The organism is Streptococcus saliviloxodontae (assembly GCF_016908655.1).
Taxonomy (GTDB): Bacteria; Bacillota; Bacilli; order Lactobacillales; family Streptococcaceae; genus Streptococcus; species Streptococcus saliviloxodontae.
Window position 1 is genome coordinate 1 of record NZ_JAFBEI010000012.1, and the last position, 53,017, is coordinate 53,017.

Annotated in this window: 53 protein-coding genes, 1 tRNA gene and 1 pseudogene; 13 read left to right on the plus strand and 42 right to left on the minus strand. The window is 40.4% G+C overall.

Going from position 1 to position 53,017, the window contains the following annotated elements:
- Nucleotides 1-176 precede the first annotated feature (176 nt).
- The 6 genes from ilvC to rpmB form a co-directional block, all read right to left on the minus strand.
- Nucleotides 177-1,199 carry a ketol-acid reductoisomerase gene (ilvC, locus tag JOC31_RS03580; protein WP_205016815.1) on the minus strand — a complete coding sequence of 341 codons (1,023 nt, stop codon included), beginning with the start codon at nucleotides 1,197-1,199 and terminating at the stop codon, nucleotides 177-179.
- Between the two features lie 70 nt (nucleotides 1,200-1,269).
- Entirely contained in the window at nucleotides 1,270-1,752 is a 483-nt protein-coding gene (ilvN, locus tag JOC31_RS03585; protein WP_205016816.1) for an acetolactate synthase small subunit, read from the minus strand.
- A complete protein-coding gene (locus JOC31_RS03590; RefSeq protein ID WP_205016817.1) occupies nucleotides 1,745-3,448 on the minus strand; it encodes an acetolactate synthase large subunit in 1,704 nt (567 codons plus the stop codon). The genes ilvN and JOC31_RS03590 overlap by 8 nt, the downstream gene beginning before the upstream one ends.
- Before the next feature lie 377 nt (nucleotides 3,449-3,825).
- Nucleotides 3,826-5,490: a DAK2 domain-containing protein gene (locus tag JOC31_RS03595; RefSeq protein WP_205016818.1), complete on the minus strand. Its 1,665-nt coding sequence runs from the start codon at nucleotides 5,488-5,490 to the stop codon at nucleotides 3,826-3,828.
- The gene (locus tag JOC31_RS03600) at nucleotides 5,490-5,855 is read right to left on the minus strand and encodes an Asp23/Gls24 family envelope stress response protein (protein ID WP_205016819.1); all 366 of its coding nucleotides are present in this window, start codon (nucleotides 5,853-5,855) and stop codon (nucleotides 5,490-5,492) included. The genes JOC31_RS03595 and JOC31_RS03600 overlap by 1 nt, the downstream gene beginning before the upstream one ends.
- A 132-nt stretch (nucleotides 5,856-5,987) precedes the next feature.
- Complete coding sequence (rpmB, locus tag JOC31_RS03605) at nucleotides 5,988-6,176, minus strand: 50S ribosomal protein L28 (protein WP_006146171.1); 189 nt, start codon at nucleotides 6,174-6,176, stop codon at nucleotides 5,988-5,990.
- A gap of 491 nt (nucleotides 6,177-6,667) precedes the next feature.
- Here rpmB and JOC31_RS03610 point away from each other — a divergent pair, with 491 nt between their 5' ends.
- The 10 genes from JOC31_RS03610 to JOC31_RS03655 all read left to right on the plus strand — a co-directional run bounded on the left by JOC31_RS03610 (nucleotide 6,668) and on the right by JOC31_RS03655 (nucleotide 14,379).
- Complete coding sequence (locus tag JOC31_RS03610) at nucleotides 6,668-7,183, plus strand: hypothetical protein (protein ID WP_205016820.1); 516 nt, start codon at nucleotides 6,668-6,670, stop codon at nucleotides 7,181-7,183.
- Nucleotides 7,184-7,303: 120 nt separating this feature from the next.
- Nucleotides 7,304-7,765 carry a hypothetical protein gene (locus JOC31_RS03615; RefSeq protein ID WP_205016821.1) on the plus strand — a complete coding sequence of 154 codons (462 nt, stop codon included), beginning with the start codon at nucleotides 7,304-7,306 and terminating at the stop codon, nucleotides 7,763-7,765.
- 12 nt (nucleotides 7,766-7,777) lie between these two features.
- Nucleotides 7,778-8,623 (plus strand): exonuclease/endonuclease/phosphatase family protein, encoded by an 846-nt coding sequence (locus JOC31_RS03620; RefSeq protein ID WP_205010462.1) that lies wholly within the window; start codon nucleotides 7,778-7,780, stop codon nucleotides 8,621-8,623.
- Between the two features lie 9 nt (nucleotides 8,624-8,632).
- Complete coding sequence (locus JOC31_RS03625) at nucleotides 8,633-9,919, plus strand: type IV secretory system conjugative DNA transfer family protein (RefSeq protein ID WP_205016822.1); 1,287 nt, start codon at nucleotides 8,633-8,635, stop codon at nucleotides 9,917-9,919.
- Nucleotides 9,920-10,020: 101 nt separating this feature from the next.
- Nucleotides 10,021-10,335, plus strand: coding sequence for a hypothetical protein (locus JOC31_RS03630; RefSeq protein ID WP_205010109.1), 315 nt, complete (start codon nucleotides 10,021-10,023; stop codon nucleotides 10,333-10,335).
- Nucleotides 10,336-10,459: 124 nt separating this feature from the next.
- Nucleotides 10,460-10,984 (plus strand): metallophosphoesterase, encoded by a 525-nt coding sequence (locus JOC31_RS03635; RefSeq protein WP_205010110.1) that lies wholly within the window; start codon nucleotides 10,460-10,462, stop codon nucleotides 10,982-10,984.
- A 119-nt stretch (nucleotides 10,985-11,103) separates the two neighbouring features.
- Nucleotides 11,104-11,832, plus strand: a complete 729-nt coding sequence (locus JOC31_RS03640; RefSeq protein WP_205010111.1) for a metallophosphoesterase — start codon at nucleotides 11,104-11,106, stop codon at nucleotides 11,830-11,832.
- A gap of 147 nt (nucleotides 11,833-11,979) precedes the next feature.
- Nucleotides 11,980-12,774: a rolling circle replication-associated protein gene (locus JOC31_RS03645; RefSeq protein WP_205010112.1), complete on the plus strand. Its 795-nt coding sequence runs from the start codon at nucleotides 11,980-11,982 to the stop codon at nucleotides 12,772-12,774.
- A 4-nt stretch (nucleotides 12,775-12,778) separates the two neighbouring features.
- Nucleotides 12,779-13,021, plus strand: a complete 243-nt coding sequence (locus JOC31_RS03650) for a DNA-binding protein (RefSeq protein ID WP_239548923.1) — start codon at nucleotides 12,779-12,781, stop codon at nucleotides 13,019-13,021.
- A gap of 8 nt (nucleotides 13,022-13,029) precedes the next feature.
- Nucleotides 13,030-14,379 carry a tyrosine-type recombinase/integrase gene (locus tag JOC31_RS03655; protein ID WP_205016823.1) on the plus strand — a complete coding sequence of 450 codons (1,350 nt, stop codon included), beginning with the start codon at nucleotides 13,030-13,032 and terminating at the stop codon, nucleotides 14,377-14,379.
- Between the two features lie 80 nt (nucleotides 14,380-14,459).
- Here JOC31_RS03655 and JOC31_RS03660 read toward each other — a convergent pair whose 3' ends face one another.
- From JOC31_RS03660 to tig, 5 genes are all read right to left on the minus strand, one after another.
- Entirely contained in the window at nucleotides 14,460-15,341 is an 882-nt protein-coding gene (locus JOC31_RS03660; protein WP_205016824.1) for a class II fructose-bisphosphate aldolase, read from the minus strand.
- A gap of 178 nt (nucleotides 15,342-15,519) precedes the next feature.
- Nucleotides 15,520-15,605: transfer RNA gene (locus tag JOC31_RS03665), tRNA-Leu, on the minus strand.
- Between the two features lie 224 nt (nucleotides 15,606-15,829).
- Nucleotides 15,830-17,434 carry a CTP synthase gene (locus JOC31_RS03670; protein ID WP_205016825.1) on the minus strand — a complete coding sequence of 535 codons (1,605 nt, stop codon included), beginning with the start codon at nucleotides 17,432-17,434 and terminating at the stop codon, nucleotides 15,830-15,832.
- Between the two features lie 158 nt (nucleotides 17,435-17,592).
- Complete coding sequence (rpoE, locus tag JOC31_RS03675; protein ID WP_205016826.1) at nucleotides 17,593-18,171, minus strand: DNA-directed RNA polymerase subunit delta; 579 nt, start codon at nucleotides 18,169-18,171, stop codon at nucleotides 17,593-17,595.
- Nucleotides 18,172-18,389: 218 nt separating this feature from the next.
- Nucleotides 18,390-19,673: a trigger factor gene (gene tig / locus JOC31_RS03680; protein WP_205016827.1), complete on the minus strand. Its 1,284-nt coding sequence runs from the start codon at nucleotides 19,671-19,673 to the stop codon at nucleotides 18,390-18,392.
- Between the two features lie 151 nt (nucleotides 19,674-19,824).
- On the opposite strand from tig, the pseudogene JOC31_RS03685 reads away from it, so the two are divergent.
- Nucleotides 19,825-20,667: pseudogene (locus JOC31_RS03685) on the plus strand (mechanosensitive ion channel family protein).
- Nucleotides 20,668-20,707: 40 nt separating this feature from the next.
- Here the strand turns inward: JOC31_RS03685 and JOC31_RS03690 are convergent.
- On the minus strand, nucleotides 20,708-21,271 hold the full coding sequence (locus JOC31_RS03690) for a TIGR01440 family protein (protein ID WP_205016828.1): 564 nt from the start codon (nucleotides 21,269-21,271) through the stop codon (nucleotides 20,708-20,710).
- A 61-nt stretch (nucleotides 21,272-21,332) separates the two neighbouring features.
- Complete coding sequence (locus JOC31_RS03695; protein WP_205016829.1) at nucleotides 21,333-21,626, minus strand: bacteriocin immunity family protein; 294 nt, start codon at nucleotides 21,624-21,626, stop codon at nucleotides 21,333-21,335.
- Nucleotides 21,627-21,758: 132 nt separating this feature from the next.
- Between JOC31_RS03695 and JOC31_RS03700 the strand changes: the two genes are divergently transcribed.
- Nucleotides 21,759-22,136, plus strand: a complete 378-nt coding sequence (locus JOC31_RS03700) for an MORN repeat-containing protein (protein WP_205016830.1) — start codon at nucleotides 21,759-21,761, stop codon at nucleotides 22,134-22,136.
- Nucleotides 22,133-24,523 (plus strand): acyltransferase family protein, encoded by a 2,391-nt coding sequence (locus JOC31_RS03705; RefSeq protein ID WP_205016831.1) that lies wholly within the window; start codon nucleotides 22,133-22,135, stop codon nucleotides 24,521-24,523. Before JOC31_RS03700 ends, JOC31_RS03705 begins: the two co-directional genes overlap by 4 nt.
- Before the next feature lie 40 nt (nucleotides 24,524-24,563).
- Here JOC31_RS03705 and JOC31_RS03710 read toward each other — a convergent pair whose 3' ends face one another.
- From JOC31_RS03710 to JOC31_RS09860, 29 genes are all read right to left on the minus strand, one after another.
- Nucleotides 24,564-25,034 (minus strand): ECF transporter S component, encoded by a 471-nt coding sequence (locus JOC31_RS03710; RefSeq protein ID WP_205016832.1) that lies wholly within the window; start codon nucleotides 25,032-25,034, stop codon nucleotides 24,564-24,566.
- Entirely contained in the window at nucleotides 25,021-25,785 is a 765-nt protein-coding gene (locus JOC31_RS03715; RefSeq protein WP_205016833.1) for a bifunctional hydroxymethylpyrimidine kinase/phosphomethylpyrimidine kinase, read from the minus strand. The genes JOC31_RS03710 and JOC31_RS03715 overlap by 14 nt, the downstream gene beginning before the upstream one ends.
- Nucleotides 25,778-26,524: a tRNA pseudouridine(38-40) synthase TruA gene (truA, locus tag JOC31_RS03720; RefSeq protein ID WP_205016834.1), complete on the minus strand. Its 747-nt coding sequence runs from the start codon at nucleotides 26,522-26,524 to the stop codon at nucleotides 25,778-25,780. Before truA ends, JOC31_RS03715 begins: the two co-directional genes overlap by 8 nt.
- Nucleotides 26,525-26,651: 127 nt before the next feature.
- Complete coding sequence (gene dnaJ / locus JOC31_RS03725; RefSeq protein ID WP_205016857.1) at nucleotides 26,652-27,794, minus strand: molecular chaperone DnaJ; 1,143 nt, start codon at nucleotides 27,792-27,794, stop codon at nucleotides 26,652-26,654.
- A gap of 378 nt (nucleotides 27,795-28,172) precedes the next feature.
- Nucleotides 28,173-29,990, minus strand: a complete 1,818-nt coding sequence (dnaK, locus tag JOC31_RS03730; protein WP_205016835.1) for a molecular chaperone DnaK — start codon at nucleotides 29,988-29,990, stop codon at nucleotides 28,173-28,175.
- Between the two features lie 461 nt (nucleotides 29,991-30,451).
- Entirely contained in the window at nucleotides 30,452-30,976 is a 525-nt protein-coding gene (gene grpE / locus JOC31_RS03735; RefSeq protein ID WP_205016836.1) for a nucleotide exchange factor GrpE, read from the minus strand.
- Nucleotides 30,977-30,996: 20 nt separating this feature from the next.
- Complete coding sequence (hrcA, locus tag JOC31_RS03740) at nucleotides 30,997-32,031, minus strand: heat-inducible transcriptional repressor HrcA (RefSeq protein WP_205016837.1); 1,035 nt, start codon at nucleotides 32,029-32,031, stop codon at nucleotides 30,997-30,999.
- Nucleotides 32,032-32,168: 137 nt separating this feature from the next.
- Complete coding sequence (locus JOC31_RS03745; protein WP_205016838.1) at nucleotides 32,169-32,717, minus strand: DUF2812 domain-containing protein; 549 nt, start codon at nucleotides 32,715-32,717, stop codon at nucleotides 32,169-32,171.
- A gap of 11 nt (nucleotides 32,718-32,728) precedes the next feature.
- Complete coding sequence (locus JOC31_RS10080) at nucleotides 32,729-33,055, minus strand: DUF2812 domain-containing protein (protein WP_205016839.1); 327 nt, start codon at nucleotides 33,053-33,055, stop codon at nucleotides 32,729-32,731.
- Nucleotides 33,052-33,228: a DUF2812 domain-containing protein gene (locus JOC31_RS09930; RefSeq protein ID WP_205016840.1), complete on the minus strand. Its 177-nt coding sequence runs from the start codon at nucleotides 33,226-33,228 to the stop codon at nucleotides 33,052-33,054. The genes JOC31_RS10080 and JOC31_RS09930 overlap by 4 nt, the downstream gene beginning before the upstream one ends.
- Complete coding sequence (locus tag JOC31_RS03760; protein WP_205016841.1) at nucleotides 33,206-33,541, minus strand: PadR family transcriptional regulator; 336 nt, start codon at nucleotides 33,539-33,541, stop codon at nucleotides 33,206-33,208. Before JOC31_RS03760 ends, JOC31_RS09930 begins: the two co-directional genes overlap by 23 nt.
- A gap of 191 nt (nucleotides 33,542-33,732) precedes the next feature.
- Complete coding sequence (locus JOC31_RS03765) at nucleotides 33,733-34,320, minus strand: glucosaminidase domain-containing protein (protein WP_205016842.1); 588 nt, start codon at nucleotides 34,318-34,320, stop codon at nucleotides 33,733-33,735.
- Nucleotides 34,317-35,069, minus strand: a complete 753-nt coding sequence (locus JOC31_RS03770) for a M15 family metallopeptidase (protein WP_205016843.1) — start codon at nucleotides 35,067-35,069, stop codon at nucleotides 34,317-34,319. The genes JOC31_RS03765 and JOC31_RS03770 overlap by 4 nt, the downstream gene beginning before the upstream one ends.
- Nucleotides 35,053-35,757, minus strand: a complete 705-nt coding sequence (locus tag JOC31_RS03775; RefSeq protein ID WP_205016844.1) for a histidine phosphatase family protein — start codon at nucleotides 35,755-35,757, stop codon at nucleotides 35,053-35,055. The genes JOC31_RS03770 and JOC31_RS03775 overlap by 17 nt, the downstream gene beginning before the upstream one ends.
- Before the next feature lie 83 nt (nucleotides 35,758-35,840).
- Entirely contained in the window at nucleotides 35,841-37,178 is a 1,338-nt protein-coding gene (locus JOC31_RS03780; RefSeq protein WP_205016845.1) for a PFL family protein, read from the minus strand.
- Between the two features lie 14 nt (nucleotides 37,179-37,192).
- Nucleotides 37,193-37,459: an ACT domain-containing protein gene (locus JOC31_RS03785; RefSeq protein WP_205016846.1), complete on the minus strand. Its 267-nt coding sequence runs from the start codon at nucleotides 37,457-37,459 to the stop codon at nucleotides 37,193-37,195.
- Between the two features lie 228 nt (nucleotides 37,460-37,687).
- Nucleotides 37,688-37,921 carry a GlsB/YeaQ/YmgE family stress response membrane protein gene (locus JOC31_RS03790; protein WP_205016847.1) on the minus strand — a complete coding sequence of 78 codons (234 nt, stop codon included), beginning with the start codon at nucleotides 37,919-37,921 and terminating at the stop codon, nucleotides 37,688-37,690.
- Nucleotides 37,922-38,074: 153 nt separating this feature from the next.
- The gene (gene rpsI / locus JOC31_RS03795) at nucleotides 38,075-38,467 is read right to left on the minus strand and encodes a 30S ribosomal protein S9 (protein ID WP_012516324.1); all 393 of its coding nucleotides are present in this window, start codon (nucleotides 38,465-38,467) and stop codon (nucleotides 38,075-38,077) included.
- Nucleotides 38,468-38,494: 27 nt separating this feature from the next.
- Nucleotides 38,495-38,941, minus strand: coding sequence for a 50S ribosomal protein L13 (gene rplM / locus JOC31_RS03800; RefSeq protein ID WP_201061654.1), 447 nt, complete (start codon nucleotides 38,939-38,941; stop codon nucleotides 38,495-38,497).
- 280 nt (nucleotides 38,942-39,221) lie between these two features.
- On the minus strand, nucleotides 39,222-40,082 hold the full coding sequence (locus tag JOC31_RS03805; RefSeq protein WP_205016848.1) for a DegV family protein: 861 nt from the start codon (nucleotides 40,080-40,082) through the stop codon (nucleotides 39,222-39,224).
- A gap of 36 nt (nucleotides 40,083-40,118) precedes the next feature.
- Entirely contained in the window at nucleotides 40,119-40,637 is a 519-nt protein-coding gene (locus JOC31_RS03810; RefSeq protein ID WP_205016849.1) for an NYN domain-containing protein, read from the minus strand.
- A gap of 3 nt (nucleotides 40,638-40,640) precedes the next feature.
- Complete coding sequence (gene rlmB / locus JOC31_RS03815) at nucleotides 40,641-41,390, minus strand: 23S rRNA (guanosine(2251)-2'-O)-methyltransferase RlmB (protein WP_205016850.1); 750 nt, start codon at nucleotides 41,388-41,390, stop codon at nucleotides 40,641-40,643.
- Between the two features lie 54 nt (nucleotides 41,391-41,444).
- Nucleotides 41,445-41,843: a ribonuclease III domain-containing protein gene (locus JOC31_RS03820; RefSeq protein WP_205016851.1), complete on the minus strand. Its 399-nt coding sequence runs from the start codon at nucleotides 41,841-41,843 to the stop codon at nucleotides 41,445-41,447.
- Nucleotides 41,836-43,179 (minus strand): cysteine--tRNA ligase, encoded by a 1,344-nt coding sequence (gene cysS, locus JOC31_RS03825; protein ID WP_205016852.1) that lies wholly within the window; start codon nucleotides 43,177-43,179, stop codon nucleotides 41,836-41,838. The genes JOC31_RS03820 and cysS overlap by 8 nt, the downstream gene beginning before the upstream one ends.
- 86 nt (nucleotides 43,180-43,265) lie before the next feature.
- Complete coding sequence (locus JOC31_RS03830) at nucleotides 43,266-44,033, minus strand: nucleoside phosphorylase (RefSeq protein WP_205016853.1); 768 nt, start codon at nucleotides 44,031-44,033, stop codon at nucleotides 43,266-43,268.
- 10 nt (nucleotides 44,034-44,043) lie between these two features.
- Entirely contained in the window at nucleotides 44,044-44,661 is a 618-nt protein-coding gene (gene cysE, locus JOC31_RS03835) for a serine O-acetyltransferase (protein ID WP_205016854.1), read from the minus strand.
- A gap of 176 nt (nucleotides 44,662-44,837) precedes the next feature.
- On the minus strand, nucleotides 44,838-45,593 hold the full coding sequence (locus JOC31_RS03840; protein ID WP_205016855.1) for an SseB family protein: 756 nt from the start codon (nucleotides 45,591-45,593) through the stop codon (nucleotides 44,838-44,840).
- A 3-nt stretch (nucleotides 45,594-45,596) separates the two neighbouring features.
- Nucleotides 45,597-47,726 (minus strand): polyribonucleotide nucleotidyltransferase, encoded by a 2,130-nt coding sequence (pnp, locus tag JOC31_RS03845; protein ID WP_205016856.1) that lies wholly within the window; start codon nucleotides 47,724-47,726, stop codon nucleotides 45,597-45,599.
- Between the two features lie 252 nt (nucleotides 47,727-47,978).
- Nucleotides 47,979-53,017, minus strand: a 5,039-nt coding sequence (locus tag JOC31_RS09860; RefSeq protein WP_239551640.1) for a MucBP domain-containing protein, incomplete at its 5' end; no start/stop codon positions are given.

The following is a 53,017-nucleotide window of genomic DNA, read 5'->3' on the forward strand; positions in this document are numbered from 1 at the left end:
TTCTCATCGCTTTAAACATGCAAAAAGAGAGAACCAATCTGATTCTCTCTCGCTGCTGATTATAAGTCAACCCACTACAGTTGACGAAGAGCCTAAGATGCTAGATAACATCTTACGTTTTTAATCATTTTACTTTTACAGAAGTAAAATAGGGATAATCCTATTATTACGACTAATTAGTTATAGATTTTGAATGCATCATCATCGTTTTGACCAACAAATGGCATTGCTTTACGAAGTTCTGCACCAACTTTTTCGATTTCAAGTTCAGCTGCTTCTTTACGGTATGCTTCAAGACGTGGACGACCTGCTTTGTAGTCGTTAACGAATTCTTCAGCGAATTTACCTGATTGGATGTCAGCAAGAACTGCTTTCATATTTTCTTTAACTTGTTCTGTGATCACGCGTGGACCTGAAACATAGTCACCGAATTCAGCAGTATTTGAAATTGATTGACGCATTTTCTTGAAGCCACCTTCATAGATAAGGTCAACGATCAATTTCATTTCGTGAAGAACTTCGAAGTAAGCCAATTCAGGAGCATAACCTGCTTCAGTAAGCACTTCGAAACCTGCTTCGATAAGCGCAGTCAAACCACCACAAAGAACTGCTTGTTCACCGAACAAATCTTCTTCAGTTTCTTCTTTAAATGTAGTTTCAAGAAGACCTACACGTGCTGAACCAACACCTTTAGACCATGACATAGCAATGTCTTTAGCGTTACCTGTTGCATCTTGGTAAACAGCGTAAAGTGCTGGAACACCAAAACCTTCTGTGTAAGTACGACGTACAAGGTGACCAGGACCTTTAGGAGCACACATGAAGACATCAACAGTTTCAGGAGCTTTGATGTACTCGAACAAGATGTTGAAACCATGTGCAAAACCAAGTGCAGCACCATCTTTAAGGTTTGGAGCAATTTCTGATGAGTAAAGATCAGCTTGGATTTCGTCTGGTGCCAAGATCATAACAACGTCAGCTTGTTTAACAGCGTCAGCTACTTCAAAAGTTTCAAAACCATCTTCTTTTGCTTTATCAAATGACTTACCAGCACGAACACCGATAATAACATCTTGACCTGAATCACGCAAGTTTTGAGCGTGAGCGTGACCTTGTGATCCGTAACCAATTACGGCGATTTTTTTACCGTCAAGAGCGGCTACTTTAACGTCTTTTTCGTATTCCATTGTTACTGCCATAGTAATATATCTCTTTTCTAATATTTATTTCTGCCTTTTTAGGCTATGTTTAACAAAGTTTGAAAGGATCTTAAGAGAAATCTCTTGAGAAACCTGTTGAGCCCGTACGGGCAATATTTTGAATACCGTAAGGCTTGATCACACGAAGTAGTGCCTCAATCTTATCAGCATCACCAGTTACCTGAATGGTAATGGATTTTGGAGCAACATCAACAACGCTAGCACGGAAAGGCTGAATAACAGCCAAAATTTCTGCACGCTTGCTTGTTGGTGCTGAAAGTTTAACCAAGATGACTTCACGCTCAAGATGAGGAATATCTGTGATATCACGAACTCTAACAACATCAATCAAACGATTCAGTTGTTTGATAATTTGTTCGACCTCTTCATACGAATCTACTTCGATAATAATCGTGATACGTGAAATATTTGGATCATCAGAAGCCCCTACCGAGATAGACTCGATATTAACCTGACGACGAGACAAGACTCCAGTGAAACGATTTAGAACTCCAGTAGAGTTTTGGAGTTTAGCTGTCAACATTCTACGCATTAAACTTCACCCCTAACATTTCACTATTTGATCGACCTGTTGGTACCATTGGATAAACATGTTCACGATTGGAGATGTTCAATTCAATCAACATTGGTCTATTCTCTGTAATCACCCTCAAATCCTCTTCCAAAGTATTTGGATCAGAGAACTGATAGTGAGCAATTCCGTAAGCTTCTGCCATCAATTGGAAATTAGGCTCTGCATCAAAAGTTGACTCACTACGATGTTCATCGTAGAAAGACTCTTGCCATTGACGAACCATTCCAAGGGAATGATTGTTGATCAAGACAACCTTAATTGGAACGCGGTAGCCATTTAGGATTGCTAACTCTTGGTTAGTCATCTGGAAACCACCATCACCGACAAAAAGAACAACCTCTTTATCTGGATTAGCTAACTTAGCTCCAACTGCTGCTGGAATACCAAATCCCATAGTTCCCAAACCACCAGATGTAATCAACTGACGTTCATTCTTATAAGGATAGAACTGAGCTGCCCACATTTGGTGCTGACCGACGTCAGTAACGACAATAGCTTCACCTTTAGTAATCTTACCGATAGTCTCAATAGCGTGCTGAGGTTTGATAATGTCTGTACTAAAGTCGTAAGAAAGTGGTGCTTTTTCATTATTAGCTAGTACTTCCTCAGTCCACTTGTCGTGGCGTGTCTTAACGACTTCAGCATCTAACAAAATTTGCAGAGCTTCTTTAGCATCACCAACCACAGGGATTTCAGTCTTAACAACCTTACCAATTTCAGCTGGGTCAATATCCACGTGAGCGACTTTAGCATGTTTCGCAAAGGTCTTTGGATTACCAGTCAAACGATCTGCGAAACGTGATCCAAAATTGATGATAAAGTCTGCATCTGTCAAAGCCATATTGGCAGCGTATGACCCATGCATACCACCCATACCTAGTGATAACTTATGACCAATAGGCATAACACCCAAGCTCAACAAAGTAGAGACAACAGGAATGTTATAGCGCTCCGCAAAGGTAATCAACTCTTTGGAAGCTCCGGCATAGTTGACTCCCCCACCAGCTAAAACCAATGGTTTTTTCGATTTTTTCAACTGATCCAAAATCTTAGTCACTTGAAGAGCGTTAGGAACAACCGTAGGTTGGTAACCTGGCACATTCAAACTAGGATCATAGATAGAAGAAACTTTCTTCTCAGTGATATCTTTTGGAATATCAATCACCACTGGACCAGGACGTCCTGTTGTGGCAATATGAATCGCTTCAGTAATAATGCGAGGAATATCTGCAGTCTCTCTCACTTGGTAGTTATATTTTGTTATCGGCATTGTAATACCGATAATATCAGCTTCTTGGAAGGCATCCTTACCAATACCCGCTGTTGCAACCTGACCTGTAAAGACTAGCATAGGAACACTATCACTCATTGCATCGGCGATTCCCGTGATAGCATTTGTCGCACCGGGACCACTTGTCACCAACGCAACACCAATCTCACCAGTTGATTTTGCAAAACCTTCTGCTTCATGGAGAGCACCTTGCTCATGACGAGCTAAGATATGCTTAATCTCATCATGTCTATAAATAGCATCGTAAAGTGGCAAGACAGCACCACCCGGATAACCAAAAATGGTAGAGACGCCTAAACTATGCAGTGTATCTAAAACCAAATCTGCACCTGACGTCGATTTCTTTAATTCAATTTTTTTCACAAGGACCTCCTTTTCATGTATTTTTCAAATTTTCGAAAAATTCAAATAGCTTATTACTATAATAACACTTTAAAAATATAAAGCAAGTATATTTTTAAAGTGTTTGCGCTTACATTTTGGATTATCTATCATTTCATGTCAGATTCCGATAAGAGTCTTCTCTATAAAATAAAAATACCTTTAGTCAAAGTTTAGGTCTAACAATAATCCAGTTCTCTACATTGATAATATAGCTGATTGTACTCACTTCCTCCTGTTACGATATCTCAAATATCTTACAACATCCATTAATCTGGTCTTAAACACCAAATAGTCTTGCAAGTCAGGCCTATACACAAAAAAACACCCTAGCAAGGCAAGCTAAGGCGATTCATCTACTACTCGACACTCATCAAGTATGGATAGACGGGTTGATCTCCTTGATGAACATCAACTTCTACATCTTCATAAGTTTCTTCTAAATATTCTGCTAGGCTTTCTGCCAATTCTTGGCTACCTTCCTCACCGACATAAATAGAGACAATCTCACTGTCTTCGTCGATCATTTTAGCAAAGGTTGCTTTCAAAGCCTCTTCCATATCTGGTGTTGACACAAGAATCTTACCATCAACCATACCAAGAATATCATTTTCGTGAATTTCAAGTCCATCAATGGTTGTATCACGAACAGCAAGCGTTACACTTCCGCTGACAACATCACCTAAGATTGCCGTCATCGCTTCTATGTTCTCCTCTAAAGACTTACTTGGATCAAAAGCAAGAAGACTTGTAAACCCTTGCGGTACCGTACGAGTTTCGACAACAGCTGCATTAACTTCAACAACTTCTGCAGCTGATTGGGCTGCCATAAAGATGTTTTTGTTATTTGGCAAAATGATAACATTCTTAGCATTGACAGTTTCAATAGCTTTGACAATATCTTCTGTCGATGGATTCATTGTCTGACCACCTGAAATCACATAGTCAACACCTTGTGATTGGAAGATTTCTGACAAGCCTTCTCCAGCAACAACAGCAATCAGAGCGAAATCTTTTGCTTCCTTAGCTGCTTCTTCAGCAGCTACTTTCTCAACCTGTGCCTCATGCTGTCCACGCATATTATCAACTTTGACTTTAACAAGTGAGCCATATTTCAGACCTTCTTGCATGACAAGACCTGGATCTTCTGTATGGACGTGAACCTTAACAATTTCATCGTCATTAACAACAAGAAGTGAATCTCCAAGCCCACTCAAGTATCCTTGAAATTCTTCATAGTTAAATTCTTTGACATAGGTAGGACCTTGTTTAAGGGCCACCATGATTTCTGTACAATAGCCAAATGTAATATCTTCTGTTGCCACATGACCAACCACTGACTTGTGATGCTCTGCATTAATCATCTCAGACATATTAGCTGGTGTGGCTTTGAAGTCTTCAGAAGCGATATACTCACCTGTAAGAGCTGAAAGGAAGCCTTCATAGATAAAGACAAGACCTTGACCACCTGAATCAACAACGCCAACTTCCTTCAAAACTGGAAGCATATCTGGAGTTTTAGCAAGAGCTGCTTTTGCTCCATCGAGAGCTGCACGCATAACCTCAGTAGCATCATTTGTTTCTTCAGCTTTTTTAAGAGCAGCTGTTGCAGCACCACGTGAAACGGTTAAAATCGTTCCCTCAACAGGCTTCATCACAGCTTTATAAGCTACCTCAACTCCAGATTGAAAAGCATTAGCAAGCGCCTTTCCATCAAGTTCTTCTAACTCTTTAATGGATTGACCAAAACCACGGAACAATTGTGATGTAATAACACCTGAGTTACCACGAGCTCCCATCAAAAGACCTTTTGAAAGAATTTGACCAACTTCACCAACGGTATTCGCAGGCTTGTCAGCAACCTCTTTTGCTCCATTGTCCATAGTCATTCCCATATTTGTCCCTGTATCACCATCTGGCACAGGAAAGACATTAAGCGAGTTTACATACTCAGCTTGTTTTCCAAGACGTGTCGCAGCTGCCTGCACCATCTCTTGGAATAAACTTGTTGTAATATTTGACACTAATCTTCTCCCACAACTTTGATATTTTGCACGTAAACATTAACCATATCAGCAGTAATACCGAGTTGGCTCTCAAGGTTAAACTTAACGCGCTCTTGAATATTTTTAGAAACTTCACTGATTTTGACACCGTAAGACATAACTGTGTAGACATCTACAGAAATACCGGCTTCAGTTGATTTTACGACAACACCTTTTGCGTAGTTTTCTTTGCGCAAGAGGGCTTGGAAGTTATCCTTGATTGTACTTTTACTTGCCATACCTACAACGCCAAAAATTTCCGTTGCTGAACCTCCGACAACTGTTGCAATAACGTCATCTGATAGTTCAATTTGACCATCTTTTGTATTAATTTTTACAGTCATAATTACTACCTCAAAAAGTTTTTATCAGTTTATTTTATCATATTCCTAGGCTCTTGTAAAAAATATAGAGGTATTTCTTTGAAACTTCAAATTTTAGACAAAAAAAACAGCCCTGAGGCTGTCGAGATAAAATTAAACGCGTTCAACTTTACCTGATTTAAGCGCACGAGCTGAAGCCCAAACTTTTTTAGGTTTACCATCGATAAGGACAGTAACTTTTTGAAGGTTTGGTTTAACTGCACGTTTTGTTTTGTTCATCGCGTGTGAACGGTTGTTTCCTGAAACAGTTTTACGACCTGTAAAGTAACATACTTTAGCCATTATTATTTTCCTCCTACGTAGTATTTTAACGGATGTGCTAGCACCACATACCTTAAAATTATATCACAGGAAGGTATGAAGTGCAAGGAATTTTTCTGATTTATTTTAAACGATTCTCTTCTAACCCTATCTACCCTTATACATATTAACATTATATCCCTATGTTAATATCATAAACAGTATCCGATCTTAAAGAAACTAAAAAGAACACCTCACGGTGTTCTTTTTAACTAATTAGCAAACTCTAATTAAGCTTTGTTTGCTGAATAGGATATATAATAGGAAGATACTTCTATAATCTTGTTTAGCATTGGTATTAGTCTAAATTCAAAGCGTTTAAAATTAAATCGCTTGTACCTAAAATTCTGTATAATTCTACCGAAGTTGAGTATTTTATGAGTATTAAGCCTGATACTCAATTGCTATCTGTTCTGATATTTGAATAATTTTAGGGTACATGATACAATGTTACAAAAAGGAGAAGTTTAATAATGGAATTTCAAGTCAGAGTTTCTAGTGAATGTTTATTATATCTTACATTACTTGAAGAACTATACTCTAAGGATACCTCGGGAAATATCACTAGAGGACTAATAATAACTAGAGCATTTGAAGAATCTCAAGCAGTTACTAACTGGCTTGATATTTATGAAGATAAGCACTCTATACCACTTAATGATTTAGAGTACAAGCAAGGATATGGTACCAAGATAAAAGCTGAAATTAGTGATTCTGTTAATAGAGCAATACGTGACCTGAAATTAGAACTTCCAAAATACCTACCTACCCGCTCAGTGACTATCGGTGTAACAGTAAGATTAATATGCAAAGCTGCACTATTATTGAATATGAACGAGAAATACAAAATTAGTGCATCTAGGTCACTTGACGAAGAATTTCAAATTTTAGAAAAAGAGTTAAAAGAATTAGTTGCTCCAATAAATCACGAAAAACTAGAAAATATATTATTAAAATCTAAATATAATATCCAGTCGAATGTTAAATAGCATTCGATTTTTTATTTTATTTTTATTTTGTACACTAAAATCATTTACAAAAGGAACTTTTCTTGTTATACTATCATTGTAAATAATTTTTCGGGTTTTGTACCCCAGAAAGAAACTTCTATGAAATCTAATATTGCTATCGCAAAACAAGAAGCATTACGTCGCCTTCAACAAATGGAAGAGCGCTTTCAAGGAAAATTAAATCCTAACATTAGGAAATATTTTTCAGAAGATAGGCTCTACTACTCTTATTTAACTGCTGGAGGAATAATTGGCAGTATCGACACTATCTCATACAACCCTGAATATGAGAATGTAGTCAGGGAGTTTGAAGAAAGAAGAAACAAACTGGTTTATCACGTTATTGAAACTGGTAATTCACTTGCTTTACTTTACGTTAGCCTACCAACCTCTGATTTAAATGGGGAAAAGCTATTGGGGGAATGGGAAGAAGAAATGCTTTCAGATGATAACTCGGTACTCGCTTACGTCCATAACTTTGTTGAACCTAGTTTTTCAGAAACAGGGTACATTACTATTGATACCTTCGCAGATAGCGGAGCACTAATTAGAATCGCTTAAAGGAGAAAAATAATGAGTTTTACAGTCTCTCAAAAACAAGGTCTAACTATTGCAACTTTTAATATCCAAGGGAAAAAGGTGAATGATAAGCATAAATCTACCGACTTTCAAAATTATGCAGGTTATAATTTTGAAAAACTATCTTCTGAACTAAGAAAGATGAATATTAGACCCAATGTCATCTCTCTGACAGAAGTTCATATAGTTGACCTTCGAAAATTCAATCAGGATTTATATAAAGAAATCAATAAGGTTAATTATAAAATCTTTACACCTAAATCATGCACTCTTAATAAATCTTGTTATAAAACAAGTCTCGGAACCTGTATATTAGTTGAAGAAAACATTGCAAAGGATTTTTCTTTGTGTGATGCAAAAATTGTAAATAAAGTAATGTTTCATGGAAAGTCTTGTGATATCAGAGAATGTCGAATTAAAAGTAATGAATTAGAAGTGGTATCTCTATATGTTAAATCGGGGCTGTCAAAAAATGATAAACAGTCCAAGGAAACACTTACTCGTCTTACTAAAGAAATGGACTCTAAATTAAGTTCTTCAAATAAAGTTGTATACCTCGGAGATTTTAATTTTAATCTGAATCATTTTGACTTTGCAGTTGATTTCTTAGATACTGTACAAGATTTTAAAAACCTAGTCAAAGACTATGAACCTTGGTACTCTAAATACGAATTTTCTGATATTCAAAATTTATTTACTCATATTAGAAAGGATGGAAAGAAAGTTAAATTAGATTATATTATTTCTAACTTAAAGGTACAAGATTACTTTTCTTCACAAACTATACCTAATTTCTCTGACCACAAATTACTTGTAGTCCTCTTTAAAGATGAAAGATAGGAGAGCAATATGTTGTTTTTTAATCATAATCGAGAACCCACAATCAGCCTAACCCAAAGAAATATAAACTGGGTCTTTTATGCCAAGTGCCTAAAATACTTAGTTTATCTGTTTTTAGTAATTTCATTTTTAAATTTATTAAGTGCTATTTCATTTAGTAAACTTATCCCCATGCTGCTACTCTCTTTGTTAGCTTGGTTTACTTACAAGCTAGAACACTGGGTAAAAAATAGATTTCAGCTAAGAGATTTGTTACTTTATTTTTTACGTTCTAATAGCCTCTTTAAGGAAGAAAAAATAGGAGATAAATGGGTAATTACCTCCTCTGCCATAATGAGTTGGAAACAGTCCGATAACAAACTAATTATAGTAGCTATCAAACAAGGGGATAGTTACAGCAAAAAATTAGAATCCCTAGATGTTGAATTATCTGCCCTACTTGATCTCCCTCTTGAAACCAAAATAATCCGACCTAGCATAGTGGAATATCATTTCTTTACTGTTCGTCCTACTAGACTTCAAACATCTAAGTTAAATGAACAACCTACTAATCCTATTAGCATAGATTTAGGCTATGGGGTAGTTTACAATCCAGTAGAATGCCCACATATTTTAATTGCTGGTGGAACTGGTTCAGGAAAGTCTATCCTAATTTCTTACTTACTACTAGAATTTTTGAAACGGAAATCAGAACTATACATAGCAGATCCAAAAAATTCTGACCTTGGGAGTTTATCTCACTATCTAGGTCAGGATAGAGTTGCTACCTCTCTTAATAATATTGCTAGAATCGTCCGATTAACCGTTGAAGAAATGAATAGGCGATATGAATACATGAGAGAAAACTTTAGGTATGGCTCAAACTTTACTGACCATGGATTCAATATGACTTGGCTAATTTTCGATGAGATGGGAGCTTTCCAAGCCTCTGGCACAGATAAAAAGTCAAAAGAGACTATAAATGAAGTTATGGACGGAATTAAACAAATTATTTTACTCGGAAGACAGTCAGGCATTTTTATCCTTGTATCTGCTCAACAGGTTAATGCCGATACACTAAATACCGACCTTAGAGATAACCTAGGATTACGCATAACCCTAGGAGCAAACTCTTCCGAGGGCTATCGCATGGTCTTTGGAACTGCTACACCACCTGCAAAACAGCCTATTGAAGTAAAAGGTGCTGGCTATCTCTACATGCAGGGTTCTGGAAAAGAATCTGCTGAATACTGGGAAAGTCCTTATTTAAACCCAAAAGAATTTGATTTTATAGCAGAACTACAAAAATATATCTAACCCCTAATTTTAACAGATAGATTATGCTTAAATTCGATAGATTTTCAGCATATCTATTTGTTCCTCACCGCTTGCGGTGACAAAGAAAGGAATAATTTATTATGAAACTGAATGATTTTTTGAAACCTGAATTACTTGGTAATAAGTTTCTTGCAGTAAAAGGGCTCTCAGAAGTGCTTGACCGTGAAACACAAAAACTTTCTGCTTATCGTGTGAATATCTCTATTCAAGATGAATCTAGCGATTTCTTTATGGAAATGATTCAAGTGAAGGTAAACACTACCTCTCCTACTATTTCTGCCGATGAAATGTCGAAGAATAAAACTCGTGAAGTTGTACTTAAAGACCTAAATGTTGGTCAATTTAATGGTAATCTATGGTTTACCTGTTCTGACATTTTACCAGTAGCTAAATAACTTTAAAGTGGTTATACATTGTAGCTGGTATGAAAAATTTCTAGATGACCGAAAGCGCATTGGAGATTTTGCCAATTACTTAGTTTACACATATGCTATTAACGCTAGATAATAGAGGTTATTAATGATTTACTTTATCGCTGATACTCATTTCCATCATGAAAATGTTATAAAGTTCTGTAATCGCCCTTTCTCAACTATTGAGGATATGAACCAAAAACTTATTGATAATTGGAATCAGATTGTAACTGATAACGATGACGTCTATATCCTTGGGGATTTTCTATATCGAGGAAATGCTAAACAGGCTAATGAAATTTTACAATCTCTAAAAGGAAGGAAGTTCCTAATCAAAGGAAACCATGAACATTATCTTGATTCTCCTGATTTTGACCAAAACTTATTTGAATGGATTAAAGATTATCATACACTTCATTACCAAAAGAGAAAATTCATTTTATTCCACTATCCAATATTAGAATGGGATTCCTATTTTCATAACTCTATCCACCTATATGGACATGTTCATAATAACAGAACAGACTATTTCAAACAAATTTTGGGAAAACGAGCAATCAACGTTGGAGCTGATATGATTGATTTTACCCCTATCAGTATTGAACAAATACTAGATTTAGTAAAAGAGTGATGATATAACTAAAACAACCCTAGTTGATGAATCGTTCTTGACTCTGAAATTAAAGAATTTTCTGTTATTCCCTTAACTGATACTTTAAATAAACTAAAAAGCGTAATGGAGAAAAAATAATGGCGATTTACTATGCTATAAGTGATATCCATGGATATCTTGATGAATTTTTAACTGCCTTTGAAAAAGTAGATTTAACTAACTCCGAGAATCGATTGTTTCTTTTAGGGGACTATGTAGATAACGGGAATTACTCCTATCAAGTGCTTGAAACGATTCGAGAACTGGAATCTAAATATCCTAATCAAGTCAAAACGCTTTTAGGAAACCATGATGAATGGTTCTATCACTGGCTCATTACGGAAGATATAAGCCCCGAATGTTCTCCTGAAACCATTAAAAGTTTCTTTTCCCTAGATGAATTGACCCTCCTATTACAGAGGAATCCTAACCAGTTTGAAAAGACTATCCGAGATGAAATTAAATCTAATCCAAAATTTACTCCCTTAATAGATTGGTTTAAATGTAAATTCCAAGACCAAAGATATATTGAAACGGATTGGCAAATCTTTGTGCATGCTGGGGTTGATGAAGAAGCTGGGATTTTTTGGAAAGAGGGTACTGACCCTAAAATGTTTACCAATAAATTCCCTGTTACAACTGGGAAATTCTTTAAGGATATTATTTCAGGACATGTTGGCTCTTCTCAAATTGCACACAATGAAGAATATTTAGGAAAAATTTTCTTTGATAAGTACAACCACTACTTTATAGACGGAACAGTTGACCGAAGTAAAGTCATTCCTGTTCTTGAATTTGATACAACTACACAAACCTATAACTACTAGAATTTTAATCACAAGAAAAACTGCCGACTGGTCGGCAAGCTGGAAGCATGTTTAGCGGAGCGATTCTTGTAATTGAAATTCAGAGGAGCTTGCTCCTCTAGTTTATTTATTATATAGGCAAACTTAACGAGAAAATGAGGTAATTTTGTGAGTTATAATCGCAAGATTATCCGAACTTCCTCGTATATTGAGATTTGGGAATATCAATCCCCTATTTTCTCAAGTGATAATACTGAAGTTGATACCAACCAAATCATTTTAAAAGAAAAACAAAAACGTAGAAAATTTGATGAACTTACACCTGACGAACAAGATGAAAGATTAAAACGTATATCCAAAAACAGAAAAAATTCAAAATGGAAGCTCCAAAGACTAATAGATTGTAATTATGATAACAAAACAAGTTTCCTTACCCTAACAACAAAAGCAAATATTAAAGACCGAACAGAATTCAATATAATGTTTGATAAGTTTATCAAAAAATTGAACTACTATATTTATCATTCTAAAAAAAGGCAACTAAAATATATAGCAGTATTAGAACGACAGAAAAGAGGAGCGTGGCATGTACACATTCTTCTTTTTAATTTCCCTTTTGTACCTCATTCTTCTTTATTAAAATTATGGGGTCATGGGGCAGTTCGGATAAACAAATTAGATAGCTTAGACGATTCGTCCAATGCTGGTCGCTATGTAGCTAAATATATGGAAAAAGGGATTGGACAAGAATTACTTGAAAGTTTAGGCAAAAAAGCTTTTTACTCTTCTAGAAATCTAAATAAACCTGAGGAGTTAAAATTATTAACTAATGAAAATGTAGCTGACCTTATTAAAGATGAAATGATTCTTTACGAGACCTCTTACAAGAGTAAGATTTTTAAAGATGGTCGCTTACTTGATAATGAAGTTCAATATAGAAAGATTAAAATTGATAAGGAGTAAGGAAATGATTCAAATTAAATACGTACCTGTTGAAGACTGTCAAGCTGAATGGGGAAACAAAGAAGCAGTATGCAAACGATTCGAAGGATTAAAAACAAAAACACTAGATTCACTACTAGTTGAAATGCGAAGAAATCCTGAATACTCTCCATTTGTAATAAATCCTTCTCATAAAATTGTTTGGATACACTTTGAAGGTTTCTTAGATTTCCTTAGATACAGGCAAGACCATAGATACGAAAGTTGAGGTAAATAATGTTAAAGATAGATATGGGTAATGTCACATTTAAACAATCTCGTAAAGCTCCTAAAAAGGGGTATATAGAGGTTAAATATAGAATTTATACTAAACACCCACTGACTCAAAAACGCTGGGAAATTGTTAGTAAATGGTATTTAACAAGTGAATCTTACTCAGATAGTGGAAAAGTTAAAATTTCTCCTCAATTACAAGGAATTATCAGAAGAGAACTTCAAGAAAAACTAGAACAGTTTCATCAAAGATTTACTTTATCAACTCTCAATAACAAGGGAGACATCACTTTAAATAGAGTTTGGAATGAATGGGAAGATGACAGAATCAAAAAGAAGAAAGTTGCACCTAAGACACTAGCTGGAGAGCAAGGGAGATTCAAAAATCATATTATTAAATATATTCCTGCCGATAGCTTGCTTCACAATATAACTTCCGATGTGATTCAAAAAATGATAGACCAATTTTATCCATTGGGAAATCATAAAAGAATAGCTCAATCTTTAAAGTCTGACCTCAATTCAGTTTATACATTTGCTATCAAAAGAAATTATATTAAACCAGAGCAAAATCCTATGCCTTATGTTCAAATTGAAAATAAAGGACTTGAAGAAAGAATAAAGGAATTAGAAAGCAAGAATATTGAAGATTCCTACCTTGAAAAAGATGAACTTGCCGAAGTATTATCAATTGTAAATAAACATAATCGTCAATACGGCAGAATATTTGAATTTCAAAGTTTAACAGGCATGAGAATTGGAGAAGTCTTGGGTTTAAAAGTCGCCGATATTAACTTCAAGGATAAACTCGTTTCTGTTAAAAGAACTAGAGCTACTCACGGAGGAGCAAACAAGAATAACTATGAGGGAAATGTAAAGAATGAACAGAGTTATAGAACTGTTGAGCTCTCTACTAAGGCTTTAGAGCTTCTTCAAGAAGAAATAGAAGAAAATAACCACCATATTGCTGGTAATCCTGATTATCAAAATAACGGTTGGATATTTACATCAAAAAATCACTATAAATCAATGTATAACGGTGTACCATTAAATTATAGTGTTTTGAATAATTTTCTAAATTCTAATGAAACAGGCAAGAAAACAAAAACAGGTCATATCAAAAAAGTAGGCATCAATATTGACCAACAGATTAGTTTCAAAAAACATATTAGCACTCATATTTTTAGACATACCCATATTAGTTTCTTAGCCGAGAAAAAAGTTCCTTTAGAAGCAATACAAGAGCGTGTCGGACATACTAAAGGGAGCAAAGTAACACAAATATACCTACATGTGACTAAAAACATGAAGAAGAATATTACAAACCTTATTGATAGTCTTATTGATGATTGAGTATTTTCTGAGTATTTTTTTCACTAAAAAAGGTTTATCCAAATGGATAAACCTTGATTTAATACTGTTTCAGCTTGAAATTAAGCTTTGTTTGCTGAACCGAATACGTCGATACGTTCTTCAACAGCTTCAGTAATTGCAGCGAATCCTGGAGCCAAGAATTTACGTGGGTCGAAAAGTTTTTTCTTGTCGTATTCTGCTTCATTTGCTTCATATTCTGCAGCAAATTTACGAGTAGCACCTGCAAATGCCAATTGACATTCAGTGTTAACGTTAACTTTAGCTACACCAAGTTTGATTGCAGCTTGGATTTGATCATCAGGGATACCTGAACCACCGTGCAATACGATTGGGAAACCTGGTACTGCATCAGTAAGTTTTTGAAGGTGATCAAGGTCAAGACCTTCCCAGTTAGCTGGGTAAGGACCGTGGATGTTACCGATACCAGCTGCCAAGAAGTCGATTCCAGTTTCAACCATTGCTTTAGCGTCTTCAACTGGTGCCAATTCACCTTTACCAACGATACCGTCTTCTTCACCACCGATAGTACCAACTTCAGCTTCAACTGAGATACCTTTAGCGTGTGCCAATTCAACGATTTCTTTAGTCAATTTAAGGTTTTCTTCGATTGGAAGGTGTGAACCATCAAACATCAATGAAGTGTAACCAACTTCGATACATTCTTTTGCATCTTCGTAGTGACCGTGGTCAAGGTGAATAGCAACTGGTACAGTGATACCCATTGATTCTACAAGAGTTTCGATAAGAACTTTACAAAGTTTGTATCCACCCATGTATTTAGCAGCACCCATTGAAGTTTGGATAAGGATTGGAGCTTTTTTGCTTTCTGCTGCACGCAAGATAGCTTGAGTCCACTCAAGGTTGTTTGTGTTAAATCCACCAACAGCATAGCCGTTATCACGAGCTGCTTGGACAAATTTTTCTGCTGAAACGATTGCCATTTGTATAGGCCTCCTCTATTTTTTTGGGTTTGAACCCGTTTACAGTTTCATTCTAACACAATTGCCTTAAAAATACCAGTATTTGAAGAAAGTTAAAGCGTTTTCTATAAATGAAAAAGGGAGATAAACTCCCTAGTACTTTGAGATAAAAAAAGTTGAGCCTTAGCTCAACTACTTATGCGGAAAGGGGGACTTGAACCCCCACGACCTAAAGCGGTCACAGGATCCTTAGTCCTGCGCGTCTGCCAATTCCGCCATTTCCGCTGTTCCTTAACAACATAATCTATTTTATCAGATTATGTAAATCATGTCAACAACTTTTTAAAAAAATTATTTTCATCATCTGCCTTATCAGCTGACAACTACTTAAGTATATCAAATATGGTAACTATCGTCAATGCTTTTTTTTAAAAAAGTATTTTCTTTTCACAACAAAAAACAGCGAGGCTAATCAAGCTGACAAATTTGCTTTCCTCACTGTTTCTTTATTATTTAGCGTTCTCGACCGCTGCTGTTACAAAGGCTGTATAGAGTTCTTCTGCATGGTTTGGACGAGATTGTAATTCTGGATGGTATTGAGCTGCCACAAAGAATTTCTTATCTGGTAATTCAACAATTTCCATCAAACGATTATCCGGTGAAACACCTGAGAAAACAAAGCCTGCTTCTTCGAATTGGGCACGGAAGGCTGTATTAAACTCATAACGGTGACGGTGACGGCGTTGGACCACTTCTTGATTATTATAAGCTGCAGCCGCTTTTGATCCAGCCTTCAATTTACATGGGTAAAGTCCCAAACGAAGGGTTCCACCCATATCCTCGATATCAATCTGGTCACGCATAATATCAATGATTGGATATTTCGTTTCTGGATCAAGCTCTGCTGAGTTAGCACCCTCCAGATTAAGGACATGACGAGCAAACTCAACACAGGTCAACTGCATACCTAGGCAGACACCTAACATAGGCACATCATTTTCACGAGCATAGCGGATAGCTTGGATTTTACCTTCTGTACCACGTTGACCAAAACCACCAGGTACAATAATACCATCAGCATCACCCAAAAGCTCTGCTGCATTTTCAGCAGTCACATCATTAGCATTAACCCAATTAAGGTCGATAGCTGAATCATTAACATAACCTGAGTGTTTGAGAGCTTCAACGACTGACAAATAAGCATCTGGAAGTTCCACATATTTACCAACAAGAGCGATTTTAACGGTTTTCTTAAGGTTTAGAACCTTGTCAACCATAGCTGACCATTCTGTCATATCCGCTTTTGGCGCATCCAATTTCAAATGATCACAAACAATTTGATCCATTCCTTGAGCTTGCATATTCAGTGGCACTTGATAAATGTGCTCAACGTCCATAGACTCAATAACAGCTTCAGGAGCTACATCACAAAATTGTGCCAATTTGTTTTTTACACCTTGCTCAACAGGTTGCTCTGTACGGATTACCAACATATTAGGTTGGATACCAAGGCCTCGTAGTTCCTTAACAGAGTGTTGTGTTGGTTTTGTCTTCATCTCACCTGCTGCTTTAAGATAAGGGAGAAGCGTCGTGTGAATGTACATGACGTTATCAGAACCAACATCTGCCTTCATCTGACGAAGAGCTTCTAAAAATGGCAAGCTTTCAATATCTCCAACAGTACCACCAACCTCAGTGATGATGACATCAGAATCTGTTGTACGTGCAGCACGTTTGATCTTATCTTTCAGAGCATCTGTGATATGTGGGATAACTTGAACAGTAGCTCCAAGATACTCCCCTTTACGCTCTTTACGAAGTACCTCACTGTAAATTTTACCAGTTGTTACATTAGAGTACTTGTTAAGGTTAATATCGATAAAACGTTCGTAATGACCGAGGTCAAGGTCAGTCTCAGCACCATCATCTGTGACATAAACTTCACCATGTTGGTAAGGACTCATTGTTCCTGGGTCAATATTAATATAAGGATCAAACTTTTGAATCGTCACTTTGAGTCCACGATTTTTCAAAAGACGTCCTAGGCTGGCTGCTACAATTCCTTTACCGATAGAGGATACAACACCACCAGTAACAAAAATATACTTTGTCATTCTAAACTCCTTCAATTTAAAATAGCATAATATTAGGAAAAACAAAAAAATCTCCCTATCACTAGGGAGACTTGTTTATCAGACCTCTAAAAGAGGTGCCCGATAAATACTATATCTTATCTTGAGCATTTTGTCAAATATTAGTATTTAACAAGGGATTACTCTTCTTCATCAGCATAGTCATCGTCTTCATCATCATCTGTTTCATTCAAATCAACATCTTCATCAAGATCTTCATCTGGAATGATTTCATTCAACTCTGAATCGTATGATTCAACTTCTGATTTTTCATCATCTGGATTTTCTTCATCATACTCATTAGATGCTGATGCTTGATAGCTTTCATCCTCTGGATCATCATCTGAGTAATCAATAGCATCTTCGTCGCCATCCATAAAGGCATTAACACGTTTATTTTTACGTTTCGGTGCCCCTTCTTCATCCTCTTCAAGGGTAATGATTTCTTCATCAATTTCATCAATAGCATACCATGAACGAAGACCCCATTTATTATCACCGAGTGGAATGAAACTTCCATCAGTGTTCAAATCTGAATAAAAGAATGGCAATGCCTCACGGATATCTGCGTCTGATTTTTCAAGGTAAGTTTGAATGTCGTTAACAAGATCGCTGAAGTACATTTCGTGGTCACGTCCGCGTGATTCCAAAATAGCACGCGCAACCTCAATCATTGATAATTCACTTTTTTCTTGCCCAGCAAATACTTCTAATTCCAAAGTGGTTCTCCTCTAACTATTGATACAAGGGTACTCACAGCGTAAACACCCTGTTCTTTATAACATTTGATAGAAAACTAGGGACAATTCCCCAGCTTATTTCATTACCTACTATTCTACGCTAAATTTACTCATTCGTCAAAAGATTTTTGCTGTCACTTTCGAGATAAAAAATCAGCTAGCCTAAAGACTAGCTGACTCCAATCAGATATGATTGATTATTTTACTGTTGCTGAGCTTGTAACCACTTCAACAGCTTTTTTCATTGTGATATCGTGTTTAAGCATATCTGCTGAAAGAAGAGCACGTACTTGGTCAGCTTCCATGTTGTATTCTGAAGCAAGGTCAGTGATTTCTTTTTCGATTTCTTCTTCAGTAGCATCGAAACCTTCTGCTTTAGCAATTGCTTCAATAACAAGGTTTGTACGAACACGTTTGTCAGCATCCGCTTCGTATTGTTTGTGAAGGTCTTCTTCAGTTGTACCTGTCAATTGGAAGTACATTTCTGGAGAGATACCTTGACGTTGCATGTTGCCCATGAATTCGTTCATGGCACGGTGTACTTCGTCATGTACCATTTCTTCTGGCAATTCAACGATTTCTGCATTTTCTACAGCCAACTCAAGAGCTGCACCTTCGACAGCATCGTCAAATGCGATTTCTTTAGCTGCTTCAAGCTCTTTACGGTATTTAGCTTTCAAGTCTGCAAGTGTTTCAACTTCTTCATCGATGTCTTTTGCAAGTTCATCGTCAAGAGCTGGAACTTCTTTTGTTTTAACTTCGTGAACTGTTGTTACAAATTTAGCAGCTTTACCTGCAAGGTCTTCTGCTTGATAGTTTTCTGGGAATGTTACGTTAACATCAACAGTTTCACCTGCTTTTGAACCAACCAATTGGTCTTCAAAACCTGGGATGAATTGACCTGAACCAAGTTCAAGTGAGAAGTTATCACCTTTACCACCGTCAAACTCAACACCGTCAACAGAACCTACAAAGTCGATAACAACTGTATCACCTTCAGCAGCTGCATCTTCTTTGATAACAAGTTCTGCAAGGTTGTTGCGTTCACGTTCGATTTTAGCGTCTACTTCTTCATCAGTTACTTCTTTTGAAGCTTCTACTGATACTGCAAGGTTTTTGTAGTCACCAAGTTTAACTTCTGGTTTTGTAACAACTTCAGCAGTGATTGTCCACTCTTGACCTTTTTCCATTGAAGCAACATCGATTTTTGGTTGTGCAACAACGTCAAGGCTGAGTTCAGCTACAGCTGCTTCATAAGCTGCTGGAAGAATAGCATTCAAAGCATCTTCGTAAAGTGCTTCTTCACCAAATTTTTGGTTGAAAATTGGACGTGGCACTTGACCTTTACGGAAACCTGGTACGTTCAATTCTTTTTTAACTTTGTTAAATGCTGCGTCAAGAGCTGGTTGGATTTTATCTTGACCGATTGTGAATGTAATAACGCCACGGTTTGTAGCTTTATTTTCAAATGATGTAGACATCTCGTCATTTCTCCTTAAAAATTTTATATACAGCTTAGTTTACCATATTTTAAAAGGATTTCAAAGTGTTTTTATTTGATTTCAAGAAGACTCGCTCACTTTAGAGAGGTCTTTTTCTGCTAAGCTTCAGCTTTTTTGATAAAATAGATTTATGACTATTTTACAGAATTACATCAAACAACTTCACTTAGAACAATTAGCTGTTGATCTTCTTTCTAAATTAGTATCGCTACTCCTATTACTGCTTTTCTTTTTTATCGCTAAAAGACTCTTCACTTATCTTTTTAATCAGGCAGTAACCAAGTCTATTGCTTTAACAAAATAGACTCAAGCACGTCAAAAAACTATCATCAAGCTCCTACATAATATCCTAGACTATACCCTTTATTTTATGCTAATCTACTGGGTGCTTAGTATTATTGGCATTCCTGTTTCTAGTCTTCTTGCCGGAGCTGGTCTGGCTGGGGTAGCCCTTGGACTTGGTGCCAAAGACTTTCTATCTGACTTAGTAAATGGATTCTTTATTCTTTTAGAAAATCAATACGACGTTGGTGAATCCGTGGAGATCGGTTCAGTAACAGGCATCGTTTCTAGCGTTGGTATTCGAACAACTCAGATTAGAGGATTTGACGGAACCTTGCACACTATCCCCAACCGAAATATCTCTATCGTTAGCAACAAATCTCGTGGAGATATGCGTGCGCAGATTGATATTCCTATATTGGCGCATACCAACCTTGAGCAAATGACTCAAGTTATCAAACAAGTTAATGACGAACAAGTCCCTCATTTTCCACAAATTGTAGGGGCTCCAACCATCCTGGGGCCAAAAACAACTCCTAATGGACAGCTGGTATTTCGAATTGATATTTTTGTCCAAAATGGAATGCAGAGCGCCATCTACTCTGAATTTTATAGACTCTATCAAGAAGCTTTGATCGCTGACGGTATTCACCTACCGACAGTCAATGCCATCAATTCTACCAAAAAATAAAAACCGATTCCTTATTAGGGGTCGGTTTTTAGCTACCTTATTAAAATTTTCGAATAGGATCTTCTTTGTACTGAGCTCTAGAACCACCAATCAATTTTGGACGGCTAGCAAGAGCGGTCACATGAGCTCCACCCAGTTCACGCTGAATAGGGATAAGAGGTACTTGCACGCGCTTAACATGCATACCGATAGAGGTATCTCCAATATCAAGCCCCGCGTGGGCAACAATCTCCTCTACCTCGACAGGCTCTGCCATGTACTTAAAGGCAGCCAACTGACCTGAACCACCTGCATGAAGGCTAGGAAGAACATTGACGATTTCAAGATTTTTCGACTCAGCAGCTATTGCTTCCACTGCCAAAGCCCGATTAAGATGCTCACATCCTTGAACGGCTAGGTGGACACCACGCGCCTTAGTTGCTTCCAGGATAGTTTTAACGATTACCTCGCCTATTTCTAGACTAGAAGCCTTACCTATCACGCCTCCTGCTACCTCGCTAGATGACAATCCTAGCACAAAAAACTGTCCTTTTTTGATTGCAGAGCGTTCAAGAATATCAACCACTAGAGCTCTCGTTTGATTTTCTAATACTTGTAAATCCATACAGATACCTCACTTGACCCTATTATAGCAAAAGTCTATTGATTTTTCATCAGTCATAAGCCTATCCAATCCAATTGATCAAGCCTACACACAAAGTATTTTTACGCGCACTCACAACTGAGATGTCCTGATAAAACGACTTTATATCGTCGCTGAGCCCTGACCCACCTTGCAGACTCTTGATAGCCAGTTGTTGTAAAGCAGTCGATAAAATCGCTAGTTCTCTATCAAAGTATGCTCCCTTACCGACTCTATCCTTAAAGACTACTAAGAGCTGACGTTCTTGCTCACTTATTTTGGGGTCTAAAATAAGATTGTAAACCCTATCCAATAGTTGCGTATCTCTATTTTTCATCCCATAACTCTCCTAAACGTTTAATCAACTCCATTATAGTCTTTTTTTCAATAAATGACTCTTTTTATGTCAAATTTGTCAAGCAGTCTTATTCTTGATAAAATATGAATCATATTAAATCTTAGGAGATTAATGATGTTACACAAACGACGACCCATTTTTGAAATGATCTGCGTCTTAGTTATTATCCTCAGTGCAGTTAGCACGATATGGCTGTTGCTTCCTCAAAAGACAAGCCTAGTCCTTGATGGGCAAACCATTCGTTATACAGGCTACGTTCGTAACGAAAAAATGAACGGAAAAGGTGACATAACTTTTAGCAATGGTGATCACTACAAGGGGAATTTTAAAAATGGAAACTTTGACGGTCAAGGAACCTTCTATTCTCAAGAAGGATGGTCTTATTCAGGTCACTTCAGCAAGGGACAGGCTGACGGTCAAGGCAAACTAAGTCTAGCAGATGGACAAGTCATTCAAGGAAAGTTTAAACAAGGAATTTATCAAAAATGAGAATACAATGGTTTTCACTAATTAGGGTAGTCGGACTCCTTTTCGTCCTGACCTACCACTTTTTTAAAGATTTTCTCCCAGGAGGATTCATCGGAGTTGATATTTTCTTCACTTTCTCAGGTTACCTGATTACTGCTCTACTCATCGATGAATTTTCTCAAAATAGGCAGATAAAACTACTGGTTTATCTTAGAAAACGACTCTATCGTATCTTTCCACCGCTTGTTCTATCTATCCTCATCAGTCTGCCTTTGGCTTTGCTCATCAGGCAGGATTTTATCGCTGGTATTTGGAAGCAAGTCCTAGCCAGTATCGGCTTTGTGACCAATTTCTACGAGATGGGTATCGGTTCTAACTACGAAGCTCAATTTTCACCTCACCTCTTCCTCCACACTTGGAGTCTATCCATCGAGGTTCACTACTATCTTCTATGGGGGCTTTTACTTTGGCTCCTAGGAAAAGGGATAAAATCAGCAAGGTCTTACCGAAAAATTATCCGAACGATCAGTGGTCTGCTCTTTATCTTATCTGCTGGCCTTATGATTTGGGGAGCTCTTTGGCAGACTGACTTATCAAATCTCTACTTTTCAACAGCTAGTCATGCTTTTCCTCTTTTCGCAGGGAGCTTTCTGGCTACTTTGGCAGGTATTAAAGAGACCACCTCTCTTTACAGGGACATTCAGAAATCACTACCTCCTTACGCCTCTCTTTTAGGTGCTATCGGTAGTGGTCTTGTCCTTATCAGTCTGGCTTTTCTCCTTCATTTTGAAGCTCAGCTGACCTATCTTTTAGGATTTCTCTTAGCTAGTCTGTGGACTTCTTCTCTCATCTTCTTCTGCCGTCTCCTTCATGATTCTTTGAAAAATCGTAAAGAGCCTGCCCTAGTCACCTATCTCGCTAACATTAGCTACAGTGTCTATCTCTTCCACTGGCCACTCTATATCATTTTTAAAAACCTCTTTCCCAAGGCATATCTCCTAGCAGTTGCTTTGACGACTCTCTTGTCTCTTCTACTAGCTAGTTTATCTTTCTACGTCATAGAGCCTGCCTTAATGGGGCAATCAAAGAAAGCCAAGATCAGCAAAAAAGCAAGTTATATCCTAGCACCGCTGCTGTTAGTCTGCCTAGCTTTATCAATCAAAACTGTCACTCAGCAACCTCATTTAAGTGACTTCGAGTCAAACTTGATGATTAAAAGTCTGAAACAAAGTGCCAACAATATGGCTACCAGCCAAAAACTAGCTCTGCGTATTTCCCAAAACAATGGAAATGCCAGCACTGACAGCCAAACTCCTGTCGCTGATGACTACAGCAATGTGCTACTGATAGGAGACTCTGTTATCCTAGATGCCCACGATATCTACCCTGAACGTTTTGACAACATGGACGTTCAAGTAGAGGTTGGTCGATCCTTTACCCAAGGTTACGACCTCTTTAGCCAATATATGCAATCAGGAGATTATGACTATGTTGTCGTCTCTCTAGGTGCCAATACAGGGGATGATTATCAGGAGACTATTGACAAGATGATTGCCTCTCTCAATGATGATAAACACCTTATCTTCATCACACCTTACAGTCAAGAAGATCCCGATCTTATCAAAGACATTCGTGATTACGAAAAAGCTCAAGCTGACCAACATATCAACGTCTCTATTGTTGATTGGTACCAAATCGCTACTGACAATCCTGATCTTTGGGTAGGGTCAGACGGTGTGCATTTTTCTCATACAGGGGAAACAGACACTAAAGGTTCTACCCTAATGATTGATGCCCTACTTCAAGAATTGGATCGTTTCAAAGAAAGTCCTACAAATACGTCAGACGAAACAAACTATTCATCTGAAAATGTACTTTTAATCGGCGATTCTGTGTCTGTGCATGCCTCTGAAAAATTGAAACAAACCTTACCTCAAGCTATTTTAGACCCGTTAAGTAACCGCAACCTCGCAGATGCTGCCAGTCTGGTTCAGACTTACTTGAACTCAGGTACCTTGCCAGAAACAGTCATTATCGCAGTCGGTGTTAACGAAACAAGTTCTTATAAAGAAAATCTCGACCAAATCGTTGATTTACTCCCTAAGGGAAGTCATTTGGTTTTGGTAACTCCCTACAACGGTAACTACAGCGACTATCCTGATTCTACCGTTTCAAAGACAGCAAGTTATGAGAAGGAACTTGCCAAAAAGAACAGCTTTATCCAAATTGCCGACTGGGTAGAAACGGCTAAAGCTCACCCAGAAATCTGGCAAGGCACTGACAATGTTCACTTCGAACGTGAAGATGGTTTGATAGATTACGATATGCTCGATAAGGCATCAGGTTATTATTCCGATACCATTACTCAAGCCCTCGCCAAGGCCCAAACCACAGCGGGCAAACCATAACAAAATCTCTATGCTCAAGACAGAGCATAGAGATTTTTTCTTATTTACCAGGACTTACCTTGCTATAAGCAAGATAGACTACATAACCTATTAAAAGTCCAAAAAAGTTCTGCATGATATTCCCCCAAAGTCCAGCTATGGCAGAGCCTAGACCGTATAAAGGGATAGAAGCTAGAAAGTAAACACCAACCATCACCAAAGATGATAAAGCCAAACCAATAGGACGGCTCTTACCTGTCCAACCAGCAAAGTAACCTTGGCCACCATGAGCTAAAAGACTAAAGAACATCCATTGAGGATAACCAGAAATCAAATCAATCAAAAAACCTGACAAACCACCAACGATAGCCCCTTCTTTAGCTCCAAGATAAAAAGCTGTAAAAAAGACACCTGCATCCAATAACGTGAGAAAACCTGTCGGCGTTGGGATGCTGACAAACTTACCTAAAACAAGAGTCAGAGCTGTCAAAACAGCCAACAGAGTTAATTTTGAAACATTAGTCCTTCTCATATTGAACCACTCCATAATCATTTGATTTTTTGATAGCCTTAAAGACAAAATCTTTGGCTTGTCCTACGGCTTCTTTCACAGACCCTCCCTTAACTAGGTTACTCGTAATGCTTGAAGCAAAAGTACAACCAGCACCAACATTATTTTCCTCCAAAACAGGGAATTCAAATAGTTCAAAATCATTACCATCATAGTAGAGATCAATCGCCTTGCTCTTGTCTAAACGGTTACCACCCTTGATAACGACATGCGCTGCTCCAAGGTCATAGAGTTTTTGGGCCGCTTGCTTCATGTCGTCGATCGTTCTGATAGCCGTTTGAGCTAATAGCTCTGCTTCTACCAGATTCGGTGTGATGATGGTCACATAAGGGAAAAACTTGATCAATTCATCACGCAAAGCAGAAACTTCCACATCGTGGGTTTCTTTGCAGACCAAGACAGGGTCCAAGACGACTGGAATGCCCGTATGAGCTTTAACAAACGTCAAGGCCTGTTCAGCCAAATCAACATTAGGCAAAAGACCTAATTTGATGGCAGAAAAAGGAACATCCTTAAGACTTGATAGTTGATAGGCAAAAACACGAGAGTCTGTCGCAAAAACTTCAAAACCCTTATCGGTCATGGCAGTCAAGCAAGTCACTGCTAGAAAACCATGTTGTTTATTGACCGTATAAGTCGCTAAATCAGCGTGTAAACCACCACCACTAAAAATATCGTTGCCTGAAATCGCCAAAACATAATGATCACTCATACCTAATCTCCTTTAAATATAACCCATTACCAGCTGCCGTCGGACCCGCCAAGTCTCTATTGCAACTCTCCAAAACGGTCTTAACCTGACTGACTGGCATCCGACCGTTGCCAATTTTAAGCAAGGTCCCCACCATATTGCGAACCTGCTTATAAAGAAAACCATTTCCTGAGAAGGTAAAGACCAAAAAGTCCGTCTTATCATCTCGCTCGACCCTTGCCTCTGTTATGGTTCTGACCTTGTTTTCCACACTTGTCCCAGATGCTGTAAAACCTGTAAAATCGTGCGTCCCAAGCAAATTCACTATCGCTTCCTGCATCAAAGAAAGGTCAACAGGATAAGGATAATGTGTGGCATAGTGACGCATCATAGGATTTTTAGGACGACCAACATCTACCAAAAACTCATAGGTTTTGGAATGCTTGTTGTAACGCGCATGAAAATCATCCTCAACAACCTCAATCGCAACAATATCAATATCGTCTGGACACTGTGTATCCAAACCAAAACGCAACTTTTCAACATCTCGCTCTTGGGGTAAATCAAAATGAATGACCTGACCGTAGGCATGGACCCCAGCATCCGTACGACCAGCCCCGTGAATGGTAACTGGATGCCCACTATTTAATCTCAAAAGAGTTTTTTCAATCTCCTCTTGGACTGTTCGTGCCTGTGGTTGACGCTGGAAACCTGAAAAATCTGTCCCATCATAGGAAATAATCGCTTTATATCTTGTCATGATCATATTTTAGCATTTTCTGAAAGAGCTTTCTAGCCCATCCAACACCATCTGTCCCCATACAGAAAAAACAAACAAAAAAATAGAATGATGGCTAACCTTAAATGAGCTATCATTCTACTGTTCTTTAAACTTCTGGATCAAAAGCTTCTTTCATCTTATCAAAGAAACCTTTTTTCTTAGGATGGATTGGTTGGTCACCACTGGCTTCCGCAAAGGCTTTAAGAGCTGCTCGTTGAGAGTCGTTCAGCTTAGTTGGAGTCACAATGTTAACCTTAACATGCTGATCACCTTGACCGCCACCACGAAGAGCAGGAGCTCCTTTACCACGAAGACGGAAGGTCTTACCAGTCTGCGTTCCTGCAGGAATGGTCATTTCAACATTGCCATGAACCGTTGGTACTTCGACGGTATCACCGAGCGCTGCTTGAACAAAGGAAATGTTCATATTGTAGTAAATGGTTGAACCATTACGTTCAAACTTATCACTCGGTGCAACGTTGATGATGACAAAGAGATCGCCATATGGACCACCGTTGAATCCAGCTTCCCCTTGACCTTGAAGGCGGATTTGTTGTCCTGTCTCAACACCTGCCGGGATTTTAACAGAAACCTTGTGGCTTTGATTTTCATGACCTGTGCCGCGACAAGTTGTACACGGGTCTTTAATTTCTTTACCTGTACCATGACAGACATCACAGGTCACTTGGCTACGCATGACACCAAGCGGTGTTTGACGATCCACATTGATCACACCTGCACCGTGACAACGTCCACAAGTTACAGGACTTGTTCCTGGTTTGGCACCAGAACCTGAACACGTGTTACAAGAAGCTTCGCGGTTATAAGAAACCTCTTTTTCCGTACCAAAGATAGCCTCCTCAAATTTGAGGTTAATGCGATACTGGAGGTCGTCTCCTTGACGAGGAGCGTTGGGATTGCGACTAGCACCTCCACCACCAAAGAATGATGAGAAGATGTCTTCAAAACCACCAAAGCCAGCTCCATCAAAACCTCCGAAGCCTCCTGCTCCGCCACCAAAGCCACCATTAGCTCCAGCTGGACCAAATTGGTCATAAGAAGCACGTTTTTGCTCATCACCTAAGGTTTCATAGGCTTCTTGAACATCCTTGTACTTTTGTTCTGCACCAGCCTCCTTGTTGATGTCTGGATGGTATTTTTTTGACATCTTACGGTAGGCTTTTTTAATGTCGTCTTGACTGGCGTCCTTTGACACCCCAAGACGATCGTAAAATTCTGTATTGTTCATCATTTAATACCTTAGTTTTTTATTTTTATGGTTTCCTTAAGTGGTGGGGTCGCAAGCGACCGCCTTTGGCGTTCCATTGCTAATAAGCAAGCCTAAGGTCTTGCTTATTCCCCCGACTAATGGCAAGCCATTAGTCTTTTCACCACGGCGGAAACCATTTGCCTTGGTGACCTAGGGTCACCTCTTTATTATTTAGCCAAAAACAGAGGCTGGGTTGCAACCTCTGCGTTTGAGTTTTATTTACTAGTTCGAAGAGTGAGTAGTCCTTCTTAACTTGCAGAGCTTTCCAGTTTTTAAGCTCGGGATAAAAGGGCTCCCCGAACGATCTACTCATTCCTTGTTTCTGGCTCGTAGGCTAAAATAGTCCACAGGACTATTTTACTTCTCCGTAAACTCACCGTCTACAACGTCATCACCTGCGTTTTCAGTGTTTGTTGCACCTTCTGCGCCTGCTTGTTGAGCTGCTGCAGCTTGTTCGTAGAGTTTAACGGCAAGAGCTTGTGCTTTTTCGTTAAGGGCTTCAAGTTTTGCTTTCATGTCGTCAAGGTTACCTGACTCTTGAGCAGCTTTCAAGTCATCAAGGGCTGCTTGAGCGGCATCGCGTTCTGTATCGAAGCCTTTACCTTCAGTTTCTTTGATTGTTTTTTCTGTCGCAAAGATAGCTTGGTCAACTTCGTTTTTAAGGTCAACTTCTTCTTTACGTTTAGCATCTGCTTCGGCGTTAGCTTCGGCATCTTTCATCATGCGTTCGATTTCTTCTTCTGAAAGACCGTCGTTTGACTTGATAACGATGTGTTGTTCTTTTTGAGTACCAAGATCTTTAGCTTTAACAGATACGATACCGTTTTTATCGATGTCAAATGTTACTTCGATTTGTGGAATACCACGAGGTGCAGCTGGGATATCCGTCAATTGGAAACGTCCAAGAGTCTTGTTATCTGCTGCCATTGGGCGTTCACCTTGAAGAACGTGGATATCAACGGCTGGTTGGTTGTCTGCTGCTGTTGAGAAGACTTGTGATTTAGATGTTGGGATAGTTGTGTTGCGGTCGATGAGTTTTGTGAAGACACCACCCATTGTTTCGATACCAAGTGACAATGGTGTGACGTCAAGAAGGACAACGTCTTTGACATCACCAGTGATCACACCACCTTGGATGGCAGCACCCATCGCAACAACTTCGTCAGGGTTAACTGATTTGTTTGGTTCTTTACCAGTTTCAGCTTTAACTGCTTCTACAACGGCTGGGATACGTGTTGAACCACCGACAAGGATAACTTCATCGATTTCTGAGATTGAAAGACCAGCATCTGAAAGGGCTTGACGAACTGGTGTTTTTGTACGTTCAACAAGGTCACGAGTGATATCGTCGAATTTAGCACGTGTCAAAGCAACTTCCAAGTGAAGTGGTCCAGCCTCACCAGCAGTGATGAAAGGCAAGCTGATTTGTGTTTGCGTCACACCTGAAAGGTCTTTCTTAGCTTTTTCAGCAGCATCTTTCAAACGTTGAAGAGCCATTTTATCTGTTGACAGATCAATACCGTTTTCTTTCTTGAATTCTTCTACCAAGAAGTCAATGATTTTTTGGTCAAAGTCATCACCACCGAGTTTGTTGTCACCAGCAGTTGCAAGAACGTCGAAGACACCATCACCAAGTTCAAGGATTGACACGTCAAATGTACCACCACCAAGGTCGAATACCAAGATTTTTTCATCTTTGTCAGTCTTATCAAGACCATAAGCAAGGGCAGCTGCAGTTGGTTCGTTAACGATACGTTCTACTTCAAGACCAGCGATTTTACCTGCATCTTTTGTTGCTTGACGTTGGGCATCGTTGAAGTAAGCTGGAACTGTGATAACGGCTTTTTCAACTTTTTCACCAAGATAATCTTCAGCATAACCTTTAAGGTATTGAAGAATCATCGCTGAAATTTCTTGTGGTGTGTATTCTTTACCATTAGCCGCAACTTTTTCAGATGTTCCCATTTTTGATTTGATTGAGATGATGGTTTCTGGGTTTGTCACTGCTTGACGTTTAGCCGCATCACCAACGATGATTTCACCGTTTTTGAATGACACAACTGAAGGTGTTGTACGGTTACCTTCTGGATTTGCGATGATTTTGCTTTCAGTTCCTTCAAGAACTGCTACTGCTGAGTTAGTTGTTCCTAAGTCAATACCGATAATTTTAGACATAATATAAGATACCAAGAACGCCGAGAAAGCGACTGAAAAATAAGAAACTGACAGGACATCCTAATGTCATCGGCAGTCCACCTTTTTTAAGTTCTCTGTTCGGGTTCAATTCCTTTCAAATTTTAAAGTAATTTTTTATTTTTAGAATACTCTTCTTAAGTGACACGGACGTTAGCAGCTTCCTACGGAATCTCATAACTAACATTTGAACCCAAGGTCTCAAATGTTCCGAGTCATCAAACACTGGTGTTTGATGACGGTTGCCACAGCGAAGAGTATCAGGTAAAGGCTCACTTCGTTCGCTTCCTAGCTGTTGCTAGAAACAGTTGAAGATTTTGCCTTTTTTCTGTTCGTTGATTAGTAGCCGACTAGATGATGAAATACTAGTCAACCTGTGGGAGTTTACCAAATTATAGACTTCAGACTCCCAACCTAGTTTTCTGACATTTCGGTCACGCTGTTTAAGCGTAAACGACCACCATTGCTGGGCGTAGGATACGGTCGTGCAACTTGTAGCCTTTTTGGAAGACTTGTGCAATGCTGTCTGCTGGGTGCTCATCGTCTGCTGGCATAGTTTGGATAGCCATATGCAAGTTGTGGTCAAAGTCACCATCAGCAGCGATTTCTTCGATACCCTCTTCTTTCAATGCATGAATGAGGCTTTCTTGAACCATTTCAAGCCCTTTTTTAACATCGTCTGTCAAACCTTCGACAGCAAGCGCACGTTCAAGATTGTCAAGACTTGGCAAGATTGCTTTAGCCAAATCCTGTGAACGATAACATTGCAAGTTTTGACGTTCTTCATTAGCACGGCGTTGAATATTTTGCATTTCAGCATGTGCGCGCAAGTATTTGTTTTCAAACTCGTCGGCACGCTCATTTGCCAATTCTAATTCTGATTTCTCAGCTGCCTCAGTCGTTTCTTCTACTTCTTCAGTAGCCTCCACTTCCTCAACAACTTCTTCATTTTTAATATCTTCTGACAAGAGGACACCTCTTTCTACTTTTAATTTACTTCATAATGGTTGCTATTCAAATAGCGATAATAGTCAGTTAACTTCATAACCATGACTCGACTGATGACATTGATCAAGCTCATCATGCGACGGTAATCCATCTCGATAGGACCAATCAAACTCATCATGGCTAAGCCTCGGTAGGGAATCAAAAATTTCTGACTGATGACCGTACAGTCGCTCAGCGCCTCTTCCTGACTTTCACCGACACTAACCTGCACCATTTCTTCTGGAGAGATAGCAGAGCGCAAAGCCAGTGCCACACCTTGGTCATTATCCAAAAACTGGTAGGTCGCAAGGTCTGCATAGGTCAGCGAAGCTACTTTTCCTTCAATAAAGACCAATTCCTTAAAGAGCTGAGAAAAGATGTAATCAAAGAGATCCAAGACATTGTCCGTCGTTTTAAAATACTTCTGAACAATCTGAGGAATCTCGGTTCTCAACCTGTAATGAATTTCCAGAACCGTCTTATCGAGCAGACGCTCCGACACCAAAGACTTCAATATCATCAAATCTCTGGCCAAGAAATTCTTAGGAATGGCAAATTGAACGGTCACTGATTTGGACTCGTCTAAACTTAAGACAGCTAAGGCATCGTGACTGGAGAGTTGCACAATATCAAAACCTGTCAAGCGTTGACTGGTCGGCTCAACATCTTGAACAACAGCCGTATAGCCTGTCATCTGCGCCAGCAATTTCGCTGCTGCATCTAAGATATCCTCTAGCTTGAAAGCTTCAAAATCGAAAGCCTTGACCACCTGATAGACGTCCTGTTCATCGATACTATCAAGGCTAAGCGAATGACGGACAAAATACTGAAATCCTGCCCGACTAGGCAAACGACCGCTAGACGTATGGGCTTTTTCAAGATAACCCAATTTTTCAAGTTTTGCCATATCATTTCGGATAGTCGCCGAACTTGAGGCAATACTTTCTTGAAGAGCTTTTGAACCGACGGGTTCATGCGTCTGTGTGAACATCTCAACAATCAAATTCAAGATGTCGCTTTGACGTTGTGTGATCATTGAAATCTCACCTCCGCTTCCAGTTAGCACTCTTTAACTCCGACTGCTAACTTATGATTCTATTATACTCCTTTTTTCCCTTCTGTCAACAAAATTAGCACTCTTTTTACAAGAGTGCTAAAAATACATCTTAAGACCTAGAGAGAGTACTTCTTTTTCAAATCCCTAAACTGTTTCAAATAATACAGACACCATACCAGACCCTCTAAAAAGATTAGTCCCCAAAACAACCAAAACCCAATAGAACGTTTCGGTGCTCCATCAAAAAAGTAAGTAAAGGTCTGTGTTATCGGAAGCAGTAGAGGTATTAGTGGGAAGGCTAGTCGTCGCTGCAAGAGTAATTTTTCAAAAGCGTAACGGCTGTGACTATCACTATATAATTCTAACTCATCTAAACTAGCCACACCTTCAGCAGATTTTTTAAACAAGACAACTCCTTGATAATCAAGAGGTACCAATTGCCAACCAGCATCTCGGTAGGTTTGCACATAGGATTTGTTCAAATCCATATAGGCTTGTTTTTGAAGGTCAAACCGATAAACCACATCTTCTGGCTGGCAGGGTTCAAAAGTCAACTTGCCCATCATGGTAATTGTCTTCAAGGCATAGCCTGCTTGATGCATATGACGTAGATAGTCTTCTATCGCCTGTAAATGATGAAAACTAAAACGTTTATAATTCTTCATAGTAGAAGTCCTCACTTCCTATACTTGTTCCTCAAGACATAAAAACGGTAAGCACAATAAGTTAATATAGGAAGATACACGACAGATATCCCTAAGAAAAAGCTAGGGTGTGACCTTAATAGTAAGGTTGACGATATCACATATAAAAAGAAAGCAGTCAGATATCGACTTTTAAAGATACGCTTGACCATCTCATACTGACTCTCTGAATCACTATAAATACTAACGTCAACATCTTGCTTCGATTGGCGAAAAATTGAAAAATAATTGCAATCTGCGACATGCTCCCAGCCATAATCTTCAAATAACTGAGATAATCGTCTCCCTTTTTCTCTCATCTGAAATCAAGCTGATATACCACATCCTCGGGCGGACAAGATTCAAAGTGGAAAAAACACCCCGCCATTAGCTTAACAAATTTCCACCCTGACTGATGCATCCTTCTCAGATAAGCTGTTTCTTCTTCAAAATCTGTAATCCAGAAAATTTTAACTTCTGTTTTCGTTACCATAACGTTCTCCCTTACTATTTCGATACAGCCGTTCAATGCGTGCCAATTCCAAGTCTAACACCTCTCTACCAAGAGCTGTTAGCCGATAAAGCTTACGCTTACCTTCTTCACCGACCAGAACAATCAAGCCATCTTTTTCCATCTTTGATAAAGTTCCATACATGGTCCCAGGACTGATAACAACCTGTCCAGCCGTCAATTCTTTGGTTACCTGGGTAATATCATAACCATGCCTTTCCTCCTGCAAAGCAAATAGAATATAAAAAGCAGACTCCGTCATAGGAACGTAAACACGTTCTATTTTTTTATCCATATAAGCTCCTTTTATATCGTACTTCGTTATATCTTAGTTCGATATAAAAATATCGCACCTCGATAGTTTTGTCAATAGCAAAACTAAGATTTTTACGACAACAAAAAAGACAAGCCAATCGTAGAAAAACTTGTCTCCTTTTATCATTTAGTTATCATATAAAGCCCATAACCAACAAGCAGTAAATTTCCTTAGCGATTGTAGTCAACTAGATTATAGGTTTCGATAATCTTTTTTAACTTCTTACTATAATTGGTATCGCTAGTATAGTTATATTTCTGAAAAGCCTCGATGGCTGTTTGGTAATTATCCGCTGTCGCCACGGCCTTATAAAGGCCAGAGCGGCTCAGCTTTCCATCTTTAAGCTGGAGCATGTAATCATTTAAAGAACTCTCCCAATCAACATAGACACGAAATTGACTTTTTAGGCTCAGTTGTTTCGTTCCAATGTACTCCTGACGTGTCATCTTGACTGAGCGCTGACCTGCCTCAGCTTTAACCGCCATCAGATTATGATATCTAACAGCTAGTAAATCTGTCCCGTAATCAGACTCTAGAGCAGCTTGGGCAAGTATAACAGACGTCTTGACACCATAGCTATCAGATAAACGCTGTACTTGAGGCGCTACTAGTTTGAAAAAAGCACTGTGGTCATAGGATGTCTTGACGCCCTCTTTGGCATTAGGAACTGACCCTCGAATCATTAAGGGGACGATCAAAAACAAACCAAAGACTGCTAGCAGTCCTCCAAAAACTTGCCATTTTAATTTGCGCCTCACTGGCCATTCTCCTTTAATTTTGTGATGTATTCCTCTAAGGTCAAGTTATGTTTTGTCATGTAGGCAGCAGACTCCTTGCCAACATAGCGGAAGTGCCAATCTTCATAATCAACACCTGTCGAACTTGATTTTCCTTCTGGAAAACGTAGAACAAAACCATATTGCGGTGCTATTTCAACCAACTGTGAAACCACCGTCGGATCTGATTCGTTCAAACTATCAACAGTGGACATATCAATCGCTAAACCCGTCTGATGCTCACTAGCTCCCGCAGGCTGCGAGTAGGTTTTAACCTTTGTCTCAGCTTCTTCTTGTGTCAGACTTGGGTCTTCAGCCATTTCTTGGTCAACATAAGATTGAAACAATTCCTTTTGATAGTCAACACTACGATAACCCGAAATCAAATGTTCAGAAGCATCAATTGCCTGTGCTGCTGCCAAAAACTCCTGTACTGCAGTCTCAATACGCGCATCCACTGAAATCCCATTAACCTCTGCTAGGCTAGGTGACAACTCCTCTGTAACATGATCACGATTAACTAATCTCAATTGCCAGTCATCTGACGATACCTTTGGCAGATCAGAGCTAGAGGATGACTGACTACTTGTCGATACCTTTGAGCTACTGGTTTGACTTGCAGTCTGTGATTTATCGCCTTTTAAGTGAGAGGATACTACCAAAGCAACCAAACACACTAAAAACGCAAACAAGATAACAATTATCCCTTTTACACTAAGCTTTTTTCTCATTTTGAATGTCTTTTCTCCCTATTTCACGATAAGAGAGGTCCGCAATCGTTTCAATTGCAAAACGCCCTTCTTTATAGCTCACCACAGTGACACTACCATTTTCAATAAACTGTTTTGGACAGCTATGATCAATCAACCACAACAATGTACCAATAGTCATCCCGTGACTGACAACAAGAGCATTTCCGCCACCACTAGCCTCTATTGACTTAGCAATTGCCTCAAAACCATCAAAGATACGCTTGCTAAGAACATCCCATGGTTCTGCCCAACCTGCAGTATCCACTTCAACGATACTCTCTGCAATCTCTTGCCAAGAAACGTCTTGTAGCGTACGCCCATTTTTAAAAGCTTCCGTTCGCGGTAGGACACCATTGAACAATTCACCGTCGTAACCGCCGTCTAGACTACCAAAACACCACTCACGTAAACGCTTATCTCTCTGGTAAGAAATCCCTTGATAACCTGTTTCACGTAAAACAATATCCATGGTTTGAATGGTCCGACCAGAATCGCTAGAAAAAGCAGCCTTAAACGGAACCCCTGCTAGACGAAGCCCAACACCCAACTCACGAATTCCCTCTTCACCTTGAGCAGTCAGCGGGGTGTCTGACCAACCTTGAGCTCGACCAATCGTATTGAACATCGTTTTGCCATGACGTACGACATATAGTTTTGTTTCACTCATCAGTATCCCTCCAAAACAGTCTTATATCTCTTCTATTATAACAGAAAAAAAAGTTGAACCTTTCGATTCAACTTCCTGATTCTTTAGTTTTTAAAGCTGTGCACCGGTGCTGGGATTTGCCCACCACGAGCGATGAAGTCTGCTGATGACGCCTTATTGACCTTCATAACTGGGGCATAGCCGAGCAAACCACCGAGTTCTAGCATATCACCAACTTGACCGTAAGGAATGATACGCACAGCTGTTGTTTTCTGATTGATGACACCGATGGCAGCTTCGTCTGCAATCATAGCCGCAATCGTCGTATCTGGTGTATCTGCTGGAATAGCAATCATATCCAAACCAACGGAACAGATAGCTGTCATAGCTTCCAATTTTTCAAGATTAATGTGTCCTGATTGCACCGCCGCAATCATCCCCTCATCCTCAGATACAGGAATGAAGGCACCTGACAAACCACCCACTTGGTTACAAGCCATGATACCACCTTTTTTGACCGCATCATTAAGAAGAGCTAGCGCAGCCGTCGTTCCGTGAGTACCAACCACTTCAAGACCCATGGCTTCCAAAACACGTGCAACAGAGTCACCGACTGCTGGTGTTGGAGCAAGTGATAAGTCAACAATTCCAAACTCAACACCTAAACGTTCTGACGCCATCTGACCAACCAATTGACCAACACGCGTAATCTTAAAGGCTGTCTTCTTAACGGTTTCTGCCAAAACATCAAAGCTCTGACCAGCAACTTTTTCGACAGCACGCTGAACGACACCTGGTCCAGAAACACCGACATTGATGACCACATCCGCCTCACCAACACCGTGGAAGGCACCTGCCATGAAAGGATTATCCTCAACCGCATTGGCAAAGACAACCAATTTCCCTGGCCCCATAGGATCAAGCTCAGAAGCTTCTTTAATGATGCGCCCCATGTCACGGACAGCCGTCATATTGATACCAGTCTTGGTTGATCCGATATTAACAGAAGAGCAGACAAAATCTGTTTCTGCCAAAGCTTGCGGGATAGAGTTGATAAGGATTTCATCCCCTTTTTGATAGCCTTTTTGCACCAAAGCAGAAAAACCACCGATAAAGTTAACACCAATTTCCTTGGCAGCACGGTCAAGAGCCTTGGCAAAAGGCACATAAGAATCAGCATTCGTTGCAGCACCGATAATCGAAATCGGTGTCACAGACACACGCTTGTTAACGATTGGAATACCTAGCTCAGCTGAAATCTCTTCACCAACCGCAACCAAATGACGCCCTTTTTCAACGATTTTATTGTAGACCTTCTCAGCTGCTTTATCAATATCAGAATCAATACAGTCTAGAAGGGAAATCCCCATAGTAATGGTACGCACATCGAAGTTTTGCTCTTCGATCATGGCAATGGTTTCAGTTACTTGTCTAATATCCATCAAGACTTCTCCTCTTACAAATTGTGCATGGCGTCAAAAATAGCAGAGCTCTGAATGTTGATTTTGACATGCAAGGTTTGACCAAATGCCTCAAGTTCTGAACGAAGCTCTGTGAAATCTTTCTTATCTTCGCTAGAAACCACAGCCATCATAGTGAAAAACTCATCCAAAACAGTCTGTGAAATATCATCAATATTAAGACCTAACTCTGCAATCTTTGCAGACACACCGGCAACAATACCTGTTTTATCTTTACCAACTACTGTAATAATCGCTTTCATGAGAAGCCTCCATCGTTTTAATTTCCATTATTTTATCATAAAAATACTGAAAATTCTATAACAAAATCAATATAAAGTACGCTTTTTACCGACTATTTTAAGTCAAACAAACTAAAAATACACCAAAATAAAAACAAAACACAAACAAAAAGGTTGAAGAAACCCTCAACCTTACCTAATATCTAATACCAGCAATAGCTAGAAAGTAAGTCAACGACTTTCAGTCTCCTATTTCTCTAAAAAGAAGGAAACCACCGCGATAACAACAACCGCACCAGCAATTGACGGCAACAGAGCCATACCAGCTAAACTCGGCCCCCAAAAGCCAAACAAAGCCTGACCTACAGCCGATCCAACAAGACCCGCTAGACTATTTGTAAAACACCCCATTTTATGACCTCGATTGGTGATTGACCCAGCAATCATACCAATCACAGCACCCACAATCAATGACCAAAGCATAAAAGAACCCTCCTGATAGCTATAGTTGTCACTATTCTAACATAAAAAGAGACCTACAGCTCAGTAAAAGATTGCGTCTTGTCACCCTAAAAATAAAAAGACACCCAAGAAATAATTCTTGAATGTCCATAAACGTTGATATAATCGTGTTGATTAACGTTTTGAGAATTGTGAAGCTTTACGAGCTTTCTTAAGACCTGGTTTTTTACGTTCAACCATACGTGCATCACGTGTAAGAAGACCAGCGCGTTTCAATGAATCGCGGAAATCTGGGTCAACTTGAAGAAGTGCACGTGCGATACCGTGACGGATCGCACCTGATTGACCTGCGTATCCACCACCTACAACGTTAACGAATACGTCGTATGAACCTTCAGTTGAAGTAACTGCGAAAGGTTGGTTGATAACAAGACGAAGGTCTGCGTGTGGGATGTACTCTTCTACATCTTTTTTGTTAACAGTGATTTTACCAGTACCTGGAACCAAACGAACGCGTGCAACAGCGTTTTTACGACGGCCAGTACCTGCATATTGTGCTTGTGCCATTATAATAGTGCTCCTTTCCTCTTAGAATTAGATAAGACCTGAGATATCAAGTACTTCTGGTTGTTGTGCAGCGTGAGTGTGCTCAGCTCCAACGAAGACTTTCAATTTCATACCTTGTGCGCGTCCAAGAGTGTTGTGTGGAAGCATACCTTTAACTGATTTTTCGATCAAACGTACAGCGTTTTTAGAACGAAGTTCACCAGCTGAGATTGATTTCAAACCACCTGGATACATTGAGTGAGTGTAGTAGATTTTATCAGTTGCTTTTTTACCAGTCAATTTAACCTTTTCAGCATTGATAACAATCACGAAGTCACCTGTATCAGTGTGTGGTGTGAATGTTGGTTTGTTTTTTCCGCGAAGTACGCTAGCAACTACTGCAGAAAGACGTCCAAGTGGTACATCAGTTGCGTCAACAACGTACCATTTACGTTCAACTTGGCCTGGTTTAGCCATAAATGTTGTTTTGTTCATGAGTTCTCCTATATATAGTTCGATTTTTGTTTACGGGGGTGGGTGTTCCGTCCCACCAAAAGTATTTGGAAGGTTCCGGGGCCTTTCAAATGGGGTAAACAATACCGTCTAATATAATATCAAAAAAAGAGCACTCAAGTCAAGTACTTTGAGCCTCTTTTTCCCTTTTATTTTTAGATTAGTAGCTAGTAATCTTCTATAGAAATTAGCTTTGAAAAGCTTCCAATAATCAACTAATTACAAGAGAATCTACCAGTTGTAAGAGCGTCTATTAAGCTACTTATCTAGCTGTTTTTCCAATAGTAAAAATAGCTAGGGTATCTGGTCCTACATGGGCTGAGATGACAGGTCCCAGGGGAAGAATCAGGACGTCGTCAATCCCATCGGTTTCTAGCAGCTGGGCTTTCAAATTCATGGCACTGGCTTCATCGTTGGCGTAAGCCACGATAGCTGTCGCATGTCCCAGATCCTCTGTTGCACGCGCTAACATCTCCTTCATCCCCTTTTTACGACCGCGTAATTTTGATAGGGGCACCAATTTTCCCGCAGCATCAAGCCACAAAAGAGGCTTGATATTAACCAAACTACCGATAATAGCTGAACTTTTCGAAAGACGTCCGCCACGCATGAGGTGATAAAGGTCGTCCACAAGGAAGAAGGTACGCAGACGAGGGATAATATCTGCAATCAAAGCCATCGTGTCATCTAAGCTAGTCCCCTTATCACGCTCCTGACTGGCAAGAATAGAGAGATAACCCTCTCCTCCAGCCGCCGCCAAGGTATCGATAATCTCGATACGAGCTTTAGGGTAGTCCTCCAAAACCATGTCACGCGCAATTGTCGCTGACTGATAGGTCCCTGAAAGAACTGATGAGAAAGCGAGATAGAGGATATCTCTGCCTTCTTGAGCCAAGCGACGGAAGGTTTCTTCAAAGGTGCCAACGTTGATTTGACTGGTCGTCGGTTTGGCTCCTTCTTTCATACGTTCCAAGAGGAGGTCACTCGTTAAACGGTCTGGGCCGACTGTTTCGTAGGTCTTATCCTCCATCGTAATGGTCAAACCGAGTAAGGTTACATCGTGCTGACTCGCCCAGCTCTCATCCAGATCAGCTGTCGAGTCGGTAATAATCGCAAATGTCATTTTCTTGTTCTTTCTGTCTATTATTTTGTTTACTATTTAGTTATCAACATCGTGTAAAAGAGCTCGAAGTTTGCTCATCTGGTCATCATCCCAAGGTCTCAACTTGGGTGTTTTAAGGTCAATCTGACGTGACATTTGATTGAGGTCTGACTTGACCGTAGCAACGCGTTGCTCTAGCTCCCTTGCTGAGACACGAAGGGCACCTTGAGAAAAAATAGTCCACTGCTCATTGAGATCGCTCGTCGCAACCTCAACCAAGTTGATAGCTGTGTTAAGATCTGCTGCGGTGCGTTCAATATAAGCATCAGCTGTCTCGTCTTCTTCTGTAAAAATAACTTCAACTTTATATTGGTCATAACGTTGACGAAGTCCTGGAACATACTGGGCATCAAAAACACAAGTGATGTCGATATTTTCAAAGTTGGCGTAATTATTGAGCTTACGTAAGAGGATATTCCTCGCTTCATCCAACTGATTGGTTTTAAAAAGTTGACGGGTCTCCTGCCAAAAGGCAATCATGTTATAGCCGTCAACCAGCATTAGTTTTTTCTTCATGGCTTAGAGTTTATGACGAAAGACTTCATACATAAGCACTGCTGCTGCCACGCTGGCATTCAGGCTCTGCACATGTCCATTCATAGGAATGGTAATCATCTCGTCCACTTGTTTTTTGATATTAGCAGAGATACCTTTTCCTTCGTTGCCAATGATCAGTGCCAATTTACCCGAGGTATTCCACTTATGACTAGGGGTACCGTTCATGTCTGTTCCAAAAATCCAGAAGCCTTGCTCTTTGAGTTTGTCCAGAGTTTGGCTGAGGTTGGTCACACGGGCGATAGGGACATGCTCAACCGCACCTGTTGACGTTTTAGACACAACTGGTGTCACGCCGACTGCACGGTGTTTGGGAATGATGATGCCAGAGACGTTGGTCGCGTCAGCTGTTCTCAAAATCGAACCGAAATTATGAGGGTCGTTAAGCCCATCGAGGATTAGAATGAGCGGATTATCCTCTGCCGCTGCTTTTTCTAAGATACTATCTAACTCAGCGTAGGCAAACTCAGAGACACGCAAAACAAAACCTTGGTGAACCGCACCAGCTGTCATTTCTGATAGGGTCTTCTTAGGCGTCCAAGAAATGGAAACCTTCTTGTCAGTTGCCAAGTCTTTGATTTTATCCACGTTTTTACCACGCAAATCATCTTGAATATAAAGTTTATTGCCTGTATTAGCTTGCAGGCTCTCTGTCACGGCATGTACACCGTAGACAATATCGTTTGTATCTGTTTCTTGTTTTCTTTGTTTCATAATTCTATTATAACAAAAAAAGAAGAGGTTCAATCTCGTAACCTCCTCTATGGCTTAATTTTCTTTCTCGACTTCTTGGATACACCAAGCAATCAACTCCTCCAAACGCTGGGTCTGGTCAGTCATATCCAGATAGCCCATGACCGCCTCAAAGCCCGTTGACATGCGATAAGTCACCACGTCAGCATTCTTGGCCTTGGTGTGACTGTTGGTATTGCGCCCACGTTTGTAGATGTCTTCTTCTTTTTCGGTCAATAGCTGCGCTTCTAGCATCTTTTGAATCAGACCAGCTTGTGCCTTGGCTGACACGTACTTGGTCGCTAGACGGTGCAATTGATTGGGCTTGGTCTGACCTTGAAAAATCAAGTGACGACGAATGTAATAGGAATAAACCGCATCCCCTTCAAAAGCAAGGGCGATCCCATTGATAAGATTGACATCTAGCTTAGTCACGCGTCCACCTCACACCCTCTTTGGTGTCAAGGAGCTTGATCCCTTGAGCTGCCAGCTGGTCACGAATAGCATCTGCTTTGGCGAAGTCACGATTAGCACGCGCTTCTTGACGCTCTGCTATCAAAGCCTCAATATCACTGTCCAAGACCTCTTCTTTGAAGACAATTCCGAAGACTTGGAGAAGTTTGGCAAAACCGTCCTTGATTTCTTGGTTGTAGTTGCCAGAGTTGATCCACTTAGCTAAATCAAAGATAACCGTGATACCGTTAGCCGTATTGAAATCTTCATCCATGGCTTCGATAAAGCGCCCTTGAAACTCTTGGAAAGCCGCCGTATCAGCCTCTTGGCTGAAGTGCTGCTCGTAAGTGTTTTTGAGGTACTTGAGATTGACTTCTGCATCGTGGACAGCCTTGTCGTTGAAATTGATTGGCTTACGGTAATGTTGCGTTGCAAGGAAGAATCGCAAAATCTGTCCGTCAACCGTTTTTAAGGCATCGTGAACGGTCACGAAATTGCCGAGAGACTTGGACATTTTTTCATTGTCCACATTGACAAAACCGTTGTGCATCCAGTAGTTGACAAACTGGTGTCCTGTTTTAGCTTCTGATTGAGCGATTTCATTAGTATGGTGTGGAAACTCGAGGTCGGCACCGCCACCGTGAATGTCAATGGTATCTCCTAAAATCTCAGTCGCCATGACCGAACACTCGATATGCCAACCTGGACGACCTTGACCCCAAGGGCTAGTCCATGAGACCTCACCAGCCTTGGCTGATTTCCAAAGGGCAAAATCAACAGGATTTTCCTTGCGATCAGTCTCTTCATCTGTACGACCTGAAGCTCCCATGACCAAGTCTTCGAGTGACTTGTTGGCTAACTTGGCATAGTCGTCTGCCTTTTCCACTCGAAAATAGACATCTCCCTCACTCTCGTAAGCGTAGCCTTTATCTATCAAATCAGCCACAAAAGCAATAATCTCGTCCATGTAGTCGATAACACGAGGGTTTTTAGTGGCAGGCTTGACGCCGAGAGCAGCTGTATCTTCCATAAAAGCCGCAATGTACTTGTCTGAGAAATCCTTGGTCGTCATCCCCTCAGCCTCAGCCCCACGGATAATCTTGTCATCCACATCAGTAAAGTTTGAAATGTAGGTCACGTCATAACCACGGAATTCCAAATAACGACGAATGGTATCAAAAGCGACAACACTACGCCCATTTCCCACATGAATGTAGTTGTAAACCGTTGGTCCACAAACGTACATCTTAACCTTGCCCGCTTCAATTGGGACAAATTCACGCAGACTGCGTGTCATGGTATCATAAATTTTTAACATCTTTTTTCCTTTTATTCTAACATTTATAACTGAAGAAGTCCCCGAGATAAGCCGATAGTATCAACGCCATATAGACTCTGACAGCTTTAAGCTAGTTCTCCTGCTATTTTCATAGCAATATCGAAAAAGCGTAACAAGTCCTCTTCTTCATGGCCATCTCTCTTATCCCAGCCATTTTCGGTATCGACAAAATCCGAGGTGTAGAAGAAATGATAGACAGAAGCGTCACGAAATTGTGCCCAAGCCGCAACAGAGGCCCACTCCATATCAACAACCTTGGCACCAGCTTTTTTGCGACGCGCGACTTTGTCAGATGTTTCACGGTAAAAAGCATCTGTCGTCCAAGCCTTACACTGGGTATGTGGAATGCGGAGCTTGTCCAAAATCCCTGTAAAATGAGCTAAATGTTGTTCTGAATAGCCAATCTCCTCCGAAGCTGGTGCGTAATGATAAGACATCCCCTCATCACGCAAACTACTGGTCGGCACAATGAGCTTGTTGCTCTCAAGACTACCATCCAAGACACCGCAAGTCCCAAAGATAATGAAGTTTTTAAACCCTGCCTCTTTGAGCTCCTCCAGCTTCCCTACCAAGGCAGATCCACCCAAGAGCGCCTTCATGACAGCCACCTTCTGTCCATCCTCTTCATAGATGAACCACGGTTGCTTGCCATTGATATTGGACATATAGCCACCGTAGCGACTGTTTTCCAAAGAACTGATTTTCTCAAAAAGCGTCCCCGAAAAGGGCATGATGATGGTATCACAGATTTCCTCCTCCATCTCACCTCTAATAGCAAACCAATCCTCTGGCTCAATAACCGCACGTGCTGGGTCGAATTCTTCTAGTAGCATGGCATTTCTCCTAAAGTCCTGATGAGTGACGGCTGGCTTCTCTAGCCTCTTCGAGTTTTTGGACATAATATTCACGGCTCTCTTCAATTTCATGAATAGTGATTTCATCTTTTTTACCGTGAACGCGAACGACCTTGGCAGGGACACCAACAACAGTGACGTCAGCAGGCACATCAGAAACAACCACTGCTGCTGCACCTACCTTGGCACCTGGTCCCACCTCGATTGGACCAATCACCTGAGAATGGGCTGAAATCAGAGCACCTTGACGGATAGTCGGATGGCGTTTACCCACATCCTTACCTGTTCCTCCCAGAGTGACACCATGGTAAAGCATGACACCTTTTTCAACGATAGCTGTCTCTCCGACAACCAGACCTGCTCCGTGGTCAATAAAAACACCCGCTTCTATATGAGCCCCTGGATGGATCTCAATGTTAGTCCAAAAACGCCAAAACTGACTGTGCATCCGTGCCAAGAGTTTAAAATCACGTTCCCAGAGCCAGTGAGATAAGCGATGGGCTGCTAGAGCCTTGAGACCAGGATAAGTCAACAAAACCTCTGCTGTCGATCGCGCAGCAGGGTCTAATTCTTTAATAATACCGATACTTTCTTTCCACCAACCCATGTTTCTCTCCTTTGCTTATACTAGCAACAATTATCCTCGAAAAATCAAAGCTGAAAACCAACTCTGCCTTGACCAAAATAACACTATTTCTTTCGACAATACCATCTAAAATAGTCTCAGATACAAGATCATATCACTCTACTAAACTCACATTATTGTGCAACTAAGCGACTGGATCAACCTTCTAACTGTGTCCACTCGATCAGAGCTTGATCCTCATCAAAAGGATTTACCACCAAGCCAACTGTCTCGTCAATACCACTTTGACCTGACCCTGGTCGATAAATCTCCTGAGCTGTCCAGGTCAAGATAGCACCCTGAGCTTGTCTGAAAGGCAAGCCGAAATCAGAATTGTTGTACCATTTTCCAAAGCTCACTAGGTCCGTAAAAACGGGTACATAGCTGCGCTCATCCTGATTAGACATTGTTGGGAAAAGGCGATCATAAGAACCATCTTCATTAGGATGGATAAAAACTGGCACCAGGTAGGTCTTTTGCAACAAATCAGTCGCCTTATTATCCTCACTCAAAATGGTATTTAAGATTGTTGTGTAGGTATTGATAAACTGAATCAACTCACTAGATTTAAAAATCGTTGAATTAGCAAAATCTCCTGATTTTTTGATATTAAAGACAATACCATTCAAATTATGGGCGATAACTTCTTCAAGCACTTGCAATAATGTGCGCTGAACCCAGCTTTGTGACTTAGCTGACGGGTGCTGATGACGGAAATTATCCAAGTCATCCATGCTTGTGAAAACAGGAGTCACTTTTTGACCTTCCAAAGCAATCGCATAGGCTTGGTCACTCGCATAGACGGTATGGGTATGGATAGCATTGACTAGGGCCATACTTTCTAAAAAATTATCTGGCTCTGCGATAAAATGACGCAAGCGCATATCAAATTCACTGTTAAATGTTGTAACCATGACTTACTCTTTATTTTCTTTCGTTTCTGTTTGGACTGGACGTGGCAATAAGGCTTTCATAGAGGCATCTACACGACCCTTATCGTCAACCTTGATAACTTTGACATCAACTTCATCACCAATTTCAAGGACATCTTCCACCTTCTCGGTGCGTGTCCATGCCATTTCAGAGATATGAACAAGGGCATCTTTTTTATCAAAGAGGTTGACAAAGGCACCGAATTTCTCAATACGAACAACTTTAGCGTGATAAACCTCACCAACCTTAGCTTCACGAACTAGGCCAGCAATAATCTCTTTGGTACGGTCAATAGCTGCTTGATCGGAAGAAAAGATAGAGACGTTTCCTTCTTCGTCAATATCGATCTTAACACCAGTCTCTGCAATAATCTTATCAATCGTTTCACCACCTTTACCGATGACAACCTTGATTTTATCAACATCAATCTTAATAGTGTCAATCTTAGGCGCTGTTGGAGCTAATGCCAAACGTGGCTCAGCGATTGTTGCTTCAATGACATCAAGGATTTCAAAGCGTGCTTTTTTAGCCTGAGAAAGAGCTTCTTCTAAAATCTGCGGGGTAATTCCTGCAATTTTGATATCCATTTGTAGGGCAGTAATCCCTTCACGAGTTCCTGCCACCTTAAAGTCCATATCACCAAAGTGATCTTCCAAACCTTGAATATCCGTCAATACTGTATAGTTAGTCCCATCTGAAATCAAGCCCATGGCAATTCCTGCAACAGGAGCCTTAATCGGCACACCACCAGCCATAAGGGCCAAAGTACCTGCGCAGATAGAGGCTTGAGAGGAAGACCCATTTGACTCTAACACTTCGGCCACCAAACGGATCGCATAAGGAAACTCTTCTAGACTAGGAAGTACCTGAGCCAAAGCGCGTTCGCCAAGAGCTCCGTGACCAATCTCACGGCGTCCTGCAGCTCCGTAACGACCTGTTTCTCCGACAGAATATTGTGGAAAATTGTAATGGTGTAAGAAGCGTTTTTTATATTCTGGATCAAGTCCGTCTACAATTTGTGTTTCGCTCATCGGTGCCAAGGTTAAGACTGATAAGGCCTGAGTCTGACCTCGAGTAAAGAGACCCGAACCATGAACTTTTGGCAAGAAATCAATCTCAGCTTCCAAAGGACGAATCTCATCAACACGTCGACCGTCAGGACGAATCTTATCCTCTGTAATCAGACGACGAACCTCTGCATGTTCCATTTGTTCCAAGATTTCAGCCACATCACGCATGATACGGTCATAGTCCTCATGGTCGGCATAACGCTCCTCGTAAACAGCTATCACTCCTTCTTTGACAGCTTCAGTCGCTGCTTCACGTGCTTTTTTCTCCTCAACCTGAACGGCTTTTTGGAGGTCGGTATTATAAGTTTCAACAATCTCAGCTTGAAGCTCTGCGTCAACCTGCAACAACTCAACCTCTGCTTTTTCTTTACCAACAGCCGCTACGATATCTTCTTGGAAGGCGATTAAGTCACGAATAGCTTCGTGACCTCTAAGAAGTGCTTCTAGCATGATGTCTTCTGATAACTCTTTAGCTCCAGATTCCACCATATTGATTGCTTCTTTAGTTCCTGCCACAGTCAATTCTAGTAATGAAGCTTCTTTTTCAGCAGCAGTTGGATTAATAATATAATCACCGTCTTTATAGGCTACCTGAACCCCTGCGATAGGTCCATTGAAAGGAATATCTGAGATGGAAAGAGCAAGCGAACTCCCAAACATAGCTGCCATAGGAGCGCTAGCATTTTCATCGTAAGACAGAACCGTATTGATAACCTGAACCTCATTACGAAAGCCTTCGTCAAACATTGGACGAATAGGACGGTCAATCAAACGAGCTGTCAAAGTTGCATCTGTTGATGGACGCCCCTCACGCTTGTTAAAACCACCTGGAAATTTACCTGCGGCATACATTTTCTCTTCATAATTAACTTGAAGCGGGAAAAAATCTCCTGTCGCCATCTTTTTGGACATAACAGCCGCTGTTAGTACCGTTGACTCTCCGTAGCGAACAACAACTGAACCGTTCGCTTGTTTGGCAACTTGACCGATTTCAACAACCAAGGGTCTTCCAGCAAAACTTGTTTCAAACGTTTGTTTAGACATGTAGCCACCTCTTAACTTTAAATTCGATACCTGTTTTTCTACAAAAATCAGCCTGACAATCTTGTTAAACTCATCTTTGCATAAAATCATGGTATCACTATCATTCTAACATATTTTAAAGGAATTGACACTCGGCCGACATGGAAAATAGCAGCAAGAATCTCCCCAAAGCCCCTTATTAAAAGGAATACTTCTTTCATTGACAACAAAAAAGAACCTGAGATTAACTCAGATTCTTAAATAGTCATTAGACTAACCTTGTTTTTTACGACGTTTAGAAGCAAATCCACCTAGTGCAGTAGCTGCTAAAATAGCCGAACCTACTAGGGTAACTACTGATTCTTCTTCACCAGTTGATGGCAAGCTTGCTTGATAGTTTGCCTTAGCTGGTGCTGGGGTTTGACTTGTCGTATTTGTCCAAGTTTTTTGTCCAAGTGCAACTGGTGTTGCTTGGGCTGGAGTCTCAGGAGAAGCAGGAGTTTCTGGCACTTGTGCAACAAGCTCACGATAAACGTAAGTTATAACTGTCGTTCCTTCAGAAACTTCTCCTTTCTCTGTTCCAACTGTTTTCTCAAGGACAAGTTCATATGTCTTACCGTTGAACTCGATAGTGCTTGGTTTATTGTCCGTTGTGTCGTAAGGTGTCTTAACATCACTTGTTGGTGTATCTGTCACTGGATCTTTGATCACATTTCCTGATTCATCAACATAGTGAACCACAACGTTACCTTTTGGTGTTTCAACTGGTGTTACTGGTGTTGCTTTGAGTTTGTAAACATAAGTAACTTCAGTTGTACCTTCTACGACTTCACCTGATTCCTGACCAATTGTCTTAGTTGGAACAAGTTCATAGGTCTTACCGTTGAACTCAATAGTACTTGGTTTGTTGTCCGTTGTGTCGTAAGGTGTCTTAACGTCACTTGTTGGTGTATCTGTCACTGGATCTTTGATCACATTGCCTGATTCATCAACATAGTGAACCACAACGTTACCTTTTGGTGTTTCAACTGGTGTTACTGGGGTTGCTTTGAGTTTGTAAACATAAGTAACTTCAGTTGTACCTTCTACAACTTCACCTGATTCCTGACCAATTGTCTTAGTTGGAACAAGTTCATAGGTCTTACCGTTGAACTCGATAGTGCTTGGTTTATTGTCCGTTGTGTCGTAAGGTGTCTTAACATCACTTGTTGGTGTATCTGTCACTTGATCTTTGATCACATTTCCTGATTCATCAACATAGTGAACCACTACGTTACCTTTTGGTGTTTCAACTGGCGTTACTGGCTCTTCTTTAAGTTTGTAAACATAAGTAACTTCAGTTGTACCTTCTACAACTTCACCTGATTCCTGACCAATTGTCTTAGTTGGAACAAGTTCATAGGTCTTACCGTTGAACTCGATAGTGCTTGGTTTATTGTCCGTTGTGTCGTAAGGTGTCTTAACATCACTTGTTGGTGTATCTGTTACTGGATCTTTGATCACATTTCCTGATTCATCAACATAGTGAACCACAACGTTACCTTTTGGTGTTTCAACTGGTGTTACTTTGAGTTTGTAAACATAAGTAACTTCAGTTGTACCTTCTACAACTTCACCTGATTCCTGACCAATTGTCTTAGTTGGAACAAGTTCATAGGTCTTACCGTTGAACTCGATAGTGCTTGGTTTATTGTCCGTTGTGTCGTAAGGTGTCTTAACATCACTTGTTGGTGTATCTGTTACTGGATCTTTGATCACATTTCCTGATTCATCAACATAGTGAACCACAACGTTACCTTTTGGTGTTTCAACTGGTGTTACTGGGGTTGCTTTTACCTTGTACTCGTAAGTAATCGTTTGGGTTGTTTCTGTTACTGTACCATCTGATGGTGCATCTCCATCGTTTGTACGAGTACGAACGAGTTCGTAAGTCACACCATCTTTTGTGATTTCAGCTGGCGCTTCATCGCTGTAGGCTTCGTCTACTGGTGCATCTGTCTTAACTGATTTGTCGTCTGCGATTTCAGTTTCTGTACCTTCAATCACGTAACGAGCTACGACGTTGCCTGTTGGTGTTGCTGGGGTTGCTTTTACCTTGTACTCGTAAGTGATCGTTTGGGTAGCTTCTGTAACAGTACCGTTGGCTGCCGCATCTCCATCGTTTGTACGAGTACGAACGAGTTCGTAAGTCACACCATCTTTTGTGATTTCAGCTGGCGCTTCATCGCTGTAGGCTTCGTCTACTGGCGCTTCGGTCTTAACTGATTTATCATCTGCGATTTCAGTTTCTGTACCTTCAATCACGTAACGAGCTACGACGTTGCCTGTTGGTGTTGCTGGCTCTTCTTTAAGTTTGTAGACGTAAGTGATTTCTGTTGTGCCTTCGACAACGTTTCCTTGCTCTTCAGCAGTTGTGTCTGCTGTGATAACTTTGCCATCTACAAGCTGTGTTTGGCCTGAAGCATCTTCTACAGCTGTACCAACGAGGACATATGTCTTGCCGTCAACTGTGATTTCGGCTGGTTTGTTATCAACTGCAGTGTCGTAAGCTACATCGGTCTTCTCTGTTGTGACAACTGGATTACCAACAACTTGGCCGTCGCTATCAACTTGACTGGTTGTCGTTGTTGTTTCAATCACAGTTTTGGCTGTGTCTTCAACGTCTGCTTGAAGGGTTTGACCATCTTCTGTCACATAGTGAACAACAACGTTACCTTCTTTAGTTACAGTGTCAACTTTTTCAGTTGTCTTAAGAACGTATTGGTAAGTAATCGTTTGGGTCTCTTCTGTAACAGTACCGTTAGTTGGCGCATCGCCGTCATTTTGACGAACTGGAGCTGTTGTTGAGAGGACATAGACTTTGCCATCTTTACCAGTGATTTCGGCCGGCGCTTCATCGCTGTAGGCTTCGTCTACTGGTGCATCTGTCTTAACTGATTTGTCGTCTGCGATTTCAGTTTCTGTACCTTCAATCACGTAACGAGCTACGACGTTGCCTGTTGGTGTTGCTGGCTCTTCTTTAAGTTTGTAAACATAAGTGATTTCTGTTGTACCTTCGACAACGTTGCCTTGCTCTTCAGCTGTTGTGTCTGCTGTGACAACTTTGCCATCTACAAGCTGTGTTTGGCCTGAAGCATCTTCTACAGCTGTACCAACGAGGACATATGTCTTACCGTCAACTGTGATTTCGGCTGGTTTGTTATCAACTGCAGTGTCGTAAGCTACATCGGTCTTCTCTGTTGTGACAACTGGATCACCAACAACTTGGCCATCGCTATCAACTTGACTGGTTGTCGTTGTTGTTTCAATCACAGTTTTGGCTGTGTCTTCAACGTCTGCTTGAAGGGTTTGACCATCTTCTGTCACATAGTGAACAACAACGTTACCTTCTTTAGTTACAGTGTCAACTTTTTCAGTTGTCTTAAGAACGTATTGGTAAGTGATTGTTTGTGTCTCTTCTGTAACAGTGCCGTTAGTTGGCGCATCGCCGTCATTTTGACGAACTGGAGCTGTTGTTGAGAGGACATAGACTTTGCCATCTTTACCAGTGATTTCGGCCGGTGCTTCATCGTTGTAGGCTTCGTCTACTGGCGCTTCGGTCTTAACTGATTTGTCGTCTGCGATTTCAGTTTCTGTACCTTCAATCACGTAACGAGCTACGACATTACCTGTTGGTGTTGCTGGCTCTTCTTTAAGTTTGTAAACGTAAGTGATTTCTGTTGTGCCTTCGACAACGTTGCCTTGCTCTTCAGCTGTTGTGTCTGCTGTGACAACTTTGCCATCTACAAGCTGTGTTTGGCCTGAAGCATCTTCTACAGCTGTACCAACGAGGACATATGTCTTGCCGTCAACTGTGATTTCGGCTGGTTTGTTATCAGCTGCAGTGTCGTAAGCTACATCGGTCTTCTCTGTTGTGACAACTGGATCACCAACAACTTGGCCGTCGCTATCAACTTGACTGGTTGTCGTTGTTGTTTCAATCACAGTTTTGGCTGTGTCTTCAACGTCTGCTTGAAGGGTTTGACCATCTTCTGTCACATAGTGAACAACAACGTTACCTTCTTTAGTTACAGTGTCAACTTTTTCAGTTGTCTTAAGAACGTATTGGTAAGTAATCGTTTGTGTCTCTTCTGTAACAGTACCGTTAGTTGGCGCATCGCCGTCATTTTGACGAACTGGAGCTGTTGTTGAGAGGACATAGACTTTGCCATCTTTACCAGTGATTTCAGCTGGCGCTTCATCGCTATAGGCTTCGTCTACTGGCGCATCTGTCTTAACTGATTTATCATCTGCGATTTCAGTTTCTGTACCTTCAATCACGTAACGAGCTACGACGTTGCCTGTTGGTGTTGCTGGCTCTTCTTTAAGTTTGTAGACGTAAGTGATTGATTTTGTACCTTCTGCCACCTCACCTGTAGCTGCGTCTGTACCGAATGTGAAGCCTGCATTGTTTGATGCAAGGGAGCCATCAGCGTTAACTGTACCTACCGTCGCTGCTGTTTCTTCTGCTACCAACTCATACGTTTTACCATCTTTAGTGATAGTTGCTGGACGTTCTACTGTCGCTGTTGAATCTACATCGCCTGCTGTTTCGGCTGTGTTGTAGGCTGTACCCACTGCAACTTCAGTTGAGTCTTTGTACTCTGTACCGATGACGTTACCTTCTGTATCAACGTAATTAACGACTACTGAACCTTTTGCCTCTTCCACCTTACGGTATTCGTAGGTCACATGTTGCTCACCCTCACGAAGAGTGCCTTCTTCAGCGTCAGAACCCGCTTTTACGCCAACCAATTCGTATTTCACACCATCTTTTTCGATGACAGTTGGTTTTTCTGTGCCATTTTCAGCGGTATTGTAAGGAACAGCATTACCATCCTTATCGCGGATATAGGCTGTTGGTGTGTCTGTGTAGGTATCTTGGAGCTTCGTATCTGTTCCTTGGATAACATAGTCCACAATCACACGACCTTTCGGTACTTCTGTGTATTCATAAGTGATGTCTTGAGTGCCTTCTTTGACAGTGCCAGCTGCTGGCGCATCACCATCGTTCGTACGAGTGCCTACTAACTCATAGCGCTTGCCATCTTTTTCAAGAGAAGCAGGTGCTTTGTCTGAATACTCTTCCCCAACCGGAGATTCTGGTTTCACCACTTTATCATCTACCAATTTTGTATCAGTGTTCACCAAGACATAATGCGCGTTAACCCTACCTTTTGGCTCTTCTTTAAGTTTGTAGACGTAAGTGATTTCTGTTGTGCCTTCGACAACGTTGCCTTGCTCTTCAGCTGTTGTGTCTGCTGTGACAACTT

Bases quoted from the DNA above. Each gene is read 5' to 3' on its own strand.
- ilvC (WP_205016815.1), bottom strand. From the start codon at position 1,199: ATGGCAGTAACAATGGAATACGAAAAAGACGTTAAAGTAGCCGCTCTT.
- ilvN (WP_205016816.1), bottom strand. From the start codon at position 1,752: ATGCGTAGAATGTTGACAGCTAAACTCCAAAACTCTACTGGAGTTCTA.
- JOC31_RS03600 (WP_205016819.1), bottom strand. From the start codon at position 5,855: ATGACTGTAAAAATTAATACAAAAGATGGTCAAATTGAACTATCAGAT.
- rpmB (WP_006146171.1), bottom strand. From the start codon at position 6,176: ATGGCTAAAGTATGTTACTTTACAGGTCGTAAAACTGTTTCAGGAAAC.
- JOC31_RS03610 (WP_205016820.1), top strand. From the start codon at position 6,668: ATGGAATTTCAAGTCAGAGTTTCTAGTGAATGTTTATTATATCTTACA.
- JOC31_RS03615 (WP_205016821.1), top strand. From the start codon at position 7,304: ATGAAATCTAATATTGCTATCGCAAAACAAGAAGCATTACGTCGCCTT.
- JOC31_RS03620 (WP_205010462.1), top strand. From the start codon at position 7,778: ATGAGTTTTACAGTCTCTCAAAAACAAGGTCTAACTATTGCAACTTTT.
- JOC31_RS03625 (WP_205016822.1), top strand. From the start codon at position 8,633: ATGTTGTTTTTTAATCATAATCGAGAACCCACAATCAGCCTAACCCAA.
- JOC31_RS03630 (WP_205010109.1), top strand. From the start codon at position 10,021: ATGAAACTGAATGATTTTTTGAAACCTGAATTACTTGGTAATAAGTTT.
- JOC31_RS03635 (WP_205010110.1), top strand. From the start codon at position 10,460: ATGATTTACTTTATCGCTGATACTCATTTCCATCATGAAAATGTTATA.
- JOC31_RS03640 (WP_205010111.1), top strand. From the start codon at position 11,104: ATGGCGATTTACTATGCTATAAGTGATATCCATGGATATCTTGATGAA.
- JOC31_RS03650 (WP_239548923.1), top strand. From the start codon at position 12,779: ATGATTCAAATTAAATACGTACCTGTTGAAGACTGTCAAGCTGAATGG.
- JOC31_RS03655 (WP_205016823.1), top strand. From the start codon at position 13,030: ATGTTAAAGATAGATATGGGTAATGTCACATTTAAACAATCTCGTAAA.
- JOC31_RS03660 (WP_205016824.1), bottom strand. From the start codon at position 15,341: ATGGCAATCGTTTCAGCAGAAAAATTTGTCCAAGCAGCTCGTGATAAC.
- JOC31_RS03670 (WP_205016825.1), bottom strand. From the start codon at position 17,434: ATGACAAAGTATATTTTTGTTACTGGTGGTGTTGTATCCTCTATCGGT.
- tig (WP_205016827.1), bottom strand. From the start codon at position 19,673: ATGTCTACATCATTTGAAAATAAAGCTACAAACCGTGGCGTTATTACA.
- JOC31_RS03690 (WP_205016828.1), bottom strand. From the start codon at position 21,271: ATGGATTTACAAGTATTAGAAAATCAAACGAGAGCTCTAGTGGTTGAT.
- JOC31_RS03695 (WP_205016829.1), bottom strand. From the start codon at position 21,626: ATGAAAAATAGAGATACGCAACTATTGGATAGGGTTTACAATCTTATT.
- JOC31_RS03700 (WP_205016830.1), top strand. From the start codon at position 21,759: ATGATGTTACACAAACGACGACCCATTTTTGAAATGATCTGCGTCTTA.
- JOC31_RS03705 (WP_205016831.1), top strand. From the start codon at position 22,133: ATGAGAATACAATGGTTTTCACTAATTAGGGTAGTCGGACTCCTTTTC.
- JOC31_RS03710 (WP_205016832.1), bottom strand. From the start codon at position 25,034: ATGAGAAGGACTAATGTTTCAAAATTAACTCTGTTGGCTGTTTTGACA.
- JOC31_RS03715 (WP_205016833.1), bottom strand. From the start codon at position 25,785: ATGAGTGATCATTATGTTTTGGCGATTTCAGGCAACGATATTTTTAGT.
- truA (WP_205016834.1), bottom strand. From the start codon at position 26,524: ATGACAAGATATAAAGCGATTATTTCCTATGATGGGACAGATTTTTCA.
- dnaJ (WP_205016857.1), bottom strand. From the start codon at position 27,794: ATGAACAATACAGAATTTTACGATCGTCTTGGGGTGTCAAAGGACGCC.
- dnaK (WP_205016835.1), bottom strand. From the start codon at position 29,990: ATGTCTAAAATTATCGGTATTGACTTAGGAACAACTAACTCAGCAGTA.
- hrcA (WP_205016837.1), bottom strand. From the start codon at position 32,031: ATGATCACACAACGTCAAAGCGACATCTTGAATTTGATTGTTGAGATG.
- JOC31_RS03745 (WP_205016838.1), bottom strand. From the start codon at position 32,717: ATGAAGAATTATAAACGTTTTAGTTTTCATCATTTACAGGCGATAGAA.
- JOC31_RS10080 (WP_205016839.1), bottom strand. From the start codon at position 33,055: ATGAGAGAAAAAGGGAGACGATTATCTCAGTTATTTGAAGATTATGGC.
- JOC31_RS09930 (WP_205016840.1), bottom strand. From the start codon at position 33,228: ATGGTAACGAAAACAGAAGTTAAAATTTTCTGGATTACAGATTTTGAA.
- JOC31_RS03760 (WP_205016841.1), bottom strand. From the start codon at position 33,541: ATGGATAAAAAAATAGAACGTGTTTACGTTCCTATGACGGAGTCTGCT.
- JOC31_RS03770 (WP_205016843.1), bottom strand. From the start codon at position 35,069: ATGAGAAAAAAGCTTAGTGTAAAAGGGATAATTGTTATCTTGTTTGCG.
- JOC31_RS03775 (WP_205016844.1), bottom strand. From the start codon at position 35,757: ATGAGTGAAACAAAACTATATGTCGTACGTCATGGCAAAACGATGTTC.
- JOC31_RS03780 (WP_205016845.1), bottom strand. From the start codon at position 37,178: ATGGATATTAGACAAGTAACTGAAACCATTGCCATGATCGAAGAGCAA.
- JOC31_RS03785 (WP_205016846.1), bottom strand. From the start codon at position 37,459: ATGAAAGCGATTATTACAGTAGTTGGTAAAGATAAAACAGGTATTGTT.
- JOC31_RS03790 (WP_205016847.1), bottom strand. From the start codon at position 37,921: ATGCTTTGGTCATTGATTGTGGGTGCTGTGATTGGTATGATTGCTGGG.
- rpsI (WP_012516324.1), bottom strand. From the start codon at position 38,467: ATGGCACAAGCACAATATGCAGGTACTGGCCGTCGTAAAAACGCTGTT.
- rplM (WP_201061654.1), bottom strand. From the start codon at position 38,941: ATGAACAAAACAACATTTATGGCTAAACCAGGCCAAGTTGAACGTAAA.
- JOC31_RS03805 (WP_205016848.1), bottom strand. From the start codon at position 40,082: ATGACATTTGCGATTATTACCGACTCGACAGCTGATCTGGATGAGAGC.
- JOC31_RS03810 (WP_205016849.1), bottom strand. From the start codon at position 40,637: ATGAAGAAAAAACTAATGCTGGTTGACGGCTATAACATGATTGCCTTT.
- rlmB (WP_205016850.1), bottom strand. From the start codon at position 41,390: ATGAAACAAAGAAAACAAGAAACAGATACAAACGATATTGTCTACGGT.
- cysS (WP_205016852.1), bottom strand. From the start codon at position 43,179: ATGTTAAAAATTTATGATACCATGACACGCAGTCTGCGTGAATTTGTC.
- JOC31_RS03830 (WP_205016853.1), bottom strand. From the start codon at position 44,033: ATGCTACTAGAAGAATTCGACCCAGCACGTGCGGTTATTGAGCCAGAG.
- cysE (WP_205016854.1), bottom strand. From the start codon at position 44,661: ATGGGTTGGTGGAAAGAAAGTATCGGTATTATTAAAGAATTAGACCCT.
- JOC31_RS03840 (WP_205016855.1), bottom strand. From the start codon at position 45,593: ATGGTTACAACATTTAACAGTGAATTTGATATGCGCTTGCGTCATTTT.
- pnp (WP_205016856.1), bottom strand. From the start codon at position 47,726: ATGTCTAAACAAACGTTTGAAACAAGTTTTGCTGGAAGACCCTTGGTT.